Below are 57,671 nucleotides of genomic sequence, written 5' to 3'. Positions count from 1 at the left end.
CTTTCAGAATTTCATTCTGGCTTTGAGCGCCTTGTGGCCTACCCCGATTTGCAGACAGGCTGCAAAGCAAAGCTTCTGCGAAGCAGCAAATAACTGTTCGGCAAAACTCGGTGTCTTCGGTGACCGTCGGCGATAAAGTCTTTCCACCGAAATGCGCTGAAGTCACCGAGCATCGCCAGAAAAGCTTTGGCAGGATGATTCATCGGCAGAATTGTTTCCAATCGTTCTGCCAACAAATTATTCCGCCATAAACTTTCAGAATTCTATTCTAACTTTGAGCGCCTTACGGCCAAGCCGTTGCGGAACGATTTTGTCAGTGCCCGCTCGAAGATGTTCCACCCTCGGCTGGGCCAAGGTTGCCGGAACTGCGAGTATCGTGAACGCGCTGAGGTTTCTAATGCAACGGCCAAGCCGTTGCGAAACACTTCTGTTGGATGGCCGATGAGGTTCCACCCTCGGCTGGGCCAAGGTTGCCAGAACTGCGAGTATCGTGAACGCGCTGAGGTTTCTAATGCAACGGCCAAGCCGTTGCGGAACACTTCTGTTGGATGGCCGATGAGGTTCCACCCTCGGCTGGAACGAGGTTGCCGGAACTGCGAGTATCGTGAACGCGCTGAGGTTTCTAATGCAACGGCCAAGCCGTTGCGGAACACTTCTGTTGGATGGCCGATGAGGTTCCAACCTCGGCTGGGACGAGGTTACCGGAACTGCGAGTATCGTGAACGCGCTGAGGTTTCTAATGCAACGGTCAAGCCGTTGCGGAACACTACTGTTGGATGGCCGATGAGGTTCCAACCTCGGCTGGGACGAGGTTGCCAAATTTTCGGCTCCCGTGGAAACCCAGAAACCTTCGATGCAACGGCCAAGCCGTTGCGAAACACTTCTGCTCTCAGCGACTTACGGCGTGGGCGCGGCCATCATCTGCTGCAATAGCGCTTCCACTTCTTCATCGGAGAGCTTCTCGACCTCGGGCATCGCGGGACGTGCGATCGGTTGAATGCGCTCCGCCGGCGCGGCGGCCAAGCCATCGGCATGTTCGGCCAGATACGCCGCCAATCCGGCAATGGTCGCTTCTTCGAAAACGCGGCGCAGCGGCACCGGCACGCCGAAAACCTGCCTGAGCCGCGTGACGAGCTGGGTGGCCAGCAGCGAGTGGCCGCCGAGATGGAAGAAGTTGTCGAACACGCCGATGCGCTCATGCTGCAGCAATTCGCGCCAGATTGCAGCAATCTTTTCCTCGCGGGCATCGCGCGGGGCAACATATTCGGTTTCCCGCTCGCTTGCGGACAGCTCCGGCCGCGGCAGCGCGCGGCGATTCACTTTGCCGTTGGGGGTAAGCGGAAAACTTTCCAGGAAGACGAAGGCCGCCGGCAGCATGTAGTCCGGCAGGCTCTCCCGCAGCCACTGCCGCAATTCACTCGCACTGGGCGCCGCGGCCTTGTCCGGAACGAGATAAGCCACCAATCGCTTGTCGCCCGGCGTGTCCTCGCGCGCGATCACGGCCACCTGCTTGACCTGCGTATGCCGGGCGAGCACGGTTTCGATTTCACCCAGTTCGATGCGAAAGCCGCGAATCTTCACTTGCTGATCGATGCGGCCGATGAACTCGATCGCGCCGTCGGCGAGATAGCGCGCCAGATCACCGGTACGATACAGCCGCTCGCCGAGCTGCGCGGCCAGCGGGTGAGGAATGAATTTCTCCGCGGTCAAATCCGGCCGGTGCAAGTAGCCGCGCGCCAACCCCTCGCCGCCGAGGTACAATTCTCCCGGAATGCCGATGGGCGTGGGATTGAGCGCCGCGTCCAAAATGTAAACTTGCGTGTTGGCAAGCGGGCGGCCAATGGCAATGAAACCGCCGGCAGCCTGTTCGACTTTTTGCAGGGTCGACCAAATCGTGGTCTCAGTCGGTCCGTACAGATTCCACAGCTCGGCGCAGCGCGGCAGCAGCGCCTGCGCCAGCTCGCCCGGCATGGCCTCGCCGCCGCACAAGATTTTCAACGCAGGGCTCTTCTGCCAGCCTGCGGCCAGCAACAGCCGCCAGGTGGCCGGCGTCGCCTGCATGAGGGTGGCCTGTGATTCCTCGAGCAACTGCAGCAGGGCCGCCCCATCGCTGGCGGTCTCGCGGCTGGCAATGACGACGCGGCCGCCGACGATCAGCGGCAGGAACAACTCCAGGCCCGCAATGTCGAAGGAGAGCGTGGTGACGGCCAGCAGCACGTCATCGGCCTGCATGCCCGGCGCCTCCCGCATCGACTCCAGAAAATTCACCACTGCGCCTTGCAGCACTTGCACGCCTTTGGGTTTGCCGGTGGAGCCGGAGGTGTAAATCACATAGGCGAGATGCTGCGGCGTGGCCAGGCGCCCGGGATTGTCCTCGCGTTGGCCGGCAATCGCTTGCGCCTCTGCTTCCAGGCAGAGCACGGCCGCGCGGTGTTGCGGCAGCGCTGCGCGCAAGGATTGCTGCGTGAGCAGAACTGCCGCCTTCGAATCTTCCAGCATGTAAGCCAGCCGGTCCGGCGGAAAAGCAGGATCGAGCGGCACGTAGGCACCACCGGCTTTGTGCACCGCCAGCAGGGCAATCAACATCTCCAGCGAGCGTTCCAGGCACACGCCCACCAGGCTTTCAGGCCCGACGCCCCAAGCGCGCAGATGGTGGGCAAGCTGATTGGCGCGGCGATTCAATTCTGCGTAAGTGATGGTCTGCCCGTCATACTCCGCGGCAAGACGATCGGGCGCAGCCGCGGCCCGGGCTTCGAACAACTCATGCACGCAGCGGTCGCGGGCATAATCGCGGTGCGTGGCGTTCCAATCGACCAGCAGCTTGCGGCGCTCGGAAGCGGTAAGCAACGGCAGTTCGGAGAGACGTTGATCGGGATCCTCGGCAATGCTGCGCAACAGCGTGAGAAAGTGATGCAGCATGCGCTCGATGGTTTCCGCCTTGAAGAGATCGGAGTTGTACTCCAGGCTGCCGCGCAGCCGCTCCTGGCCGTCGAACAGGCTCAGGGTCAAATCGAATTTGGCGGTGCCGGCTTGAAAATCGATCTGGCTCACCTCCAGGCCGGGCAGCGAGGTGGTGGGCACCGGCGTATTCTGAAAAATGAACATCACCTGAAACAGCGGGGAGTGACTGAGATCGCGATCGGGCTGCAGCATTTCCACCAGCCGCTCGAACGGCACGTCTTGATGGGCATAGGCACCGAGCGCCACTTCCTTCACGCGCTGCACCAGCTCGCGAAACGTGGGATCGCCGGACAGATCGCCGCGATACACCAGCGTGTTCACGAAGAAGCCGATAAGCGGTTCAGTCTCGACGCGGCGGCGATTAGCGATGGGCGAACCCACGGCAAGATCGGTTTGACCGGTATAGCGGTAGAGCAGCGTTTCGAATGCCGCCAACAAGACCATGAACAGAGTCACGCCTTCTTCCAGGCACAACACCGACAAGCCTTCTTTCAGGCTGTGCGGCAAATCGAAGGGCCGGCGCCGGCCGTTGAAGGTTTGCACCGCCGGCCGGGGAAAATCGCCCGGCAATTCCAGCACCGGCACGCCGGAGAGTTGTTTGCGCCAAAATTGCGCTTGCGTTTCGAGCACCCCGCCTTGCAACCATTGCCGCTGCCACTGCGCATAATCCGCGTATTGCATGCCGAGTTCCGGCAGCGGCGAAGCCCGGCCGCCGGCATAGGCTTCATACAACGTCACCAGTTCGCGAAACAAAACGCCCAGGGACCAGGCATCAGAAATGATGTGATGCATGACCATGAGCAGGACGTGCGCGCGGCCGGACAGCCGCATCAGCGTCACGCGCAAGAGCGGGCCGGCGGAGAGCTTGAAAGGCCGGAGCGCCTCCGCCTCCGCGAGCGCGACGATTTGCTTTTCCTGCTCTGCCCGGCTCAACGCTTGCAGATCAATCTCCTCGAGGGGCAGCGGCGCGGGCGGCGCGATGATTTGCCGGGGCTGGCCGCTGACCTCGGCGAAGGCGGTGCGCAGGCCTTCGTGGCGGCGGAAAATTTCATTCAGGCTTCGTACCAGCGCGGTTTCATCGAGGCGGCCGGTCAGGCGCAGGGCGAGCGGAATGTTGTAGGCCGGACTTTCCGGGTCGAGTTGATCGAGCACCCACAAGCGCTGTTGCGCGAACGACAGCGGCAGGTCGCCCTCACGGGAAAGGCGTGCGAGCGGCGGCGGCTGGTCGGCGGGCCGGGGCGTGGCGGTTTCCTGCAGGAATGCCAAAATCTCCGCCTTGCGCCGGCTCAATTCCGCGCGCAATTCATCGGTCAAGGCGCCTTTGGGTGCGTTGAGGTGCAGCTTGTCGCCTTCCACGCCGAGGTGGATGTTGCGCGAACGAAGGTGGGAGAGAAATTCGATGGTTGACATGCGATTAATCTTGAGTTGCAAATAATGCCATGAAGATTTACTCTGGCAGTGTATTGATGCCAGCCGGACCGTTGCCCATCACAGTGCAACCGTGAACCGGCGAGAGGGTGGATTGGACAATGACACATGTCGCTTGACCAAGGAGGATAACCATATGACTCCTCTGCTTTCCCAAGCCTTCAGCAAAGCCGGGGTGCTGCCCGAGGCACTGCAGGAACAGCTCGCGCAACAACTGCTCGACGATATCGAAGCCGAGCTGAAATGGGATCGAACACTTGAAGCATCTCAAGAAGCACTCAGCAAACTGGCGAACAAAGTTGCCGCAGACCGCACGGCCGGCCGGATCAAGAAAATGGTGTTTGATGAGCCATGAAATCGATCCTGACCTTCGATTTCATCAAGTGCTTTCGCAAACTCCCACCCCGAATCCAACGACAGGCGCGAAAAAGCTACAGACTTTGAGCAGCAAGTCCGTCTCATCAAAGCCTCGCTTTCAAAAAGGTCCATCGCACGAAACCGAGCTAGCCGGTTATTATCGCGATCGGATGGCGAGCCCCGGGATTGCGACAGAGAAATACAATCACATGGTTTTGGATCGGTTCGCACGCGCACTATGAAGCAATCGTTTCCCGCCTTTGACCCGGTCAAATTTCGATCTCTTCCCGCTCCCCCAACAACTCCTCCTGAGATTCACTTTCACGCCGGCTCGCCCAGCGGATCGTCTCGATCCGATCGGCCAATTCTGCCACGGTTTTGGCCTCGAACAGCGTGCGCACGGGCAAATTGATCTGCATCGCATTCTGAATGCGCGAGACCACCTGCGTGGCGAGCAGCGAATGGCCGCCGAGTTCGAAGAAGCCGTCATGCACGCCGATTTGCTCCAGGCGCAGCACTTCCCGCCAAATCGCGGCGACTTGCGCTTCGACCTCGGTGCGCGGCGCCACGAACGCAGCCGCGGCTTCGCTGCGCCGCCTCTCCGGCTCCGGCAGCGCGCGCCGATCGACCTTGCCGTTGGGCGTCAGCGGAAAGCTCTCCAGCAACACGAAGGCCGAGGGAATCATGTATTCCGGCAGCCGCTCTTGCAGGAACGAACGCAGCTCGCTCACCGCCGGCGCGTCGCCCGCGGCGATCAAATATGCCACCAACCGGTTTTCCCCGGAAGCATCCGCGCGCGCCATGACCACCACTGCCTGCACCGCGGCATGCTGCGCCAGCGCGGTTTCAATATCACCCAACTCGATGCGAAAGCCGCGTACCTTCACCTGATGATCGAAACGGCCGAGGAATTCGATCACGCCGTCGGGACGAGAGCGGCACAAATCGCCGGTGCGGTAAACGCGCGCATCCTGCGCGGCGCTGAAGGGATGCGGAATGAACTTCTCCGCGGTCAGCTCCGGCCGCTTGAGATAGCCGCGCGAGAGTCCCGCGCCGCCGATCAACAACTCGCCGGGCACGCCGAGCGGCACGGGATTCAGATGCGCGTCGACGATATACATGTCAGTGTTTGCGATCGGCCGGCCAATCGGCACGATACCCTTTGCCGCTTCGACTGCGAGCAGCGAAGACCAAATCGTGGTCTCGGTCGGGCCGTACATGTTCCACAACGAGGCGCAGCGCGCCAGCAGGTCTTGGGCAAGCTCGGCCGGCAGCGCTTCCCCGCCGCAAAGAATCTTCAAATTCGGTGTCTCGTTCCAGCCGGCGGCAAGCAGCAGGCGCCAGGTTGCCGGCGTGGCCTGCATAACCGTTGCCTGCGATTCGTGCAGCAAGCGCAACAGTGCCGCGCCGTCCGCGGCGGTCTCCGCGTCGGCGAGCACGAGGCGGCCGCCCTGCACCAACGGCAGATACAGCTCGAGACCGGCGATGTCGAAGGACAGCGTGGTCACGGCCAGCAACACGTCGTCGCTGGTGAAGCCCGGTTCCTTCGCCATGCTGCTGAGGAAATTCACCACGCTGCGATGCTCGATCTGCACGCCTTTGGGTCGGCCGGTGGAGCCGGACGTGAACAGCACGTAGGCGAGATGAGGCGGGCCGACGTGCGACACGGGGTTGTCCGCTCTGGCCGCAGCACTGGCGCCGTTGTGCCGGCCGTTTTCTTTGAACAAGGATTCCAGGCACACGACCTGGGCCTGATGCGGCGGCAGAGTGGCGAGCAGCTTTTCCTGCGTGAGCAACACCGGCGCGGCCGAGTCTTCCAGCATCATCGCCAGGCGTTCGGTGGGAAAATTGGGATCGAGCGGCACATAGGCGCCGCCGGCCTTGAGAATCCCGAGCAGGCCGATCACCATCTCCAGTGAGCGTTCAACATAAATCCCGACCAGCACCTCCGGACCGACACCCAAGCTTTGCAGATGGTGTGCGACGCGGTTGGCGCGGCGATTCAACTCGGCATACGAAAGCGTCTGTGCACCGAAGGTCACGGCAGCGGCCTCGGGTGTTTTTTCCACCTGCGCTTCGAACCAGTGGTGGATGCAATGCTGGTGCGGAAAGGCGGCGGCGGTGTTGTTCCACTCGACCAGCATTCTGCGCCGCTCCTCCTCCGCGAGCAACGGTACTTCGCTGAGCCGCAGGCCGGGATTGCGCACCACGGCCTCGAGCACGTTGCGATAATGCGCCAGCAGGCGTGCGATGGTCGCGGCTTCGAACAAATCGGTGTTGAACTCCAAATCGCCGCTCAGGCCGTCGGCACGATCGAACAGCGAGAAGCGCAGATCGAACTTGGCGGTCGCGCTGTCGATATCCGCCGAGCTCACGCTCAGACCCGCCATTTCCGGCAGCTCGAGATCCAAGTTCTGCAGAACGAACATCACTTGAAAAAGCGGGCTGCGGCTGGGATCGCGTTCGACGTGCAGGGCCTCGACCAACTTCTCGAACGGCACATCCTGGTTGTTGTAAGCGTTCAGCGTGACTTCCCGCACCCGCTGCAGGACTTCGGCGAAGGTGGGATCGCCGTCGAGGTTGGTGCGCAGCACCAGCGTGTTCACGAAAAAGCCGATGATGTTCGCAATGCCGGGATGATTGCGGTTGGCGATGGGCGAGCCGACGATGATGTCCGGCGCGCCGCTGTAGCGCTGCAACAGCACTTTGAAAGCGGCGAGCAGAGTCATGAACGGCGTCACCTGATGCGTGCGGCTCAATTGGCGGGCTTGTTCCGCCAACTCGCGCGGCCAGGAGAAACACACGCGATCGCCATTCGGGGTCAGCACCGCAGGGCGCGGCCGGTCAGTGGGAAGCTGCAACGGCGCGGGGTTGTCGCCGAGCGCGCCGCGCCAATAGGCGATTTGCTGCGCCAGCGTTTCACCCTGCAGCCAGTTGCGCTGCCAAACGGCGTAGTCGACGTAATGCAGCTCCAACTCCGGCAACGGCGAGGGCCGGCCTTGCACGAAGGCGCTGTAGAGCGCGCCCAGTTCCCGCGTGATGATGCCGAGCGACCAGCCGTCGCTGATGATATGATGCATCGGCATGAGCAGCAGATGCTCATCCGGCCGCAGGCGGAAAAGCTCGCAGCGGATCAGCGGGCCGTGGACGAAGTCGAAGGGCGCGCGTACCCTCTCCCGGCCGAGGCGTTGGGCTTCGGCTTCGCGCTGCGCCTCTGGGAGCGCTTGTAAATCGGTGATCACCAGCGGAATCTGCCGGCTGGCTGCGATGTGCTGCACCGGCTCGCCGGCAACGGCGGTAAAGGTCGTGCGCAAGCTTTCATGACGGCGCACGATCTCCTGCAAGGCGCTTTCCAGCGCGTCCATCTGCAATGCACCGCGCAAGCGCAGGGTGAGCGGAATGTTGTACATCGGGTTGCCGGGTTCGAACTGTTCGAGAAACCACAGCCGTTGTTGCGCAAAGGAGAGCGGCATCGCCTCCGTGCGCGGCACCGGCTGCAGCGGCGGTTCCTCCGGAGGCGCCACCTCCGGCGCAGTTTCCACGGGGACGAAGTTTTCCGGCAACTCATACTGCAGTTCCTTCGCCACCCGGCGCGCAAAACTGCACAAGCGGCGCTCGAGCCGGACTTGACGCCAGGCCTCGCCCAGTTCCTTGTCGATTTTGCTGCGCTTGCTGAAATTGGGATCTCCGATCGCCAGCGCCTGGCCGCTCAAGCCGTCGGTCATGCGGTTGCCGGCGTAGGGATTGACCAACGCCGCGCTGTATTCCAACCCAAGAAATTCACAAATGCCGGCAGTGATGCGCTCCGGCTCCGCGACCATCTCTTCATAGCGCACGAACTGAAACCGCCCGGGGCCGGCCAGCTCACCGAGCTCGAGCGCATTGCTGTTGCCGTTTGCCCAGACCAGCTCGGCGTGCAACTGGCGGTCGCCGCCGAGTTCGATCGAGAGGTTGCCCATCTCGTTGCGCAGGTAGGACTCGATCACGGCATAGGGATGGCGATGGAGGAAAAGATAGCGCGGCTGCTCGAACATCTCTTCGGCGCGGCGCAGCGCTTCGAAGTCCGCCACATACGTCGGTGATTTATCCACCAGGATGCGCGGGTGGGCCAACTCCTGCAGCATGGCATACACCTGCTGCGTCGTCACGTTCTTTGCGACCAGCTCGGTAATCAGGGCTTTGGATTCCTCGGCGCTGATCTGTTGCAATTCCATGAAGGCGCGCTGCAATCCCTCTTCGAGCACGGTCAGCCGCAAGGCTGCGTGCCATTCGCCCATCGTGCCGAAGAGCAACAAGTGCAGCTCGGGCGGCGCAAACAGGCGCGGATGCCCGGCCAGCATGACACGAAACAAAGTCGACCCGGAGCGCGGACAGGAAAGCAGAAAAATCATGCTGGGATTGCGCTGCGTCACCGGCGGAAAGGAGATCGCGCGCTGCGGCCGCAGCAACCCGGCCAGGGAATGATCCGGCGGGTTGGTACTGCCAGATGACAGGCCCTCGCGCTGGTTGAGCGTGAGGGTGAGATAATCGATGATCGCGCCGATGGTCGGGCGGCGATGCACTTCGCGCACCGAAGGCTTGTAGCCGAAGTCGCGCTGCAGATAATTCGCCAATTCCATCGCCATCAGCGAATCGAGGCCAAGCTCGAAGATCGTACGCTCCGGTGTGATCTCCGCCGGTGCCATGCCCAGGATGCGGCCGATGGTGCTGCGCAGATAGTCGGCCATGAAGCCGGAACGTTGTTCCGGCGGCAGCGCCTTGAATTGCTCGATGGGTTTGCGTGGCACGCCCTCGCTGCTGGTTCCTGCCGGCGGGAGGGCGGCCAGCTCTGAAAGCAAAGGCGGCAGGCGATGCGCGAACTGCCGGCCGAGCTTTTGCCAGTCCATGCGTAATACCGCCACCTGCGCAGAGTTGGAATGGGAAAAAAGCCGTGCGAGCGCGTGCAGGCCTTGTTGCGGAGTCAGAGATTGCAAGCCGGCGGCGCTGCGCTGGCGCGCATGTTGGGTTCCAACTGCAGCCGCCATTCCGGCGGCACGCCACGGCCCCCAGTTGATCGACAATGCCGGCAAACCGCAGGCGCGGCGATAATGCGCGAGATGATCCATGAAAGCATTGGCAGCGGCGTAGTTCGCCTGCCCGGCAGCCGGCAGCAGCGCGGCCGCGGAGGAAAACAGCACAAAGAAATCGAGCGGCATGCCGGCGGTGAGCACGTGCAGATTCCACGCGCCCTTCACTTTGGGCGCCAGCACCTCACTGAAGCGCGACCAATCCTGCTGCAGGATCAGTCCGTCCGCCAGCACGCCGGCGGCATGCACGACGCCGCGCAGCGGCGGCAGCTCATGATCGATTTCATCGAACAACATGGCGAGCTGCACTTCGTCCGCCACGTCGCAGCGGGCAACCATAACCTTCACCCCGCGGCTTTCGAGCTGCTTGACGACCTCCTGCGCCTCGGTTGCAGGCGGCCGGCGGCTGACGAGCACGAGATTTTTCGCGCCGCGGCCGGCCAGCCATTGCGCCACCTGTAAGCCCAGGCTGCCGAGGCCGCCGGTGATCACGATCGTTCCCGGAGAAGCAGCTCCACCCTCCGCCCAGCCGCCGAGGGCCGCCCCGCCACCGCCGGATGCCGCCCCTTCTGTTTCAGACACGAGACGCGACACATAACGCACACCGTGACGAAAAGCCACTTCATCTTCGCCGTCTGCGTGAGTGATGGCAGCAAGCAAGGTGGCAGCGTCACGCTCGGAGGCGACGAAATCCAAATCGATCATGCCGCCCCACAGCTCGGGCAGCTCCGGCCGCAATGCTCTGGCCATGCCGAACAACGGCGCGGGCGAGAGACGCAGGGTTTGATCATTCAGCTCCACGGCTTGTGCGCCGCGGGTGACGAGCCAGAGTTTGGCCTGTTCGGCGCCGGCCCGGTCCGCGAGCTTTTGCGTAAGTGTCAGCACACTGCCCCAAGTCAGCGCATTGGTGTAGTCGAACGCCGCGGCACTGAACTCATCGGTGGGCGGGGCGTCGAGACTCCACAAATGCACAATCGCCAGCGTGCCCGTTGCTGGTGCCGGCCAGGCAGCCGGGAGTACGCGCTCGAAATCTTCGGCACGCCGCGGATTGATGATGAAATTGCGTTCATCGACGCGGCGAAAACCCGGGCCGTGTGCAACGAGTGTCCAGGGCTGGCCCTGCTCCTGCAGCCGCTTTGCCAGCGCGGCGCCCACGTGACTGCGATCGGCAAAAATGAGCCAGCCCGCAGGGCTGGGTGCGTTCCGGGTTGATTGCACGAACGGCTGGCTTTGCCACTCGATTTCATAGAACCAGTTCTCCGGCTGCTCACGCTTCACGGTGGGCCGGTCGATCCAATAGCGCTCGCGCTGAAACGCATAAGTCGGCAGAGTCACGCGGCGGCGGGCGGCGCGCTGGTCGAGGTTTTCCCAGGCAAGGCTCGCGCCGCTGACGTACAGCGTGGCCAGCGCGGTCAGCAAGTGGCGTTGCTCGCTCCGGCCTCTGCCGCATGAAGTCACCCAGCGAATGTCATTCTGTGGGAGAAGAGCGCGGCCGAGGCGGGTCAATATTGGTCGCGGCCCGAGTTCGAGAAAGTGCCGGCAGCCGAGTTCATGGGCGGAACGCAGCGAAGCGGCGAAACGAACAGCAGCACGCAGATGGCGGCACCAGTAGTCTGCATCGGGAGTTTCTGCGCCGTCAAATGGTTTGCCGGTGAGGGTGGAAATCCACGTCACTTCCGGCGCGTGATAGACGATCGCGCGCGCCGTGGCTTCGAATGAAGCCAGCAGCGGCTCCATTAGCGGTGAGTGCAGCGCTTGCCGCACGCGGCCGGCAGCCACTGCGAGCTGCAGACCATCTGCAAGACTGAACACTCCTGCGATGCAGGCAGCCACATACTCGCCCGTCTTATGACCAATCACCAGCGCCGGCGCGATGCCCCAGGAACGCCACAACTCGGCGAGCGCATACTCCAGCGCGAACAGCGCCGGCTGGGCGTAGGTGGCTTGATACAGCCAGTGATCAGTGGACACTGAGGACTGATCACTGTTCACGAATAACTGTTCATTGAACAAAATCGAAAGCAGCGGCTTGTCTAAATGCGGTCGCAGCAGGGTGTCGCATTTTTCCAGGGCGGCGCGAAACACCGGCTGGCTCTCATAGAGCTGCCGGCCAATGCCGATTGGCAACGCATGGTTACCGGAGAAAAGAAAGGCGAGCGACGGCGGGGTGGCACTTTTCGCCCGGCCTTGCACGAGACTGCCGGCCGGCTTGCCGGCAGCCAGGGCCGCGAGTTGCGCGGCGGCTGCAGAAGGCGAGTCCGCCACCACGGCCAGCCGATGTTCGAAATGCGCGCGGCCCACGTGGCTGGTGTGACAGAGATCCGCCAGTGCCTGTTCCGGTTGGTTGGCGCAATGCGCTGCGTAGCGATCCGCCAGCGCGAGCAGCGCCGCCTCGTTCTTGGCGGAGAGCGTCAACACGTGTAAGTCCGGCGGCGGCGGCGCTGCGGCCGGTTTATCCTGCGGCAGCGGTGCCTCTTCCAACACCACGTGCGCATTCGTGCCGCTGAAGCCAAAGGCATTGACGGTGGCCAGGCGCGGTTTTTCGGCTCTGGGCCAGGGCCGGCCCTGCGCGGCAATCACGATGGGCGCATCCGCCAGCGCGATGTGCGGATTCAGACTCTTGAAATGCAGATGCGGCGGAATCGCTTCATGCTGCAACGCGAGCACGGTTTTGATCAACGCCGCGATGCCGGCCGCCGGCTCCAAATGACCGAGATTGGTCTTGACTGAACCGACATAAAGCGGATGATCGAGACGGCGGCCGGGCACCATCACTTCCAAGATTGAACGCATCTCGATGGGATCCCCGAGCGCGGTGCCGGTGCCGTGCGCTTCGAGATAGTCGACTTGCGCGGGCGCAACACCTGCCAGCTCGAGCGCGCGCTGCATCACCGCCACTTGCGCGCGGCCGTTGGGCGCGGTCAAGCCGTTGCTGCGGCCGTCTTGATTCACCGCCGAGCTGCGAATGACCGCGAGAATGTTGTCGCCCTCCGCGACCGCATCGCGCAACCGCTTGAGTACGACCATGCCGCAGCCTTCGCCGCGCACGTAGCCGTCCGCGGCCGCGTCAAACGATTTGCAGCGTCCGTCAACCGCGAGCATGTGCGCCTTGCAGAGATTGATGGTGATCTCGGGTGCGAGAATCACGCTCACGCCGCCGGCCACCGCGAGGCGGCATTCACCATTGCGCAAGGCCTGGCAGGCGAGATGCACGGTCACCAGCGAAGAGGAGCACGCCGTGTCCACCGCGAGATTGGGGCCGTGCAGGCCGAAGAAATAGGACAGCCGGCCGGAGGCGATGCTCAAGGCATTGCCGGTGGCGGAGTGCGAATCGATCTCTTCGGGAGCGCCCGCCTTGGCGTGCATCTGGCCGTAGTCGTTGGTGCTGATGCCGACGAACACGCCGGTGGCGCTGCCGTTGAGTTTGTCGGGCGCGAGACCGGCATGCTCGAACGCCTCCCAGGTGGTTTCGAGCAGGAGGCGCTGTTGCGGATCGAGGCTCATGGCTTCGCGCGGGGAGATGCCGAAAAAGCGCGCGTCGAACTTATCGAGGTCGTCAAGAAACGAGCCGTGACGGCAGTACATCTTGCCGGGCGCTTCGGGATCGGGATCGTAGTACTCTTCGAGATCCCAGCGCTCGGGCGGCACCTCACGAATCGCGTCCACGCCATTCTGCAACAGCCGCCAAAACGATTCGGGATCATGGGCGCCGCCGGGAAAACGGCAGCCGATGCCGATGATCGCGATCGGTTCGGTGCGTTCGCGTTCCACGGCATCCAGCCGGCTGCGCAGCTCGCGAATGGCCAGCAACGCCCGCTGGGAGGGGGAGAGGTTGTCAAGCTCTTTCTCGGGCACAGCGACATCCTTTCGTGCAAAGTCCAAGACCCCAAAAGCCATGGTTCAGTCTAAGAATGAATTACATAGTGCAATTAAGGCCTGAGAACTCGGACCACATTCAAGTTCAATCCGGCCTCAATCATCTGAAGAAAGTTCAATGGTCCGAAACAGATCATCAAATGAATCTGGCTGCAACGCCCACCTGTACGCAGGGTGAATTTCCCACTTGTATCCAAAGTCAGCAAAACTGGTACTCAAATACCTGCTCTCTTCAAAATACTTTCGCTCAATAAGACCGTCGGGCAGTTCCTTCCTCGCCGTCAAGAAATTGATCTTGTACAAAAATTGTGCGAGTTCTTTACGGCCAGCCTCAACTCTGTTAGCAAACCTGAACTTTCCGGACTGCTGAATATTGTCAATCTTCTTCAATAGTTCGTCGGTGCTGAAACAATAGCTGCTCCTTGCAATTCGCTCTTTTTTGTTTGGCTTCATTCCCATAACTAGTCTAGCAATATCGGGCAGTTCTGATTTGTACTCATTAATGGCGTCTTGGATTCTACCCTGCGAATACTCCTGAAAAACATCTTCCAAATCAGTGGTTTTGATTATCGAGTGCCTTTTCGAATGAGCTACTCGAGCTGCTGCGGTGCACAACTTCACCAGATCTCGAGGTCTCTTGCGTATGAGGGACATCAGTACTCTGTGCATAGGCGCATTAGCCCAATGGCCACGTCCAGTAAACCGGGGTTCAAAAACGGACTTTAGATAGCCTGCGATGAATGGTTGCTTTTTGACTAGCAACTCTGTTTCGTCTACTCTACGTCCAAAGAATGTCTCGATGCGCTTAATTAGAAGGATGAGAATCTCGTGATTAGTCCAACTGTACCAAATCACTGAACTTTCAATTTTGTCTGTTGACTCATCTGAAGTGCGCACAAGAAAGTAAACGTCTGAACGCAGCGCAATTCGGAATTGTAACCCAGGGTTGTCACTGCTTAGGTCGCGAACTGCATTGAGCAATGCGGAAATCCGCTTGATGTCAAGTTGTTTACTCTCCCAGCCTCGGTCGAGGTCATCCAAAAAGACGGTGATTCGTCTCCTCTTCAGAAACAAATCTATGAGTCGTTCCTTTGCCGGACTCAAATCCAACTCGCTTCTCACCTTTCGAAGCGTGTCGGCAATAAAGTTTACAGTTTTCCCGACGGCAGACTGCAGACTCTCAGTCGATTGCGCATGTTGAACTCCGAAATTTTCCAGGCATTTTCTACCTACAAGATCCACCAACCCAACCTTCCAATCTCGTATCAACTCCAGCATAGATTTGTCAGTCGAAGCGAGACCTAGAATGTCATCTGGTTTGATAAGAATTGGCAGAAGGCCATTCTCCTCGTCTTCGTGTATGGCAAACTTAAGAAGGGCGGATTTTCCAATACCTTTGTGCCCCACTAGAATTCTTAGCGGGATATCGCACACAACCTGATTGTACACATTGTTCTTTATGTAGTACTCACGGAGTCTCGCTAACGGCTCATTCTCAGCAGCTTCATTGCCAAACAATCTAAGAATGTTCTCTTCACTAAACTCAAATTCTACATTCATACTTAACCTCTCACGAATTCATGGGGTTAATCAAGATTATTTCAACAGTCCTTCCAACTCACGCAATTCCGCCGCGAGCGCATCATCCACTTCCTGCTGCGACAGGTTTTGAATCTCCTGCAGCACAGCCGGCCGGGGTTGTTCCGCCGCCACGCCATTGCCGGAACTCACAGCCGGGGCCAGCACTTGGTTGGTGAGAAACTCAGCGAGGCTGGCAATCGTGGGATACTCGAACAGCAGAGTTGCGGGCAAGACCTGGCCGAGCGCCGCCGCCAGGGCGTTGCGCAGCTCGACCGCCATCAACGAATCCAACCCCAATTCTTGCAGCGGCTGGTGTGGGTCGGGGGCCTCCGCCGGGTCAATTCCCAAAACTCTACATGCTTCCGCCAGAACATGCGCAAACACCACCTGGCTGCGGTTCTTCGCCGCGGTTTTGGCAAGTTTCTCCAACAATTCCGATCGCGGCTGCGCCGCGGCAGTGAGCGGCCGGCCGCGCATTTCTTGCAGCAGCGGCGCCAGCAAGGGCGGCTCGCTGCCAGCGGGAAGACTGGTCAGCAAGGTTTGCCACTGCAGCGGCAACACGGCAATCTGCGGCCGAGTTTCCGCCCGCAAGCGCCCGAACAGGCGCAGCCCTTCCACCAGTGGAATCGGACTGATGCCCAGGCTGGCAAACCGGTTTTGGTGGGCTTCGCCGAGTGCGGCCGCCATGCCCGCTTCTGCCCACGGACCCCAGTTGATGCTCAATGCCGGCCGGCCCAAGCCGCGACGATGGTGCGCCAGACTGTCCATGAAGGCATTGGCGGCGGCGTAATTGCTCTGCCCAGGCGAACCCAACAGTGCAGCCGCGGAAGAGAACATCACGAAAAACTCCAGCGGCAGTTCCTGGGTGAGCACGTGCAAATTCCACGCGCCGGAGATTTTGGGCGCCATGACTTTGGCGAAGCTCGGCCAATCCTGCTTGAGCAGCGGCCGGTCGTCGAGCACGCCGGCGGCGTGAATCACGCCGCGCAAGGGCGGCAGCTTCTGCTGAATTTCCGCCAACACTTCGGCAAGTTGATCGGCGTTGGCGACGTCCGCCTGTTTCACCAGCACCGTCGCGCCTTTTTGTTGGAGTTCGGCAATGGCTTGCGCGGCCGGCTCGGCAGGTGGTCTGCGACTCACGAGAACGAGCTGCCGGTTGCCTTGTGCGACCAGCCACTGAGCTAGCTGCAAACCCAGACCGGCCGTGCCGCCGGTGATCAGAATCGCGCCGGGTGGTGAAGCGAGCGCGGGGCTGGCCGCACGCTCCGCCGCGGCTGCCGGCCATTCCACGCGCGCCAGCCGCGCGACGTAGCGCTGCCCCGCGCGCAACGCGACTTGATCGTCGCGATCGGCGTTACGGAGTTCTTCAGAAAGCGATTGTGCGGCGCCGGCGGTGTCAGCATCCGGATCCAAATCGACGCGCAGGCAACGCAGTTCGGGATGCTCCAGCGCCAGCGCGCGGCCCAATCCCCACAGCGCAGCGGGCGTGAGCGCCAGCGGGCCGCGCGCGGCCGGCACGGCCATGGCGCCGCGCGTGATCAGGCACAGACGCGGCGGCGCCGTCATTTTCGCCAGGCTTTGCGCGAGAAACAGCGCGCTGCCGCACACCCGCTGCTGGCCGGCCTCGAGTTGCACCGAGAAATTTTCAATCAGCCGTTCATCATCCAGGCTCCACAGATGAATCACGGCACGCAACGGCGCGGCTGCCGCTGCGGAGGCTTCCTGCAGAAGTCGCTGGTATTGGCCGGCATCCTGCAGCGCCAGCCGAAACACGCCGGCGGCGCTGCGCTCATATTTTTCGCCCGGCAAAACCACCAGGCATGATTCGCCGGCCTGCTCCAATGCAGCTTTCAAGGCGAAGCCCAGCCCGCCCTGATCCGCAAAAATGAGCCACACGCCGGGTTGAGCCGGCGGCGCCTGCGGCGCAAGCGGTTGCGGCTGCCAGGCAAGCTCGAAGAGCCAGTCGTCACTCTGCGGCCGCGCCTCGCTCGCGGCAATCGCCACGGTTTTGGCAGGCGTGCTCGGCGGCGCCAGCCAAAAGCGTTCGTGTTGAAAGGGATAGGTGGGCAGCACGACGCGGCGGCGTGGCGCCTCGCGATGGAAATCCTCCCAGTCAATTTCGACGCCATTGACGAACAGCAGGCCGAGACTCTTGAGCATTTGCTGCGTGTCGTCGTGGCCTCGGCGCAAAGAGGGAATCCAGACCGCGGCCTCGGTCGGCAGGCATTGGCTGGCCATGCCGAGCAAGGTCGGATGCGGCCCGATTTCAAGGAAGAGGCGGCAGCCCATTTCGTGCAGAGTCCGCAGTGAATCCGCGAAGCGCACGGCCTCGCGCACATGCCGGCGCCAATAGCGGCGTGGAGTGTGGCCGGCATCGAATTGCAGCGGTTTCGCGGTCAGATTCGAAATCAGTGGTATCTTGGCCGGCTGAAACTCCAGGCCGCCGGCGACCATCTCGAACTCATCGAGCATCGGCGCCATCAGCGGCGAATGAAAGGCATGCGAAACCACCAGCCTTTTCCACTTCACGCCTTCGCCATCGAAGCGCGCCAACACCGCGTGGACCGCCTCGGCCTCTCCTGAGATGACCACGTTGGCCGGGCCGTTGATCGCTGCGAGGCTCACGCGCTCGCGAAAATCCGCCAGGGCAGCGGCGACGCGTTCTTCCTCCGCAAAGATCGCTGCCATTTCGCCGTTCTGCGGCAGGACTTGCATCAAACGGCCGCGGCTGGCAATCAGCTTCAAGCCGTCCTCCAGACTCAGCATGCCCGCAATGCAGGCAGCCACGTACTCACCGACGCTGTGTCCCATCACCGCCGCGGGCTTCACGCCCCACGCGCGCCACAACTCGGCGAGCGCGTATTCAATTGCGAACAACGCCGGCTGGGTGTAGGCGGTTTGATGAAGCCAGTGATCAGTGATCAGTGATCGGTTATCAGTAGGCAGTGATGACTGATCACTGATCACTGATGACTGATTACTGAACAGAACCGCGAGCAGCGGCTTGTCCAAATGCGGCCGCAGCAGCGCGTCACATTTTTCCAAAGCCTCACGGAAAACCGCCTGAGTTTCGTAGAGCCGGCGCCCCATGTCGAGATATTGCGCGCCCTGGCCGGTGAAAAGAAAGGCGACTTTGGGCCGGCTGTTCTCCTTCGCCTGGCCGGTGACCATCTCATGCACGGATTGCTTTTCGGCAAAGGCGGCGAGCTTTTCGCGCAACGCCGGCAGGGTCACGGCCACCACACCCAGACGGTGCACAAAAGCGGAGCGGGTGGTATTGGCGGAATAACACACTTCCGCCAGCGCCGGCGCTGCAGGCTGGTGGAGAAATTCCGCATAGCGCCGGGCGAGATCACGCAACGCTTTCTCCGTTTTGGCGGAGAGCGTCAGCAACTGCATTCCGTCCGCCGCTGGCGCAGCGGCCGGCACTGCGCTGGCCGCCGGCGCTTCCTGCAGGATGATGTGCGCATTCGTGCCGCTGAAACCGAACGAGCTGACGCCCGCGAGGCGGGGACGCGCACGGCGAGGCCAGGCTTTGCCTTCCTTCAGAATCTCCAGCGGCGCGCCGCCGATCGCGACGTGAGGGTTGAGCTGCTGAAAATGCAAATGCGGCGGCAGATATTCATGATGCAGCGCCAGCGCGACTTTGATCAGCCCGGCTATGCCGGCTGCCGCTTCGAGATGGCCGATGTTGGTTTTGGCCGAGCCGACGAGCAGCGGCTGCTCGGGCGGGCGCTCACGGCACATGGTGTTGGCGAGCGCGTGCAATTCAATGGGATCGCCGAGTGCGGTGCCGGTGCCGTGCGCTTCGACGTAATCCACCTCCTGCGGCGTCACTCCGGCCTGGCTGAGCGCGGCGCGCAGCACCGCCTCTTGCGCCGGGCCGCTGGGCGCGGTCAGGCCGTTGCTGCGGCCGTCCTGGTTGATCGCCGAGCCGCGAATCAGGGCGAAGATATTGTCGCCGTCGGCCAGCGCATCGCTCAGCCGCTTGAGCACGACCATGCCGCAGCCTTCGCCACGCACGTAGCCGTCAGCGGCGGCATCGAAAGTCTTGCAGCGGCCGTCGGGCGCCAGCATGCGCGCGCGGCAGAAGTTGATGGTGGTGTCCGGCGAAAGAATCGCGTTGACGCCGCCGGCCAGCGCCAGACGGCATTCACCCAGCCGCAGACTTTGGCAGGCGAGATGAATCGTGACCAGCGAAGAGGAGCAGGCCGTGTCCACTGCCAGGTTGGGACCCTGCAGCCCGAGCACGTATGAAAGCCGGCCCGCGGCCACGCTGAAGGCATTGCCGGTCCCGCCATAGGCTTCCATTTGAGTGAGATCGGCATGGCGCATCTGCAAATGCGCATAGTCGCTGGTGCTGATGCCGACGAACACGCCGGCGTTGGTGCCGAACAGCCGCTCCGGCACGAGGCCGGCATGTTCGAGCGCTTCCCAGGTCACTTCGAGCAGCAGGCGCTGTTGCGGATCCATGCTGAGCGCTTCGCGCGGGGCAATGCCGAAAAAGCGCGGGTCGAATTGCTCGATGCCCTCGATGAATCCGCTGCGGCGCGTGTACATTTTGCCGGGCGCCTCAGGATTGGGATCGTAGTATTCTTCGATGCTCCAGCGCTCGGGCGGCACTTCGCTGATGCCGTCGCGGCCGGCGGCAAGCAACTGCCAAAAGGCCTCGGCGCTGTTGGTTTGCCCGGGAAAGCGGCAGGCCATGCCCACGATCGCGATCGACTCGCTGCGGCTGCGCTCGAGCGCATCGAATTTCGTGCGCAATTCTTTCAGCGCCAGCAGTGCACGCTGCAGGGGAGTGAGTTGTTCGAGTCCTTCTTGCGACACGGCGATTCCTTCGGTATGAAAGTCCAGCTCACTTCAGGAGATTTTCCAATTCCGCGATTTCGGCGTCGATCGAGGCCGCCAGCTCATCTTCGGAGAGCTGCTTGATCTGCTCGACCACGGCAGCGGGTTGACCGCCGGCAGCAGGTTGCTTGCCGTCCGGCGGTTTGAACTCGAGCGCCAGCACTTCGCGGCCGAGGTAATTCGTCAACGCCGCGAGATTGGGGTGATCATACAGCAACGTCGCGGGCAGCGTGCGGCCCACCAGCGCGCTCAAGGCATTGCGCAACTCGACGGCCATCAACGAATCCATGCCCAGTTCGTTGAGTGATTGCCGGCCGTTGAGTGTCTCGGCGGGATTGAGGCCGAGCACGCGAATGATCTGCTCGTGAATGTGCGCAGCGAGCAGTTCTTCTCTCTCTTCCGCCGCACTCTCGGCGAGGCGGCGCAACAGCTCCGGCTCGCTTGCTGCCGAAGTGCTGCCAGTTTTCTGGGCAATCAGCGTCAGCAACGGCGGAACCTGGCCGCCGGAAATCTTTTGCAGAAAGAGCCGCCAATCCATCGCCAGCACGAGGCGCTGACTGCTACGGCTGAACAGCATGTTCTCCAGAATCTGCAGGCCCTGCGCCGGCGCAATCAAGTTGAGGCCTTGCGCTGCCATGCGCTCCTGTTCGGCGTTGCTCAAATTCGCGGCCATGCCGATCTCCGCCCACGGCCCCCAGTTGAGGCTCACCGCAGGCAGACCCAGGTTGCGGCGATGATGCGCGAGTCCATCGAGAAAAGCATTGGCAGCGGCGTAGTTGCTTTGACCCGGTGAACCGAGCACCGCGGCAGTCGAAGAGAAGAGCACGAAGAAATCCAACTGAAGATGGGCGGTGCCGCGATGCAGATTCCACGCGCCTGCCACTTTCGGCATCATGACTTTCTCGAAGCGCGGCCAACTCTGCTGCGATATCACGGCATCGTCCAGCACACCGGCGGCGTGAATGAGGCCGCGCAACGGCGGCAAACCGGCCTGCGCCATTTCCGCGAGCAGGCGTTGCACTTCTCCCGGCAACGCCACGTCGCCGACGAGGGGCAACACGCGCGCGCCGCTCTCTTCCAGCCTTTTGATGACCGCGGCTGCTTCGGCAGTGGGACTGCGCCGCCCAACCAACACGAGATGGCGGGCGCCTTTTTCCACCAGCCATTCCGCGACTCTCAAACCCAATGCCCCCATTCCGCCGGTGACTAGATAACTCGCCTTCCCCTCAATTGCCTCTTGCCTCTTGCCCTTTGCTTCTTGCCCCTTGCCTTTTGCCCCTTGCTCCACCACCACTTTGCCGATGTGTTTCGCCTGCGCCATGTAGCGAAAGGCGGCCACCGCTTCGTCGGGCGCAAAGGTTTTCACCGGCAGCGGTTTGAGCGAACCGTCTCGAAAACCGGCGAGCAGCTCGCGATACATGGCCTGAATCAAAGCCGGCTGCGTGAGCATCACTTCGCCGAGATCATAGGCCCAGTAGGAAACATCCGGCCGGGCTTGCGCGGCTTGTTCCGGGCTCCAGATGCCGCGTTTGCCAATCTCCAAAAACCGGCCATTGGCGGCCAGCACCGCGAAACTCCTGGGAATGAAATCATCAGCCAGCGAATTCAAAACAATGTCAACGCCTCGCCCGGCAGTGGCGGCCTGCACTTGCTCGGCGAATTCGAGCGTGCGCGAATTCATCACCTGCGCCACGCCGAGCGACTTGAGAAAATCCCACTTGCCGGTGCTGGCCGTGCCGAAGACTTGCGCGCCCGCGCGCAACGCGAGCTGCACCGCGGCCACGCCCACGCCACCGGCAGCGGAATGAATCAGCACGCGTTCGCCCGCTTTGATTTTGGCGAGATGATGCAGGCCGTAATAGGCCGTCAAAAACACCAGCGGAATAGTGGCGGCCTCGACAAAACCCAAGCCCGTGGGTTTGGCTGCCACCCACACCGCGCGCGTCGTGGTGAACGTGCCGAAACAGCCGGAACTGAGCGCGATCACTTCATCACCGGGTTTGAATTCATTCACGCCCTCGCCCACCGCGGTAATGACGCCGGCGCATTCAAAGCCGATGGGCGCCGAGGCGCCGGGATACATGCCCAGCACGATCAGCACGTCACGGAAATTCAACCCGGTGGCATGAATGCGAATCTCGACTTCGCCGGGCTGCGGCGGCCGGCGCAGCACCGGCTGATAGCGCAGGCCATCGAGAATGCCGGGCATGGTGACTTGGAGCTGTTCCGCGGTTTCGGCCGCCGGCAGAGAAGCGCCGGGGCTGGCGGCAACAGGCTGTTCCGTACGCTCTTCACTCTGTGCCAACCGCGCCACATAGCGCTCGCCGTTGCGATAAGCGACTTGGTCTTCCCCGCTATTGGCGGCCAACTCGCGGCTGAGCGCATACATGACGGACGCAGCGCTCTCCGCGCCGGCCGAGGGTTGCGTCTGCTCAGCAGGAATCGGATCAAGATCAACACAGACATTGCGCAACTCCGGATGCTCCGCTGCCAGCGCGCGCCGGAATCCCCACAGCGCGGACGCGGTGCAGTCGAGCGATTCATTATCGCGTACCGGTTGCGCGCCGAAGGTCACAAACCACAAGCGCGTGCGGCCGGCCTCGTTGTGTTTGAGCACGGCCTGCGTGAGATGCAACGCGCTGCCGCACAGCACGCGTTGTGCCGCCATCACCTGTGCGGGCGTTGCTGCGGGGGCAAGCCCGGCCTCACGGCTCCAGAGATGCACGATGCCGTCGCACTGCTTGCCGAGCAGCAGGCGCTCGAACTCCTCAACGCGCGAGGGATCGAGATGCCACTGGCCGTTGCGTGCCACCGCGAGACCAGCGTCGAGAAAAGCGAGTTCGCAATTCGCGCCCTGCGCCTGAAGCTGGGCAGCGAGCGCCGCACCGGCGCCGTGGCGATCAGCGAGAATCAACCATTGCGTTCCGGCAATCTGGCCGGGTGCGTCGCCGGACAGCGGCTGCGGCTGCCAGCGCAATTCATAAAGTCGAGGCGCAGTGTGCTGGGGCTGCAGCCGCGCGAGCGCCGCACGTTTGACGCGCTTGAGCTCGAGGGCGCCGAGCGCAGCGATCACCTCACCGCTGGCATCGAGCCATTGCACTTCACCCTGCAGACTGTCGTTGCCGGCCGCCGGCGGTGTTTGAATCCTGGCGTGCGTCCATTGCGGCACAGCACCCGGCCGAAACACACGGTACTGGCCCAGGGTCACCGGCAGAAAACTCTCGCCCTCGCTGGTTTGCGCTTGCTCCGCCAGGGCCGCGCCCAACAACTGCAGACCGCCGTCCAACAGCGCGGGATGCAAATGATATTCGCCCTCCAACTTCTCCGGCAAGGCGAGGCGGCCCAGCGCTTCATTTTCGCCGCGCAGAATTTGCTCCAGGCAGAGAAAGCTTCTGCCGTATTGCATGCCGTTGTGCTGCAACTGGCGGTAGAATTCTGGCGCCGCCAGCGGCGTCGTGCAAGCCGCCTGCACTTCCGGCAGCGCGCGTCGCGGTGCGGCCGTGTCCGGCAGCGCGCGTCTGATTGAACCGGAGGCGTGCAGCCGCCAGGTCTCTGCCGTATTTTGCTGCGCCACCGGCAAACTGAAAACCTGGAAGGTGAAACCGCCGGCTTCCCCTGCTTGCAGCGCCACCTGCAACGCGGTTTCTTCGTTCTCGGACAGAATCAACGGCGCATGAATCGTCAGGTGCTCGAGCAGCGGCGGATCGAGCTGCGCCTGCCGGGCGGCAGCGATGATCATTTCCAGATAAGCCGTTGCGGGAAACACCACCGCGCCATAAACGCGATGCCCATCCAGAAAAGGTATGTGCGCCAGGCTCACGACCGACTCGAAGACAGGGTCTTTGAGCAGCGGCGAACGCAGGCGCTGGCCGAGCAGAGGATGCCCTCCGGCGGCAGGCAAAGGCCGTGCGGTGACCGCCGGCGTTTTGCGCTCGTCACACCAATAGCGTTCACGTTGAAAGGGATAGGTCGGCAACGCCAGCCGAGGCCGCGGCCGATCGCCAAACAGACCCTGCCAATTCACATTGCAGCCGATCACAAAAAGCTGGCCGAGACTCTTGAGCATCTGCGCCTTCTCAGGCTGGCCTTTGCGCAGGGAAGGAATCCAGGTGGCGGCAGCAGCCTGAGCCTCGGACAGGCATTTCGCGGCCATGCCCAGCAGCACGGGCGCGGGCCCGATTTCCACAAAGTGCTTGATGCCAAGGTCGTGCAGCGTTTGCATGGAAGGGAGGAAGCGCACCACCTCGCGCAGGTGGCGGCGCCAATAGACGCCCGGAGGCAGGCCGGCGCCGGGGTGCCCGTCTTCGCCGGGGGCCGGTTGCTCGGGGCGCAAATCAAGCTGCAGCGGTTGCGCCGTGAGGTTGGAGATCACCGGAATCTGCGCCTCGTGAAACTCGATCTCCGCAACCACTTGCGCAAAGGCCTCGAGCATCGGCTCCATCAGCGGCGAATGAAAGGCATGCGAAACCGTCAAAGCCTTGCTCTTGATGCCTGACGCTTCGAAAGAGGAGACGAGGGCAGCCACAGCTTCCTGCTCACCGGAGATCACGATGTTCTGCGGCCCGTTGATCGCGGCGATGGCGACTTGGCCGGCGGCGGATGCCACCGCCTCTGCCACGCGCGCTTCCTCCGCGAAGACCGCGACCATGGCGCCGTTGTGCGGCAGGGCCTGCATCAAACGGCCGCGCGCCGCAATCAACTTCAAGCCATCAGCGAGACTGAGCATGCCGGCCACGCAAGCGGCGACGTATTCGCCCACGCTGTGGCCCATCACCACCGCCGGGGTGATGCCCCAGGATTTCCACAACTCGGCCAGCGCATACTCCAGCGCAAACAGTGCCGGCTGGGTGTAGGCGGTTTGATGAAGCCAGTGGTCAGTGGCCACTGATGACTGATCACTGCTCACTGATGACTGCTCACTGACAACTGGTGATTGTTGCTCGAACAGCACGGACAGCAAGGATTTTTCCAAATGCGGCCGCAACAGCTCGTCACATTTCTCCAGCGCCGCGCGAAACACCGGCTGCGTTTCGTAAAGCTCACGCCCCATGCCGGGGTATTGTGAACCCTGGCCGGTAAACAAGAAGGCAAGCCTGGGTGCCTCCTGGGCGCGGCCGGTGATCACGTGCGGTGCGGACTTGCCGTCCGCCAGGATCGCCAACTGCGGTTGCATTTGTTCGTGGTTGCCGGCGACCATGGCGGCACGATACTCGAATTGCGTGCGGGTCCTGGCCGCCGCCTGACACAGGTCCGGCAGGCTCAGCTCGCGGTGCCGCTCCAGAAAGATTCCATACCGCTGTGCCAATTGCCGCAGCGCGCTTTCGCTCTTTGCCGAAATGGTCAACAGGTGCGAATCATTCGCCGCCGCAGAAGTTTCCGGAGACGCAACGATCACTCCCCCAGCCTCTCCCTCTCCCGGCCTCACCGCCGCCCACTCCTGCAAGATCACGTGCGCATTGGTGCCGCTGAAGCCAAACGAGCTGACGCCCGCCAAGCGCACACCGCCGTTGCGTGACCACGATTGCGACGTCACCGGGATCACCGCGGGAATCTCCTGCAGCGAGATGAGAGGATTCAATTTGGTAAAATGCAGGTGTGCCGGAATCTCGCCGTGCTGCAAGGCCAGCACGACCTTGATTAATCCGGCAATGCCGGCCGCGGCCTCGAGATGGCCGAAATTGGTTTTGACCGAGCCGAGCACGAGGGGATGATCGGCGTCCCGGCCCTCGCGCAACACATTGCCGAGCGCGCGCACTTCGATGGGATCGCCCAGCGAGGTGCCGGTGCCGTGCGCTTCGAGATACTGCACTTCGTGCGGAGCCACGCCCGCGTTGGCGAGCGCCGCGCGCATCACCGCTTCCTGCGCCGGGCCGTTGGGCGCGGTCAAACCGTTGCTGCGGCCGTCTTGATTGACCGCCGAGCCGCGAATGATCGCGAGAATGTTGTCGCCGTCGGCCTGCGCCTGTGACAAGCGCTTGAGCACGATCATGCCGCAGCCTTCGCCGCGCACGTAACCATCCGCGGCCGCGTCGAAAGTCTTGCAACGGCCATCAGCCGCCAGCATGCGTGCGCGCGAAAAATTGATGGTGGCCTCGGGCGTGAGGATGAGATTCACGCCGCCCGCCAACGCGAGATCACATTCACCGCGGCGCAGACTGTTGCAGGCAAGGTGCACGGATACCAGCGAGGAAGAACAAGCGGTGTCCACCGCCAGGCTGGGCCCCTGCAGACCGAAGGTGTACGACAGCCGTCCCGAGGCCACGCTGAAGGCATTGCCGGTGCCGGCATAGGCGTCGATGCTGGCGGCATCGAGGCGCTTGAGCAGAAGCTGGGAATAGTCCGTGCCGCTGATGCCGACGAACACACCGGTCTGACTGCCCATTATGGTTTCCGGCACCAGGCCCGCGTGTTCGAGCGCCTCCCACGTCACTTCGAGCAGCAGGCGCTGCTGCGGATCCATGCTGACGGCTTCGCGCGGCGTGATGCTGAAGAAGCGCGCATCGAACTTGTCCACCTCGCGCAGGAAGCCGCCTTTGCGCACGTACATTTTGCCGGGCGCATCGGGATTGGGATCGTAGTATGCGTCGATGTTCCAGCGTTCGGCCGGCACTTCGCTCACACCTTCGCGGGCCTCGTGCAGCAATTGCCAAAACGAGGCCGCACCGTCCGCGCCGCCGGGAAAGCGGCAACCCAAGCCGATGATCGCAATCGCTTCGTCGGCGGCCACGGCTTTCCTTTCCGCTTTGGCCGGTGCCGGCGCCGCACTGAACACGAAGACTTTCTCCAGCAGATAATCCGCCAGCGCTTTGACGGTGGGATAATCATAGAGCAGAGTCGCGGGCAGCTCGCGGCCCACGGAATTGCCAATGGCATTGCGCAGCTCGACCGCCATGAGGGAATCCATGCCCAGTTCCTGCAGTGGCTGCTGCAAACCGATGGCCTCAAGAGAATGCAAACCGAGCACGCGGGCAACCAGCGCGCGCACGTGTGTCACCATGAGACCCGGCCGTTCTGCGGGCTGGGCCGCTTCCAAGCGCTGTTGGAATTCATTGGTGGAAACCGGCGCGGCCGCCTTTTCCGCCGGCCGGCTTGACATTTCGCCGGCGATCGCACGCAACACGGGCGGAACTTTGCCGGCAGCAAACTGCAAGAGAAATTTGCGCCAGTGCACCGGCAGAACGCCGATCTGGGCCTCGTCGCGGCCGAGCAACTCTGCGAGAATCCGCAAGCCCTGGCTGGGCGCGATCGTGCCCATGCCCTGACTCGCGAGACGTTGCTGCTCTTTGCTGCCGAGATTGGCAGCCATTCCCACTTCCGCCCAGGGTCCCCAATCAACACTCAAGGCCGGCAGGCCGAGAGCACGGCGATAGTGCGCCAAGCCGTCGAGAAAGGCGTTGGCGGCAGCGTAGTTGCCCTGACCAGCCGCGCCGAGCAGCGCCGAAGTGGAGGAGAACAGCACGAAGAAATCAAGCGCCATTCCGAGCGTGGCCGTGTGCAGATTCCACGCGCCGGAGACTTTGGGCGCGAACACTTTCGCAAAGCGCGGCCAGTTCTGCTGCAACAACACGCCGTCTTCCAGCACACCGGCGGCATGAAAGATTCCGCGCAGCGGCGGCAGGCCGGCTTGCACCATTTTCTGAAGAATGCGCTGCACTTCCTCCGCCGACGCAACATCAGCGGCAACGGTCATGATGCGGGCGCCGTCTGCTTCCAGTTTTTGAATCACAGCCGCGGCCGCAGCGCTGGGCGCACGCCGGCCCACCAGCACGAGATGGCGGGCGCCCTTCTCCACCAACCATTCGGCAACTTTCAGACCCAACGCGCCCATCCCGCCGGTGATGAGATAACTAGCCTCCGCATCAATTGCCCCTTGCCCCCTGCCCCTTGCCTCTTGCTCCTTGCCCTTTGCCCCTTGCTCCACCACCACCTTGCCCACGTGCTTCGCCTGCGCCATGTAGCGAAACGCGTCCAGCGTTTGTTCGCGGGAAAAAACTTTCACGGGCGGCGGTTTGAGCGTGCCCGCTTCGAATCCGGCGAGCAGCTCGCGATACATTTTCTGCAGCAGTGCCGGGTCTTCCAGCATCACCACGCCGAGATCATAGACCCAGTAGGAAACATCACGGCGCAGCGCCGCCACCTGCTCGTTGCTCCACACCCCGCGCTTGCCGATCTCCAGAAACCGGCCGTGCGGCGCGAGAATCGCCAGACTTTTGGGAATGAACTCGTGCGCCAGCGAATTGAGAACGATATCAACGCCCGCGCCCTGAGTGGCCTGCAACACTTGCTCGGCAAACGCCAGGGTGCGAGAATTCATGATGTGCGTCACGCCCTGCGCTTTGAGAAAATCCCATTTGCCCGGACTGGCGGTGCCGAACACTTCAGCGCCGGCACGCTGGGCCAACTGCAGCGCGGCCTGACCGACGCCGCCGGCCGCGGCATGAATCAAGACGCGCTCGCCGGCCTTGATTCCCGCAAGTTGATGCAAGCCGTAGTACGCGGTAAGAAAAGTGATGGGAATGGCAGCGGCTTCGGCGAAACTCAAAGCGGCGGGCTTGGGCGCAATCCAATCCGCGCGCGTGGTGAGATGCGTGGTGAAGCAACCGGCGCCCAGCGCGATGACGGCCTCGCCGATCGCGTAATTCGTCACGCCCTCTCCCACGGCCACGATGAGGCCGGCGCATTCGCCGCCCACCGGCCCGGGATCACCGGGATACATGCCGAGCGCGTTGAGCACGTCGCGAAAATTCAAACCCGTGGCCTGCACCTCGATCTCGACTTCGCCGGGACCGGGCTGGCGCCGCGCCACCGGTTGATAACTGAGATGGTCGAGCACGCCCCGCTTGCTGATCAACAACTGCAGGGCTTGCTCCGGCGCAATTGCCGGCCGTGTTTGCGCCGCCGGCTGCTCGCGCTTGGCCCGGCGCGCATCGATCTTCACCAGGCGGCCGAGGTGGCGCACGTTGCCGCGATAAGCAATCTGATCCTCGTCGTCGTCGCGCAGAAGCTCCTGCACCAACAACGGCACATTCTCTTCATTGGGAAATCCTTCGACCGGCGCATCGCCGCTGGCGGCAGCGAGATTGCCTGCCATGCCGGGATCGAGATCCACGCGTTTGCAGCGCAGCTCCGGATGCTCGGCAGCAATCGTGCGGCCGAGTCCCCACAACGCTGAGGGTACCACGGCCACGGCTGCGTTGTTTGCGCCCACCGGCTGGCTGCCGCCGGTCACCAACCACAATTGCGGCAGCGGCGCAGCGGTGAGGCGAGCCAGCGCCTGCACCAAAAACAAGGCGCCGCCGCAAACGTGCGCGCTCTGCGCCTCCAGTTCCGCAACCGGCAGCTCAGGCCGCACCACGTTCTCCAAACCCCAAAGATAGATCACGCCACGCCACGGCCGGCCGGCAGATTCCTGCAGGACGCGGAGAAAATCCTCGGGCCGGGCAGGATCGATTTCGAAATGTCCATCGTCGCGGCGGCGGTAGCACGCGCCGGCAAAAACCAGCGTGCCGTGTTCGCCGCGACTTTGCAGTTGGTCCAAAAGTTTGGCGCCAAAGCCGTGCCGATCGGCAAAGAGCAGCCAGGCCTCGCCACGGCCGGCCGCGGGCGCGGTGCTGAGCGGCTGCGGCTGCCAGTGCAAACGATGGAGCCAATCCGGCAGCTTGTCGGTCAGCGCACGCTGCAGCGCGGCGGCCGCGGTGCGCTTGAGATGCAAGCCGAGAATCTCGGCGGCGAGGCGGCCGGCTTCATCATAAACGAAAAGATCGCCGGTGAGAGTTTCGGGCGAGTCATTCTCCTGCCGGTGCAGACGGGCGTGACTCCACACCCGGCCGTGGCCCTTGCCATGCAGCCGAAACCGCTCGACGCGAATCGGCAGATAGGTTTCGCCGGTCGCAGTCGCGCCTTGATTCAGGCAGGCGCCGAGCACTTGCAAACAGGCATCGAGCAAGGCGGGATGAAGATGATGCGTCTCCGCCTCGGCGGCGAGCGCGGTCGGCAGATGCACCGCGGCTATCGCTTCCTGCTCGCCGCGCCAAAGCTGGGTGATGCCGCGAAATTGCGGTCCGTATTCCACGCCGCTGTGCTGCATGTTGTCGTAGAAGTCTGCCGCCGGCAACTCCGTGCGGCAGCGGCCGCGAATCGCCGCCAGCGTGTCGGCCGCGGCGTCCGCCGTTTCAGACGAAATCGGCACGAGCCGGCCTTGGGCATGCAGACTCCAGGCGTTGTCTTCACTGCTGAAGCTGTAGATTTGAAAGGGAGTCTCCGCTTGCTCGCCGCGCAGCAGAACGGTCTGCACGCGGCGGCTGCCCTCTTCCTCGAGCAACAGCGGCGCTTGAATCAACAATTCCGCAACTTCGCAAGCCTGGCCGCCCAGGGCTTCTGCTGCAGCGGCTTGCGCCAATTCCAAATAGGCAGTGGCGGGAAACACCGCCACGCCGTGCACACGATGATCGTCGAGATAGCTTTGGCGCCGTGTGCCGATCTCCGCCGCGAAAATCACGTTGTCGGCCAGAGCTACCGGCAGCCGAGCGCCGAGCAGGGGATGGGAGGCGGCAATATCGGACGCCGCAAGGGCAGCGGGACCCTCGGCTTTTGCCCGGCGCTCGTCGATCCAGTACCGCTCGCGTTGAAACGGATAAGTGGGCAGCGGCACTCGCCGGCCACCGCGTTCGCGATGCAAGGCGGACCAGTTTACCTCGACGCCGTTCACGTAGAGCGTGGCCAGGTTCTTGAGAATCTCCGGCCAGTCTTCCTGGCCTTTGCGCAGGGACGGCACCCATGTTCCGTAATTCGCCGGCACGCAGGCCTTGGCCATGCCCAACAACGTCGGGTTCGGCCCGAGCTCGAGAAAAACCTGGCAGCCCATTTCCTGGAGCGTGTGCAGCGAAGCGGCAAAGCGCACGGCCTCGCGCACGTGACGGCGCCAGTAGATCTGCGGATTGGGAAAAGCGCCGGATTGATGCGCGACCGGCGCCGAACCCGCCTGCCACGATTCGATTTCGAGACGCCGTCCGGTGACATTGGAAATCAGCGGCACGCGCGGCGGCTGGAAAGCAATCTCAGCGGCGATCCGCTCGAAGGCATCGAGCATCGGCTCCATCAACGGCGAATGAAAGGCGTGCGAAACCGTCAAAGCCTTGCTTTTGATCCCTTCGGCCTCGAGCGCTTTGACGATCGCGGCCACCGCCTCCTGCTCGCCGGAGATCACCACGTTCTGCGGCCCGTTGATCGCGGCGATATCGACCTGCTCTTGAAAGGGAATGAGGGCCTGCGCGACTTTGAATTCGTTGGTGAACACCGCCACCATTGCGCCCGCCGGCGGCAACGCCTGCATCAAACGGCCGCGCGCCGCAATCAATTTCAACGCGTCTTCGAGGCTGAGCATGCCCGCCACACAAGCGGCAACGTATTCGCCCACGCTGTGCCCCATCACCACGCTGGGCTTGATGCCCCAGGCTTTCCACATCTCCGCCAGCGCATACTCCAGCGCAAACAGCGCCGGCTGGGTGTAAGCGGTTTGATGAAGCCAGTGATCAGTGAGCAGTGAGCGGTGGTCAGCAGGCAGTGAGGACTGATCACTGACAACTGATGACTGATTACTGAACAGAACCGAGAGCAGCGGCTTTTCCAAATGCGGCCGCAGCAGTTCGTCACATTTCTCCAAAGTGGCGCGAAACACGGGCTGCGTTTCATAAAGCTGACGGCCCATGCCGGGATATTGCGCGCCCTGACCGGTGAAGAGAAACGCGAGCTTCGGTCCGCCGGTGGCTGCTTCCGCGCTCACCCCGGTGATGACATTCGGCGCGGGCTGGCCCGCCGCAAAGGCCGCGAGTTTTTCCCGCAGTTGCTCCGCTGATTCCGCAGTAACCGCCAGGCGATGTGCCCAATGTGCGCGGCCGGTGTTGGCGGTGAAAGTAACATCTGCCAACGACGGCGCCTCGGGCGCGGCCAAATGACGCTCGTAGCGCTGCGCCAGCTCACGCAACGCGGTGTCGTTCTTGGCAGAAAGGGTCAAAATCTGCAGTCCATTCCGGGCCGCATCCTCCAACGAAACCCTCACAGGTTCCCCCTCCCCCTCTCCCGATCTCACCGCCTCCCACTCCTGCAGCACGACATGCGCATTCGTGCCGCTGAATCCAAACGAGCTGACGCCGGCAATGCGCTCGCCCGGTTGCGCCTGCCATGGCTGCAGTTTGGTAGGAATGGTCACTGGGATTTCGTCCCAGGGAATGTGCGGGCTGGGGTTCTTGAAATGCAGATGCGGCGGAATCTGGCGGTGTTGCAGCGCCAGCACGACTTTCAGCAGTCCGGCAATGCCGGCCGCGGCTTCGAGATGTCCGAAGTTGGTTTTGGCGGAGCCGACGAGCAGCGGTTGCGCGCTGGAACGGCTGCGACACAGCGCCGCAGCCAGCGCCCGCATTTCGATGGGATCACCCAGCGGCGTGCCGGTGCCGTGCGCGTCAACATACCCCACCTGCAGCGGATCGAGGCCGGCGTCGGCGAGCGCGGCGCGGATGACCGCCTGCTGCGCCTGGCCGTTGGGCACGGTGAGGCCGCTGCTGCGGCCGTCATGATTGATTGCCGTGCCGCGAATGACGGCATGAATGTGATCGCCGTCCGCCACAGCCTGCGCCAGCCGCTTGAGCACGATCACGCCGCAGCCTTCGCCGCGGCCGTAGCCGTCGGCGGCGGCGTCGAAGGTTTTGCAGCGGCCGTCCGGCGAAATCGCGCGCATGCGGGTGAAATAGACGTTCGGCTCGGGAATCAAAATCAAGTTCACGCCGGCGGCAATCGCCATCGGTGACTTGCCGCTGCGCAAACTCTCGCAGGCGAGATGCACGGCCACCAGCGACGAGGAGCAGGCAGTATCCACCGCGAAGTTGGGACCGTGCAGGCCGAGCAAATAAGACAACCGGCCGGCAGCCACGCAAAACGCGCCGCCGGTGCCGGTGTAGGGATCGATGTAGCTCGGATCGTTGTCGCGCTTGAGGTAATGCGCAAAATCATTGGTGCTGATGCCGACAAACACGCCGGCCGCACTGCCCGCCAGCTTGTCCGGAGCATAACCGGCATTCTCCAAAGCCTCCCAGGTCACCTCCAGCAGCATGCGCTGCTGCGGATCCATACTCGCCGCCTCGCGCGGCGCGATGCCGAAGAATTGCGGATCGAACTTGTCGATGTCGCTGACGAACGAACCGTGGCGCGTGTACATCTTGCCGGGCGCCTCGGGATCGGGATCATAGTAAGCCTCGACGTCCCAGCGGTCTGCCGGGATTTCGCTGACCGCATCGATGCCGTTTGCGAGCAGATGCCAATAACTTCGGCGGTCGCGCACGCCGCCGGGCAGCCGGCAGGCCAGACCGACGATCGCAATCGGTTCTTTCTTCGCCTGCTCCAGGGCTTCGAGCTTGGCCCGCATGTCCTTCACGGCGAACAATGCGCGCCGCAGAGCGTCTTGATCGGGAGAATGCTTGGGAGGGTTGCTCATGCTTGATGTCGTTGCAAAGATGCTGTGCTTCCGCCATTACCCTGCGATTTCAATCGTAGGCGTTTTTGACTTTCTGATTCTTGGGTTTGTACTATTTGAATGAATCGAATCTCGCCACCGCGCAATGCCATTGCGCCTTGGCCGCCCTGGTCACTTCCACCAAGAAACTGCGACTTGAATCGCAGCAGACTCACAACCGAAAAACAACCACCTCCTCCCCTCCAGCCGGCTGGCATCACAGGCCGCAGGCTAATACCCCGCCCCCTCCAATTCCTGCAACAGCGACTCTTCCAATTCCTCCCCCGAAAGATGCTCGAGCGTCTCTGCACCCGTCGCAGCGCTGCCATTTCCGTTTGCGGACTCTGCCGCCTCCGCCGTCGCCACCGCCAGCACTTCAGTGGCGAGAAATTTCGTCAGCGCCGCGATGGTCGGATACTCGAATGCCAAAGTCGAGGGCAGGGTTTTCCCCAAGCTGGCGCGCAAGCGATTGCTCAGTTCCACCGCCATCAGCGAATCCATGCCGAGCTCCGTCAATCCTTGCTGCAGCTCCGGCGCTGGCGCGCCTTCGAGTCCCAACACTTTGACCACCTGCTCGCGCACGTGAGCGGTCAGCAGCTCGAGGCGCTCCGCGGGTGTGGCTTTGTCCAACTCCTGCAGGATCGTGGCTGCTTGCTCCGGCGCTTTGAAATGCTTGGGATCAATGCGGGTCTGCTTGGCAATTTCGGCATAGAGCGGCGGCTCCTGGCCCGGCACAAAGCGCTGCAGGAACTGCTGCCAGGCCATCGGCATCACCGCCACTTGCGTGCGGCCGCTCGCGAGCAACTGCGCCAGCACGTGCACCCCTTGCTCGGGCGCGATCAAACTCAAACCCGTGCCGCTCATCTTCTGTTCGCCGCGCTTGCCCAAGCCGGTGACCATGCCGCCCTCTGCCCACGCGCCCCAGTTGATGCTCAGAGCCGGCAGCCCCTGCCAGCGGCGATAATGCGCCAGACCATCCAGAAAGGCGTTGGCGGCGGCATAGTTGCTCTGGCCGGTTGCGCCGAACACAGCGGCGATCGAGGAGAACATCACGAAGAAGTCCAGCGGCAAGTGGCGGGTGGCGCGATGCAGATGCCAGGCGCCGTTCATCTTGGGCGCCAGCACGTTCGCAAAGCGCGGCCAATCCTGCTGCAGCAGAATGCCGTCAGCCAGCACGCCGGCGGAATGCACGATGCCGCGCAACGGTGGCGCACTCGTGGCGAGGATTCGTTTAACTTCGTCTTCCCGGCTGATGTCGGCCTGCGCGATCGTGATCTTTGCTCCCGCCTGCTCCATCTCCGCAATCGCGCGGCTCGCTTCCGATGAGGGAGCCGAGCGCCCCACCAGCACCAAATGCCGTGCGCCTTGTTCCACCATCCACCTGGCTACCTGCAAACCCAACGCGCCCATGCCGCCGGTAATGAGATAACTGGCGTGCGCCCTAATTGCCCCTTGCCCCTCGCCCCTTGCCTCTTGCCCCTCGTCCCTCGCCTGCTCCGTCTGGGTCAAAACGACTTTGCCGATGTGCCGGGCCTGCGCCATGTAGCGATATGCGCTCACTGCCTCGGCCAGCGGAAAGGAAGTCGCGGGCAGGGGATGAAGCTCGCCGCGGCCGAAGGCCTCGCACAATTCCAGAAACTGCTGCCGAATCAGCGCGGGTTGCGCGTGCACGGTTTCGCCGAGATAGATGATGTGGTAGGACACTTCCGGATACTGCGCCTTGACGCTGTCGGCGTTCCACACGTCAGTCTTGCCGATCTCCAAAAAGCGGCCACCCCGCCGCAGCAGCGATAGGCTGTGGGGAATGAATTCTCCCGCCAGCGAATTCAACACCAGATCGACGCCTTCGCCGTTGGTGCGCTGCCGGATCTGCTCGGCGAAATCGAGCGTGCGTGAGCTGAAAATGTGCTGCACGCCCAGCGCCCGCAAATAGGCATGCTTCTCCGGACTGCCTGCCGTCGCAAAAATCTCTGCACCGGCGCGCTGCGCGAGCTGTACCGCGGCCAGCCCCACGCCGCCGGCTGCCGCATGAATCAACACCCGCTCGCCGGCCTGCATTTTCCCGAGATGATGCAGAGCATGATAGGCCGTGAGAAAAGTGATCGGCAGCGTGGCCGCCTCTGCGAGACTGAGCCGCGCCGGCTTGGGCACCACGAAAGCCGCCTCGGTGGTGACGTGAGTCGCAAAGGTGTCCGCGGCCAACGCCATCACTTCCTCACCGACTGCCAGGCCGGTCACGCCTTCGCCCAACGCCACGATCCGGCCGACGCATTCGTTGCCGAGCGGGCCGGGATCGCCGGGATACATGCCGAGCGCGTTGAGCACGTCGCGGAAATTCAAACCCGTGGCGAGCACGCGGATTTCCACTTCGCCGCGTTGCAGCGGCCGCCGCGTCAACGGTACAAGTTGGAGATTTTCCAAAATACCGCGCTTGGTAATCTCCAACTTGACCGGACGCTCCTCTAATACCGAATCCCGAAGCGAGCGGGATTCGTGACTTTCAAGCTGAGCGCGCCGCAGCCGCGCGACGTAGCGCCGGCCGCTGCGCCAGGCAATTTGATTTTCAGCACTCGCCGCCAAACACTCGTCCGCAAGCTGCTGCAGCGCAGGCGCAGTTGCTGTTTGTCCGGCACCAGGATCGAGATCGATCCGGCTGCAACGCAACGCCGGATGTTCGAGATCGATCACGTTGCCGAGTCCCCACAACGGCATTTGCACAGCCGCCGGCGGTTCGGCTTCCTCGCTGACACGGTGGGCACCAGCCGTAACCAGCCACAGGCGCGGCGCAGCCGCGAGCTTTGCGCCCGCGATGGCCTGCACCAACGACATCACGCTGCCGCAGAGAAGTTGCTCGGCCGCCTGCAGCGCGATCGCTTCCGTGTTTTCATCAATGCCGGACGGCAGACTCCACAGATGCACCACCCCGCGCCAGTTGGGCTCGCTCGCCAGTCCGCTTTCCTGCAGCAAGCGTTCGAAATCAGCCCGCTGCGCCGGATTGACGCACCAGTGCGCCGGCTGCCGTCGTTCGAATTCTTCCCCGGCGGAAACGAGAATGCAGGTTTGCTGTTGGCGTTCCAGACATTCCACCAGAGCCTTGCCGGCGCCATTGGCCTCGGTCAAAATCAGCCAAACGCCCGGCGGTGCCGGCGCAGCCGCCGGCGCTTCTGCCAATGTCTGCGGCTGCCAGTGGATTTCGTACAGCCAGTTGTCGAGCTTCTGCGGCGCGCGCTGCATCGCCGCCGGGGTCACGCGTTTGCAGCGCAAGCCCTCGAGGCTCGCGACCAGGGCACCGGCCTCGTCGAACAGGTGCAGATCGCAAACCAGCGCTTGCTCGCTCCGGCCCGGCCGCAATCGCGCATGACACCACGCTTCCTGCCATTGCGTGCGATAAAGCCGCAGCCGCTCGCAACCCGCCGGCATGTAGATTCTCTGCTCATCCTTGTGACTGTCATCGAATGCCGCGGCACCCAGCAATTGCAGGCAGCCATCGAGCAGCGCCGGATGCAGGTGAAAATTGTTCGTGGCGGTTCCGGCCGGCAGTTGCACGTGTCCCAGGGCTTCGCCTGCGCCGCGTTGGATCGCAGTCAACCCGCGGAAGCTCGGACCGTAATCGACTCCCAATTCGCTAAAGCGTCGATAGTATTCCTCCACATCCAACTGATGCGGGCAGCGCGCGAGAATTTGCTCGCGTGCGATGCTTTCAGCAGGAGGGTTCACCCCGCTCGACAGAATCGTGCCCTCGGCGTGCAGCTTCCACTTGCCGGCGCCGCCGCTTTCGCTCAGGCTGCAAATTTGAAAAGTAAACTTGCCTTCCGCCGGCGGCGAGAGAATCAATTGCACGATTGCGGATTTGTCTTCCGCCACCAGCAAAGCTTCATGAATACTCATCTGCTCCAGCACAGGAGGCACCTCGCCCAGCGCTTCGGCAGCCGCGGCCAGCGCCATTTCAACATAAGCCGCCGCGGGAAAAACTGCGGTCCCATAAAATTGATGGTCGCGCAAGAACTCGTGCGTTTGCAGACTGATCTCGGTCTCGAATTGCATCTCTTTCACAGCGGACCGCAAACGCTCGCCCAGCAGCGGATGCCCTGCCCCTTGTGCCTTGCCTCTTGCCCCTCGCGCCTTGCCCCGCTCTGCGGCCTTGGCCCAATAGCGGCTGCGTTGAAACGGATAAGTCGGCAGGATGACGCGGCGGCGAGCATAATCGCGGTCGCAGCGCGCCCAATCTACATTCACGCCGTGAACATACAGGCCGGCGAGCGAATCCAGCATGGTTTGCCAATCGGCACGGCCCTGGCGCAGCGAGGGCAGCCACAAGCCTGAGCCTTCGGGCAGGCAGCGCTGCCCCATGCTCAGCAAAGTCGGGCTGGGGCCAATTTCGAGAAAGATTCGGCAGCCCTGCTGCTGCAGCGCCGCCATGGCCTCGGCAAAGCGCACCGCGCCGCGCACGTGGCGGCGCCAGTACTGCGCGTTGGTGACTTCATCTTCGGCCACGAGCTTGCCGGTGAGATTGGAAATCAAACCGATGCGCGGCGCAGCATACTCGATTTCCGCCGCGATCCGTTCGAACTCCTCCAGCATCGGGTCCATCAAAGGCGAATGAAAGGCATGTGAGACGGTCAGTTGTTTGCTCTTGACGCCCGCGCTGTCGAATTGCGCGACCAGTTCCGCCACTGCCGCAGCTTCGCCTGAGATGACGATGTTGGTGGGACCATTGATCGCGCCAATGTCAACACGGTCCACAAACGGCGCCAGCGCTGCGCGCACGGCCGCTTCTTCGGCAAACACCGCCACCATCGCGCCGTTGCGCGGCAGCGCCTGCATCAGCCGGCCACGGGCCGCGATCAATTTCAAACCGTCTTCCAAACTGAACACGCCCGCGACGCACGCCGCCACGTATTCGCCCACGCTGTGGCCCATCACCAGCGCTGGTGTCACGCCCCAGGCGCGCCACAACTCCGCGAGCGCATATTCCAGCGCAAACAACGCGGGCTGCGTATAGGCGGTTTGATGCAGCCAGTGAGCAGTGATCGGTGATCGGTGATCAGCCGGCCGGCGTGACTGATCACCGGCCACTGTTGACTGATCACTGGTCACTGTTGACTGATCATTGGCCACTGCTGACTGATCACTGAACAACACAGAGAGCAGCGGCTGTTCAAGATGCGCCCGCAAAATTTCATCGCAGCGGTCGAGCGTCCGGCGGAAACTCGGCTGGGTCTCGTAGAGCTGACGGCCCATGTTGAGATATTGCGCGCCCTGTCCGGTGAACAGAAGCGCGATTTCCGGCCGCTGGCTCTCATCGACTTTGCCCAAATGTAAACCGGCGGGCATTTGTCCGGCGGAGAAAGCCGCCAGTTTCTCCCGCGCCGTCGTGAGCGCCTCCGCCGTCACGGCCAACCGGTGAGTGAAATGGCCGCGCCCCGCATTTGCCGTGAAACATAGGTCGCCGAGCGCCGCCGCGTCATTCTCCGCAAAATGGCGCGCATAGCGGCCCGCCAACGCCTTGAGCGCCGCTTCGCTCTTTGCCGAAAGGGTGAGCAGATGCAGCGGCCGATCGACCTGGCTCGTCTCCTCGGCCGGTGGGCGCGCCGGGGCTTCCTCCAGAATGACGTGCACGTTGGTGCCGCTGAAACCGAACGAGCTTACGCCCGCCAGGCGGCGCTGGTTGGGCGGCAGGGGCCAGGGCATGGCCTCGGTCACGACTTTGATCGGCAGCTTGTCCCACGCGATGTAGGGATTCAGTTTGCGCACATGCAGGCTCGGCGGCAGTTCACGCTGCTGCAGCGCCAGCACGGTTTTGATGAAACCCGCAATGCCGGCGGCAGCTTCGAGGTGGCCGATGTTGGATTTCACCGCGCCGATCAACAGAGGATGCTCGGGCGAACGGTCCGCGCCGAACACCGCGCCCAGCGACTGCACTTCGATGGGATCACCCAGCGAGGTGCCGGTGCCGTGCGTTTCGAGATAGGAAATGTCACCGGGTTGCAGGCCGGACTTCGCCAGCGCTTCGCGAATCACGGCTTGCTGCGCCGCGGTGTTGGGGGCGGTCAGGCCGCTGCTGCGGCCATCCTGGTTGGCGGCGGTGCCGCGAATGAGGGCGAGGATGTCGTCGTGGTTGGCGAGGGCATCGGACAGGCGTTTGAGCACGACCATGCCGCAGCCTTCCGCGCGCACGTAACCATCGGCGGAGGCGTCGAAGGTTTTGCAGCGGCCGTCGGGCGAGAGCATGCGCGCCTGCGAAGCGGTGATGATGCCGTCCGGCGAGAGAATCACATTCACGCCGCCGGCCAGCGCCATATCACTTTCGCCCAGACGCAGGCTTTGGCAGGCAAGATGCAAAGCGGTAAGCGAGGCCGAGCAGGCGGTGTCAACGGAAACGCTCGGGCCTTGCAGGCCGAGCAAATAGGAAATCCGGCCGGAGGCAATGCTGTGCGCCACACCCGCGCCGAAGTAGGTGTCGATGTAATCCCGCTCGCCGGAGGAGGATTGCAGATGCGAGTAATCGTTGCCGCTGATGCCGAGGTAAACGCCGGTGCGTGAGCCGGCGAGTTTTGCCGGCGCCTGGCCGGCGTGCTCCAACGCCTCCCAGGTCACCTCCAACAGCAAGCGCTGCTGCGGGTCCATGCTCACCGCTTCGCGCGGCGCAATGCCGAAGAATTGCGGATCGAAACGATCGACGCCATCGACGAAGCCGGCGCGGCGCGTGTACATCTTGCCGGGAACACTGGGATCGGGATCGTAATGCTCGTCCACGTTCCAGCGCTCCGGCGGAATTTCAGTGATGCCATCGACACCCGCGCGCAGCAAGCGCCAGAAGCTTTCCGGATCATTGGCGCCGTTGGGAAAGCGGCAGCTCATGCCGATCACGGCGATCGGCTCATGGAGCCGGTCGAGCCGGGCTTGCAGGTCGTCGATTTTCAACAACGCGCGTTTGAGCAGCTCGCGCTGGTCTTTGGGTTGAGCGGGAATACTCATTCAGGTTCCTCAATCAACGCCGGGCGAAACAGGCTGGAATCTCCAGCGGACGTATCGACCCGGCGGTGAATCCGACCAAGTCGGTTCAATATTCAATCAACAACCGGACAGGAATTCAAGGGCGGCCGGTGAAAACAAAGAATTGCAACAAATTCTCGCTTGGCATATATTGAAACTGGTCACGCCATATTTGCGGCCCGAGCGGCTGGCCGATAGAACAACCGTGCAGAAGGGAATCGTCGTGAATGCCAAAACCGAACATGCGTTGCTCGATCTCTCCCGCGACGACATCGTCCCATATTTCATGTGGGACTATCGCTACACGGTCGGCCAGATCAAGGAGATGCTCGCGACCGGCGAGGAGTCCAAGAAGATTTGGCTGATGGCCAAAATTCTGCGCGACGCGCGCTATGCCGATGTTTGGAAATTCATCACTCTCGAGAATTTTCTCGCCTACCGCGAACGCCTGCTGCCGCGCCTGGGCCGCGAGCGAAAGTTTTGGGAGTTCATGTACACGCAATGGCTGGCACATGGCATCGTCAAACCGGATGAACATTCTGAGCCCACTGCAAAGTAGCTTCCTGGAAGCCTTCTTTCAGATGACTGATGCTTACTATCTGACGGGCGGCACAGCGTTGAGTGCATACTATTTGTATCACCGCTACTCCGAAGATCTTGATCTCTTCACTCAAGACGATGACGCTTTTCAAGCTGCTGATGCCATAACCAGCAGAGCGTGCCGGGAACTCAAGATTGCTTTCACGCCGGTGCGTGTCACATCCTACTTCAAACATTTTCGCGTTGGCACCCCCGAAGACCCGTTGACATTACATTTCTCGCGGGACTATGCCGCATCAATCAAGCCGCCTACTCGATTCGGAAACGTGCTGGTCGATTCCATAGAGGACATCACCGCCAACAAGATCTGCGCAGCGTTGGGGCGAACCGAAATCAAAGACTTGCTCGATCTCTATTTTCTCGATCTGGCTGGCTGCACGGTGCCGAAGTACTTTGAACTCGCACAGCAAAAAGACGCCGGCCTCTCATTGGAAGTGCTCGCCTATACGTTGAGCCAATTTGAGCTTCACGAAATCCCAGCCTTCATGCTCAAGCCGGTCACCATCGAGGCATTGCAGTCATTCCAAAAAAACACGATTACATGGCTGATCGAGAGATCCGCGCCCACATTGTAGTCACGGAGAAGGGCGAGTTTGCGCATGACTGCCGATCAGGCCAGCATATCTCAAGTCAGGATTCGATATCTGCGATTACCGTTCCACTCGATCTCACCAGTCTTCCTCCTAATATTGCAGTACATTTCGCACATTGCGCTGCCACTTGGGTATTGATGAAGCTGGAGCTTGAGGCTCATAGTCTTCCTCATCGAGATCAAGATTGTGCTCAATCAGCCGATAAATGCCCCGTATGTCCTGCCACTGCCCTCTGGGCATATGGCGTTCAATGCATTCCCATATTTGTGGTAGATGAATCATAGGGCATGATCGCAAGGTGTTTCTGTTTTACGTCTTGACAACGACGTAGCACTCAAATGCATTCCTTATGCAAAACCAACGTGATCTGACATAAACGATCTCAACATCCGCCTAGAATCCCCTCAATTTCTCCTCGAGCAACGCCGCCATTTCCTCATCGGACAGCGCATCCAACTCCGCTTCCTTCGCGGCCGGCGCGGGCTTGCCGTTGGCCTTGGGCGATTCTTCCTCGCCGGTAGCGGAAATCTCCAACCCCAGCACATTTTTGCCGAGATGATCGACCAGGTTCTCGATCGCCGGATGATCGAACAGCAAGGTCGCGGGCAGAGTTTGTTCCACCGCCTTGCCGAGCGCATTGCGCAGTTCCACCGCCATCAGCGAATCGAGGCCCAGCTCGGTCAACGGCTGGTGCAACGGCACGGGCCGGGAGGGACCCAATCCCAACACTCTCACCGCCTGCTCCTGCACGAACTGCTGCAGCATTTGCCGGCGCTTGCTCACCGGCGCGGCTTTGAGGCGGGCCAGCAGGGTTGCCGGTGGCGCCTCCTCGTCGCCGGGTTGCTGCCCGCTCGCAACAGCCGGCCGGCTGCTCACGCCCCGCCGGATTTCCGCGAAGAAGGGCGCATGCAGGCGTTCGCCCATGCCGGCAAACGCTTCGGCCCAGTCCACCGGCAGCACGCCGATTTGTGGCGGTGCGCCCTGCAGCAAACGTTCGAGAATGAGCAAACCCTGCAGCGGCGCAATCGCGCTTCTGCCGTGCAGCGTAATGCGGTCACCTTGGCGGTGGCGGGTCACCGTGCCGATCTCCGACCATGCGCCCCAGTTGATGCTCAACGCCGGCAGGCCTAGAGCGGTACGCTGATGCGCCAGCACATCCATGAACGTGTTGGCCGCCGCGTGATTGCCCTGGCCCGCGGAACCGACCAGCGAGGCGCCGGTCGAATACAGCACGAAAAAGTCGAGCGGTTGGTCTTGCGTCAACGCATGCAGATTCCACGCGCCGAGCACTTTGGCACGCAGCACTTTCTCGAAGCGCGGCCAATTCTGCTGCAGCAACACGCCGTCATCGATGGCGCCGGCGGAATGAATGATGCCGCGTAACGGCGGCAGGCTGGAGTGGATGTCCGCGATGACCTGCGCCATGCGATCGTAATCCGCCACGTCAGCGCGCGCGACGGCGATTTGCGCGCCGGCGGCTTCCATCTCGCGAATCGTTGCCTGCGCCGCTTCCGAAGGCGCGCTGCGGCCCAGCAGCACGAGATGGCGGCCGCCCTGCTCGACCAGCCAGTGCGCGGTCAGCAAGCCGAGGCCCGCCAAGCCGCCGGTGACGAGGTAAGTCCCCTCGCCGGTAATCGGCAGACGGCTGCCGGCCGGCGGGTCGAGGCGCATTGCGCTGGCAACCAGCCGCGGCACATAGCGCACGCCGCGGCGCAAAGCAATTTGATCTTCGCTGTCCTGTGTCATTATCTCGCGCTGCAGTTCGGGCGCGCCGTCGCCAGCATCGAGATCGACCAGCGTGCAGCGCAATTCCGGATGCTCCATCGCGATGACTTTGCCCAATCCCCACAATGGCGCTTGCGGCGCTGCCAGTTCTCCGGGATCCGGCTCAACCGGCTGCGCCCGGCGCGTCACCAGCCACAGGCCTGCGGACTTTGCCGCGGCGACTGCTGCCAGCGCTTGCACGATATGCAGCGCACCAGAAATTGTATTGAATTGAGCTGCAGCCAGATTCGCCGGTGTGATGGTGGCGAATGGCGGCGCATCGAGCGCCCACAAATGCACAATGCCGCGACAGGGCGGCAGATCCGGCGTCAGCGTTTCCCGCAACAAGCGTTTGAAATCCTCCGGCTCGCCGGGATTGAGGCTGAACTGCTGCGCGGAGTGCGCGGCAAAGCTGTCACCGGCATGCACCAAAATCGGTGTTTGTTCCTCGCCACGCAATCTCTGCGCGAGCTGTTCTGCCACGCCGGATTCATCCGCCAGGATGATCCAGCTCCCCTTTTCCCTTTTTGCTCTCCCTGCGCTGCCGTTCTTGCCGGACACTGCCAGCGGGCCGCGTGCCAAAATCACCGCCTGAGTGCGCAGCACACCGACACGATCAGCGCCAGCGGGAATGGCGACCGCCTCCGTGAAGCTCATGGCTTTGAGCAGCGCCAACCACTTCTCCTCGGAAAGTAAAGCATAGTCGGGGCGCAGGTCCTTGTCGGAATAACTCCACCAGCCTTCGGTCAGGCCCACGGTCAAATCACCGAAACGTTGTGGCACCGAGCCTTCGAGCAAGACCAGCAGGCCACCGGGCGCCAGCAGTTTCTGCACGTTGGCCAGCGTCATCCGCAAATCACTGGTGGCATGCAGCACATTCGCCGCGACAATCAAATCGAAATGATGGCCGGGAAGGTTCTGCGCCAGCGGATCCGCGCCGATATCCAACACCTGATAGCGCACGAAAGAATGGTCTCTAAACTTCTGCGCGGCTCTGGCCGTGAAGAGTTGCCCAATGTCCGTGAAAACATATTCCGTGCGCTCGGCGGGCAGAATCGGCAACAAGCGGCTGGTGGTGCCGCCGGTGCCGCCTCCGATTTCGAGCACGGCCAGCCGGCGGTTTTGCGGCAGCTTCTGCACGGCGGTGGCCACGGCCTCGCGCAACAGCAGATTGAAGGCCTTGGAGTTCGGCGCTTCTTGATAGAGCTTCTCGGTGTCTTCCAGCGAGCCGCCGGGGAAAAGCAACTGCAGCGGATCGACCTCGCCGCGCAGCGCCGCCGCCAGTCCCTCACCACAGCGCCGCGTGATCGCCAATTCCGTGGCACAAGCCGGAAAGGCCGCCTGCAAGGCGTTCATCTCGGCGCCGGGATCGCGTGGCGCCGGCGCGGTGCGGACTTCCCAAGTGCTGCCGTCCGCCATCAACAAGCCATCTTCCTGCAGCATGAGCAGCATGCGCTCGAACAAACGGCGATGCCGGGCTTGCACCCGCAGATGCGCCATCAACTCGTCGGGCTGGAACCGGTTGCCCGGCGTGAATTCGAAACCAAGTTGCTGCAGCGCCGTGCTGACATAGGCACCGCACACTGCATCCAGCCGGGGCAGCAGCTCATCATAGACGGCAAGCTCGTTCTCGCGATAGATCCGGCCGAGGTGCGGCTGCACGGCGCGGGCGATTTCCGCGAGGCCGGGGATGAAATCCGCGGGCTGCGGCTGCTCTACGCCGGTGGCCGGCTGGGGTTGCCACTGCACTTCGTAAAGCCAGTCGTTCAGGTGCCGGAGCTGCGAGCGCAGCATGTTCTCCGGCCGGGCGCGCTTGAACTGCAAGCCGGAGAGACGGCCGAAGATGCCGCCCTCCTCGTCACACAAAGTCAAGTCCGCCGTCAATGTCTCGCGCCTGGCTTCACGACTCTCCTGCAGCCGGGCGTGCGCCCACACCTGCGCGCTTGGCCGGCGCCGCAATTCAAAACGCGCCAGACCCATCAGCATGTAGGTGCCTTCGGCCGCATGGTCCACAGCCGGCAACGCTGCTTCGAGCGTATGCAAACAGGCATCGAGCAGGGCCGGGTGAATTTGAAAGGCCTCAGAATCGCCGCGCACGGCAGCATTCATCTGCAGCAGGCCGAGCGCTTCGCCCTCACCGTGCCAGAAGCGGGCGAGCGTTTGCGATTGCGGCGTGACATGAATGCCGCGCCGGCGCACGCGTTCGATCAGCCCCGCCACTTCGCCTTCACTCCCGCGAGCGCGCAGTTCAGCAAGGTTGAATTTCTCCGCCGCGTCGGCAGCGGGTTGATTCAAAATGATTCTGCCGGAAGCATGCCGCCGCCATATTGCACGCTGATCAGCACCGGCCGCGTCGTTGCTGAAGAGCTGAAACGTGGCACGCTCCGCGTTTTCCGGTGTCAGAATCACCTGCACGGTGCGGCTGCCGTGCTCCGGCAAGACCAGGGCCTCGTGCATCACGACATCTTCCAATGTCACCGTTGCCGCCCCCAACGCCTCGGCCGCCGCCCCCAAAGCCATTACCAACACAATCACGCCCGGCACCACGGCGACGCCATAGGCGCGATGCTCATCCACCATCTTCAGCGCGGCCAGGCTGAGTTGCATCTCGAAGACGGGCAGCGGACCGGCCAGCTTGTGGCCCAGCAGCGGGTGGCGAGCAGGTTGTTCATCACGGGCGCGCCGTTGCTGGACGGCGGCCGGCTGGGATTTGCGCGCCACGGTTTGATCGAGCCAGTAGCGCTCACGCTGAAACGGATAGGCCGGCAACGCCAGCCGGCGGCGCGGATAAGCACGATCGAAGCCGTTCCAATCGAGGTTCACATTCTGCAGATAAAGCGCCGCCAAACTCTGCAGCATCTGCTGCCAGTCATCGCGGCCCTGGCGCAAGGAAGGCAGCCAAAGCGGCGCCGGCCGTTGCGGGGTTTGTCCCTCCAGGCATTTGCCGGCCATGCCGAGCAAAACCGGATGCGGGCCGATCTCGAGGAAGATACGGTAGCCCTCCTGCTGCAAACGAATGATCGAATCCGAGAAGCGCACCGCCTGGCGCACGTGCCGGCGCCAATAGGCTGCCATCGCTTTGCTCAGTGCTGCCGGTTGCGAAGAAGCGCCGCTGAGCTTGCCTATCTCGCTCTCGAAATCGAGCGGCGCGGCAGTGAGATTGGAAAGCACAGGAATGCGCGGCGCTGCGTAGTTGACCTCGGCCGCGATCTTCTCGAAAGCGTCGAGCATCGGTTCCATCAACGGCGAATGGAACGCGTGCGAGACATTCAGCGACTTGCTTTTGATGCCCTCGCTGGCCAAGCGCTCGACGATTTCAGCCACGGCACCGGCCTCGCCTGAAATGACGAGGTTTTCGGGCCCGTTGATCGCCGCGAGATCGACACTGTCGCGATAGGCGGCAATCGCCGGGCGCACCCGCGCTTCGCCGGCGAACACAGCAGACATCGCACCGTTGGCAGGCAGCGCCTGCATCAGCCGGCCGCGGTTGGCGATGAGTTTCAAACCATCTTCCAAGCTGAACATGCCGGCAACGCAGGCCGCAACATATTCGCCCACGCTGTGGCCCAGCACGGCGGCCGGCTCGACGCCCCACGAACGCCACAATTCCGCCAGGGCATATTCAACCGCAAACAAAGCAGGCTGGGTATAAGCAGTTTGATGAAGCCAGTGAGCAGTGAGCAGTGAACGGTGGTCAGTAGGCAGTGATGACTGATCACTGACAACTGATGACTGATTACTGAACAGAACCGAAAGTAGTGGCCTTTCCAAATAGGGCCGCAACAGCGCATCACATTTTTCCAAAGCAGCGCGAAACACCGGTTGGGTTTCATAAAGCCGGCGCGCCATGCCAGGGTATTGCGCGCCCTGGCCGGTGAAGAGAAAAACCACTTCGGGACGTTTGGTACCGGCCAGCTCGCCGAGCATCATGCCCTCTGTCGAATGCCCCGCTGCCAGGGCGGCCAATTTCTCCTGCATGGCGGCTGTGGTGTCTGCCAGAAGAACGGCGCGCCGGGTGAAATGCGACCGCCCGGTATTCGCGGTGAAGCACATATCCGCGAGGCCGGCTGCGGGATGAGCAGCCAGATGGTTGGAATAGCGCTGCGCCAACTCTTGCAGCGCCGGCTTGCTTTTCGCGGAAAGCGCGAACAAATGCAGAGGCCGTTCGTACGGGATCGAAGCGCCGGCCGTCAGGCCCGCGGCAGCATCCGCTTCGCCTCCATGCAACCACTCGCGCGCGCCTGCGCTGTCCCATTCCGCCAACACCAAATGCGCGTTGGTGCCGCTGAAGCCAAACGAACTGGTGGCACCGATGCGTTTGCCGTCGATCGCCGGCCAGGGCGTCATCGCCGCCGGTATGTCGAGCGGATAATCTTCCCACGGAATGTAGGGATTGCGTTTCTGCAAATGCAGATGCGGCGGGATTTGTTTATGCTGCAGGGCCAGCACGAGTTTGAGCAAACCCGCGATGCCGGCCGCACCTTCGAGGTGGCCGAAGTTGGTTTTGACCGAACCGAGCAGCAAGCGATTGCCCGGCTCGCGGCCCTGGCCCAGCGCCGCGGCAAGCGCGTTGACTTCGATCGGATCGCCCAGCGCAGTACCGGTGCCGTGGGTTTCGACGTAGCCGATTTGGCGCGGCGCCAGGCGCGCCAGGCGCAGGGCTTCGCGCATGACGGCTTCCTGCGCCGGACCGTTGGGCGCGGTAATGCCGCTGCTGCGACCGTCCTGATTGCACGCCGAGGCCAGAATCAGCGCGAGAATGTTATCGCCGTCAGCGAGCGCATCGCGCAGACGTTTGAGCACGATTATGCCGCAGCCTTCGCCGCGCACGAAACCGTTGGCGGAGGCATCGAAAGTCTTGCAGCGGCCCTCGGGCGACATCATGCGCGCTTTCGAGAGCGTGATGGTGGTATCGGGCGTGAGCATCACGTTTACGCCACCGGCCAGCGCCAGGCGGCAACTGCGGCTGCGGAGATGCAGACAGGCGAGATGCACCGCCACCAGCGAGGAGGAGCACGCGGTGTCGATCGAAACGCTCGGACCATGCACGCCGAGCACATAAGACAGACGGCCGGAGGCAATGGCATGTGAGGCGCCGGTGGCGAGGTAGGCATCGAAAGTCTCCGGCCCCTGGCCGAGCAAGAGCTGCGGATAATCCGAGCTGCAGATGCCGAGGAATACGCCGGTGGCGCTGCCTTCCAGACGTTCAGCGGCCAGGCCGGCATGTTCGAGCGCTTCCCAGGTCACTTCCAGGAGCAGCCGCTGCTGCGGGTCCATGCTCGCGGCCTCGCGCGGTGAAATGCCGAAGAAATGCGGATCGAAATGATCGACCTGGTCGAGAAAGCCGCCGAAGCGCGTGCTCATTTTGCCGGGCGCGTCGGGATCGGGATCATAATAGGCGTTGATGTCCCAGCGATCGGCCGGCACCTCGCGAATGGCATCCACGCCGTCGCGCAGCAAGCGCCAGTAAGATTCAGGATCATGCGCGCCGCCGGGAAAACGGCAGCCCATGCCAATGACCGCGATCGGCTCCTGCTGTTCCTGCTCGACGCGTTCGAGCTTGGCTTGCAGCTCCATCGCCAGCAGTGCAAGCCGCTTGGGGGAGAGCTGGGAAATGCGTTGCAAAAAGTCCGGCATCGTCTTCCTTCAGGAATCAATTTGACGGGTGATACTCCGCCTGGCATTCCGCAGGAAATTTGCGCTGATTTGAGTTCGGTGCAGGCCTCATCGCAAGGTTCCTGCGGAATGACAGGGTGGTGGCAGCGGAGTCAAAAATCCTCAGCCACCACCGGCCATCTTCTCCGCAAACAACCGGTCGATCTCCTCATCCGAAAGCTGCTCGAGGTTCTCCAGGGTGGCGGCAGGCGCGGGTTCTGCCGCGGCCGCTGGCGTTTCCTCCTCGAACAGCGTGCGCATGAAATAATTCGCCACCGCGGCGGTGGTGGGATAATCAAACACCAGCGTTGCGGGCAGCGCGCGCTGCAGTCCCAAACCCGCGCCCAGCAAGTTGCGCAGCTCCACCGCCATCAACGAATCCAATCCGAGATCGGTGAGCGGCTGCTTCTCATGGATGGTTTGCGTGGCCTCCATGCTCAGCACCTTCAGCGCTTGCGCTTCAACGAAAGCCAGCAGCATTTGCCGGCGCTTGCCGGACGGGGCCTGCTGCAATTCCTGCATCAAATTGCGCTGCGCCGGCGGCGAGCTTGGCTGCGCGAGCGTGCGCGTTTGCGCCTCGGCCACGAGTTCTGAGAAATAAGCGGGCAGCCGGCGGCCGGTGAATTGTCCGGCAAACGTGGCCCAATTCACCGGCATCACCCCCACCTGGGTAACGGGCCGCTCGAACAGCATTCCCAAAACTTGCAGCCCCTGCTGCGGAGTAAAGGAGTTGATACCGCGCGTGACAATGCGGTCGCCGACATTGTGCCGCGCTGCTGCGCCGATCTGAGACCACGCGCCCCAGTTGATGCTCATCGCGGGCAGGCCGAGCGCCGTGCGCTGATGCGCCAGCGCATCGAGAAACGCGTTGGCCGAGGCGTGATTGGCCTGCGCCAGCGTGCCGAGCAGCGCCGAAACCGAAGAGTAGATCACAAAAAAGTCGAGCGGCAGCTCGCGCGTCTGCACATGCAAGTTCCACGCACCAAAAACTTTCGGCGCCATGACGTTGAGAAACCGTTCCCATGATTGCTGCAGCAACACGCCGTCAGCGAGCACACCGGCGGAGTGAATGAGGCCGCGCAAGGGCGGCAGCGTTTGGCGAATCTGTTCAAGGCAGCGCGCGACGTCCGCGGGATTCGCCACGTCACCCTGCAGCAGCAACACCCGGCTGCCGGATTGCTCCAGCTTGCGAGCCACTGCCAGCGTGGCCTCGGTGGGCGCACTGCGACCCAGCAAAGCAAGATGGCGACAGCCACGCTCGACCAGCCACTCCGCGGTAAGCAATCCCAAGCCGCGCAAACCGCCGGTGATGAGATACGTGGCATCGGCCTGCAACTGAATACTTGCCCCTTGCCTCTTGCCCGTTGACTCTTGCCCCCTGCCCCCTGCCCCTTGCTCCTTGCCCCTTACCGCTTGCTGGGTGACGACGACTTTGCCAATGTGTTTCGCCTGCGCCATGTAGCGAAACGCGGACGCAGCTTGCTCGAGAGCAAAGTCCGTGTGCGGCAACGGCTGCAACTCGCCGGCCGCGAGGGCTTGCATGATATCCAGAAACCGCGGCCGCACCGCGGCGGGATCGCTCTTGATCCTCTCGGCTAAATCCACCGCCAGATACACGGCGTGGGGATTCACCGCCGCGGCCTGCGCGGTTGTCCAAATCTCTTTCTTGCCGATTTCCAGAAAGCGCCCGTTGGCACGCAACAACTGCAAGCTTTGGGGAATGAACTCGCCGGTGAGAGAATTCAAAACAAGGTCGAGGCCTGCGCCGGCGGTGCGCTGCCGGATTTCTTCGGCGAAATCCAGCGTGCGCGAATTGAACACATGCGCAATGCCGAGCGCTTGCAGATATTCGCGCTTCTCCGCGCTGCCGGCAGTGGCGAAAATCTCTGCACCGGCGCGCAGTGCGAGCTGCACCGCGGCCATGCCCACGCCGCCGGCAGCCGCGTGGATGAGCACGCGCTCGCCTCGCTGCAATTTGCCGAGGCCGTGCAGCGCATACGCTGCGGTCAAATAAGCCAGCGGAATCGTAGCCGCGGCGGCAAAATCGAGATGGGCGGGCTTTTTCACCGTGAGCTCGGTGAAGGTCGTGAGATACGTGCTGAATCCGCCGACCGTGACGGATATGACTTCATCGCCGACTTTGAAATCCGTCACTGCCTCGCCGACACGCACCACCGTGCCCGCGACTTCGCCGCCGAGCGGATCATCGTCGCTGCGCATGCCGAGCGCGTTCAACACATCGCGAAAGTTCAAACCGGTAGCGGCCACGCGCAGCTCGATCTCATGCGGTCCCGGCGGCCGGCGCATGACCGGCCTGAGCGCCAGACCTTCCAGCACTCCCGGTTGCACGATTTCCAACTGCACCGGCGCAGCCTCATCGGCGAGCGGCGCCGTGGAAGTTTTTGAAGCAGCCTCACCTTCAGCCGGCGCCCGCCGTGCCAGCCGCGCGACATAACGCTGCCCGTTGCGATATGCCACTTGATCTTCGCCATCCGGCGTGAGCAGCTCAGCCAGAAGCAGTTGCGCCTCCGGCATTTTCTGTGTCTCTGCCGCAATTTGCGCCGGTGAGTCGAGATCGATGCGCACACATTGCAGCTCAGGATGCTCCAGAGCCAGGGCGCGCCCAAAGCCCCAAATCGGCGATTGCGTGAGGGCCAATTGCGGCGCAGGCTCCGCCACCGGCTGCGCGGCGCGCGTCACCACCCACACGCCCGGCGAATCGAATCCCGGGGTCGCCAGCAGTGCCTGCGTGAGCGCGAGCAGACTGCGGCTGCCGCGATCCTGCGTTTCGATCAGCGCCTTCAAATCGACCCGGTCGCCGGCAATGTCATCTGCGGGCCAGAGATGCACGACGCCGCGACAGGAGATGCGCGGCGCAACGAAAGCCTCCTGCAGCAAGCGTTGATAGTCCTCGCGGCTGCCGGGCGACACGCTAAAGTGCCCGTTCGGCAGTGCGGCGAAAGACTCGCCCGGGCTGACGAGAACACAACGCTCGCCCTGCGCCTGCAAATGCTGCGCAAGGCTGTGCGCCAAGCCGTTTTGATCCGCCAGCAGCAACCAGGCTTGCGGCTGGCCGGAGATTCGAATTCCGCTTTGCTCAAGCTGATCCGCTTGTGGCGCGCGCGCCAGGATCAAGGCGTTTTGCGACCAGGCACGGCTGCTCTGTTCCGCGGGCACGGCCTCGATTTGCCCAAAGCCCAACTCGGCGAGCAAGCTGAACCACGCGGCGGGCGGAAGCAACGGATAGGTTGGCCGCAGCTCGAGGTCGGTGAAACGCCACCAGCCCTCGGTCATGCCGAAGGTCAAATCGATCCAGCGCTGCGGCTGCATGCCTTCCAGCAGCAACAGCATCCCCTCGGGCGCGAGCAACCGTTGCGCGTGCCGCAGCGTTTGCCGCAGATCGCGCGTGGCATGCACGACGTTGGCGGCGATGATGAGATCATACTCACGCGGCCGGAAGCCTTGCTTCTCGGGATCCTGTTCGATATCGAGAATCTCATAGCGCAGGAACGGATAGGCGGCGAAGTCTTCTTTCGCGCGCGCCATGAACAGCGGCGAAAGATCGGTGAAAGTGTACGCCGTCCGCTCCGGCGGAAACTCCGGCAAAATGAACGACGTGGTGCCGCCGGTGCCGGCGCCGACTTCCAGCACGCGCAGCGTGCGATCGACCGGCAAGCCGGTCGTGATTTGCGCAATCGTCCGGCGCGCCAAGCCGTTGTAAACCTTCGCGGCCGCCGATTCACGATAAAGTTTCTCCGCGATGTCGAACGATCCGCCCGGAAACAAAACCTGCAGCGGATCGAACCGGCCGCGCAAAACCTCGGCGAGATTCTCGCCGCCGCGCCGCAGCAACGTCAGCTCGGCGTGCTCGGTGGTGAAGGTTGCGGCCAGCGCTGCCGGATCAACCGGCACGGGCTTGCGGCGCACTTCCCAAACCGAATCGCTGCGGCTGAGAATGCCGTCTTCCGCCAGAATTTCGAGCAGGCGGTGAAACAAACGGTGATGCTGTTGCACCACGCCCAACTGTGCGGCGAGCGCGGCGGTCGCAAAACGCTGGCCGGCAGAAAATTCCCAGCCCAGTTCGCGCAGCGCTTTCGCAATGTAGGCAGTGCTCAGCCCGTCCAGCCGGGGCAGCAATTCATCATACAACGCGAAATTGTGGGCCGCGCTCAACTGCGGCAGCGCGGGTTGCAATTGCGCCGCGAGTTGCGCGGTGGCAGGGAGATAATCGGGCGGCGCCGTCGCGGCAGCTTTGCGCGTGAGCGGCTGGGGCTGCCACTTCACGGCATACAACCAGTCTCTCAACTCGGCAGTGGCGGCGCGTTGCAGCAGCGCGGGATCGACGCGCTTCACTTGCAAGCCCAGCAGCTCGGCTACGAGATGGCCCGCAGCAGCATAGATGTGAAAATCGATGACATGCGTTTGCCGGCCGGCAGGCGTTGGCGCTGTGTGCGGCCGCAGCACGGCATGCGAGAAAAGCTGCGCCGGCGGAGCAGCAAACAGTCGAAAAGCCTCGAGGCCGATGGGCATGAAAATTTCCTCTGCCGCCAGCCCGCTTTGATCACCGGCAAGCAACGCGCCCGAGATTTGCAGGCAGGCGTCCAGCAAAGCGGGATGAATGCGAAAACGTTTGGCCTCCCCGGCCAGCGCCTCGTTCAGGCGGATTTGTCCCAGCACTTCGCCGTCCTGGCGCCAGAGCTGCTCGATCCCAAAGAAGCTCGGCCCGAATTGCAGTCCGGTGGCGCGCAGATGCTCGTAGTACTCCGGCACCGGCACCGCCGCACGCAACCGCAGCCGCAACTCATCTAGATTGGCGGCCGCGGGCAGATGACCGTTCGATTTGGCGGGTTGAATTTTGCCGGCCGCATGAACTTTGTAGGAATCCGCGCCGTTCGCGCTGACCGCGGGAAAGCTGATGACTTGGAACTCCAGGGCGCCGTCAGCGGCGGGCGACAGCAACAATTGCACGGTGCGGGTCTCGCCGGACTCAAACGTCATGGCCTCGCGAATGTCCATGTCCTGCAGGCTGTGCGCACCTTCTCCCCAGATGGCCGCAGCCGCTGCCAAAATCATCTCGAGATAACCGGTGGTCGGCATCACCACCAGGCCATGCACGACGTGATCGCCGAGAAATGGCACGGCGTCAACGCTCATTTGTGCTTCGAACAGAACTTCCTTCAGCAGCGGAGATTGCACCCGCTGGCCGAGCAAAGGATGCCGGCTGCTGTCCGCTGGCGCCGTTTGCGGGCTGCCGTGGCGCTGTTCGAACCAGAAGCGCCGGCGCTGAAAGGGATAAGTCGGCAGCGTCACTTTGCCTCGCGGCGCGTCCTGTTCGAAGCCGGCCCAGTCAACGGCAACACCATTGACGTAAAGTGCCGCCAGGCTGTCGAGCATTTGCTGCCAGTCATCGCGGCCCTGGCGCAGGGACGGCAGCCAGAGATCCGGCTCGGCGGCATTGGCATCGGTCGCGAAGCACTTTGCGCCCATGCCGAGCAGCGTCGGATGCGGGCCCACTTCCAGAAAAATGCGATAGCCCTTCTCATGCAAAGCCTGCATGGATTGCGCAAACCGCACGGCGCTGCGCACGTGGCGGCGCCAGTAGCCGGCGTTGCCGAAAAAGGCGCCGGATTCAAAACTCCCGGTCACGTTGGAGACCAAGCCCAGACGCGGCGTTGCATATTTGACTGTCGCGGCAATGGCTTCGAACTCATCCAGCATCGGTTCCATCAACGGCGAATGAAAGGCGTGCGAAACCGTCAGGCGCTTGGTCTTGCGGCCTTCGGCTTCGAACTTCCGGCACAGTTCATCGACTGCTTCGGCTGGGCCGGAGATCACCGTGTTTTGCGGGCCGTTGAGCGCGGCAATCGCGACCGCACCGCCGGCGGAGGCCAGGACTTGTTCCACTTCTGCCCCGGTCGCGGCAACCGCTGCCATTGCGCCCGGTTCGCATCTTTCCTGCATCAAGCGGCCGCGCGCAGCGATCAACTTGAGAGCATCGGCCAAATCGAAAACACCCGCGAGGCAAGCTGCGGCATATTCGCCCACGCTGTGGCCGAGCACGGCCGAGGGCCGCACGCCCCACGCGCGCCACACCTGCGCCAGGGCATACTCGAGGGCAAACAGCGCCGGTTGCGTATAGGCGGTTTGGTGAAGCCAGTGATCGGTGTTCAGTGAGCGGTGATCAGCGGCCACAGATGGCTGATCACTGAACAAAACCGAGAGCAGCGGCTTTTCCAAATGCGGCCGCAGCAGTTCTTCGCATTGCTCGAGCGCCTGGCGAAAGACCGGCTGGGTCGCATGGAGGCGGCGGCCCATGTCGAGGTACTGCGCCCCCTGACCGGTGAAGAGAAAGGCGATCTTCGGCTGCTCATCCACCACCACCTGGCCGCGCTGGCCGCCGGCAGGCAGATGGCCATCGGCAAATTCCGCGAGCTTGGCGCGCAGTTCTGCGCTGCTCGCGGCGGTGAGCGCCAGGCGGTGCGAGAGATGAGCCCGGCCGGTGTTGGCACTGCGGCACACTGCGGCCACTTCCAGATCGGGATGGGCGGCGAGATGAGTGGCATAGCGCCGTGTCAATTCCTGCAATGCTTGCTCGCTTTTGGCGGAAAGCGCCAGCACGTGGCGCGGCCGCGAGCACGCGGCAGAAACCACGTGCTCGGATTGGCCGGAGCCGGCTTGCCAAACCTCGCTGAACTCTTCCAGCACAATGTGGGCATTGGTGCCGCTGAAGCCAAACGCGCTCACGCCCGCCACCCGCCTGCCGTTGACAGCCGGGAAAGGCGTCGGTGCAGTCACGACTTTGACCGGCAGGTTGTCCCAGGCAATCAAAGGATTCGGCGTTTTGAAATGCAGCGTCGGCGGAATCAGCCGGCGCTGCAGGGCGAGCGCAGCCTTGACCAGGCCGGTCACACCCGCCGCGCCTTCGAGATGGCCGAGATTGGTTTTCACCGCGCCGAGCAAAATGGGATTCTCTTGCGAGTGGCCGGCCGCCAGCGCCGCACCGATGGCCTGTACTTCGATGGGATCGCCCAGCGCGGTGCCGGTGCCATGCGTTTCGAGATATCCGACCTCGCCGGGCTGCAAGCCGGCATTCTGCAGCGCGTCACGAATCACCGCCTCCTGCGCCGGTCCATTGGGCGCCGTCAGGCCGCTGCTGGCGCCGTCCTGGTTGAGCGCGCTGCCGCGAATCAAGGCATAGATGCGGTCGCCCTCAGCGAGGGCATCGGAAAGACGCTTGAGCACGATCATCACGCAGCCTTCACCCTGCACGAAACCATCGGCGGAGGCGTCGAAAGTTTTGCAGCGGCCGTCCGCTGCCAGCATGTTCGAGCGCGAGAAGCTGATGGTGTTGTCCAGCGACAGGACAAGATTCACGCCGCCGGCGATTGCCATCCGGCTTTCGCCCGCGCGCAGGCTCTGGCAGGCGAGATGGACGGCCACGAGCGAGGAAGAACAGGCGGTGTCCACCGTCAAACAAGGTCCCTGCAAACCGAGCAGATAAGCGATGCGACCGGCGGCCGTGCTGTAAGCGTTGCCGGAGGCGTAATAGGTGTCGAGTTGGCTGGGATCGTTCTGCCGCAGCAGCATCTGCGCATAGTCGACTTTGCACATGGCGAGGAATACGCCGGTGCGGCTGGCCATGAGCTGGTCCGGCGCCTGGCCCGCATTTTCCAAGGCTTCCCAAACCACTTCGAGCAGCAGGCGCTGCTGGGGATCCATGCTCATGGCTTCGCGCGGCGAGATGCCGAAGAACGCGGGATCGAACTTGTCCACTTCCGGCAAAAACGCACCCCACTTGCAAATGGTTTTGCCGGGCGTGTCCGGATTGGGATCATAGTAGGCCTCGACGTCCCAGCGCTCGCGGGGCATTTCCTGTATGGCATCGACGCCATTGGTCAGAAGTTGCCAGAAGGCTTCGGGATCATGCGCGCCGCCCGGCAGCCGGCAGCCGATGCCGACAATGGCAATCGGTTCGCGCCTGGCAGCCTCGACGGCAGCCAGCCGGGCTTGCATTTCTTCGATTTTGAGAAAGGCGCGTTTGAGCGGGGAGAGTTCTTTGGAATCCTTGGGAGTGCTGCTCATCAGATTACCTTCGCAGGGAAGAATGCCCATGAATGTTGCCAGGCGCGCCAAACAGTTTTTCCGGATTTTGGCCGTGGCCGGCGGTTCGTTGGAGTGCCGGGATCGTGAAGTGATTTGCGAGGCGCACACCAATCTACAGCCAAGTAAGTATCAACAAAGCAGTGATCCAGCGGAGTTGGGCGCGGAGATTCTTGATACGAACAAGACAATTGTGTGTGGTCGTTTGCAGTGACCGCTTGTAGTAACGTCTTCAGGCGTACGCTTGTAGTTACGCCTTCAGGCGTCGAGCCTTCAGCATGGGATTGCACCAGGAACAAGCATCGCTTTCCCACCCAACGCTCGATGCCTGAAGGCATC

12 protein-coding genes are annotated in these 57,671 nt (G+C 62.6%); 4 read left to right on the top strand and 8 right to left on the bottom strand.

Going from position 1 to position 57,671, the window contains the following annotated elements:
• Positions 1 to 897: 897 nt before the first annotated feature.
• Complete coding sequence (locus L6R21_24950) at positions 898 to 4,371, bottom strand: amino acid adenylation domain-containing protein (protein ID MCK6562461.1); 3,474 nt, start codon at positions 4,369 to 4,371, stop codon at positions 898 to 900.
• Between the two features lie 133 nt (positions 4,372 to 4,504).
• On the opposite strand from L6R21_24950, the gene L6R21_24945 reads away from it, so the two are divergent.
• Positions 4,505 to 4,744, top strand: a complete 240-nt coding sequence (locus tag L6R21_24945; protein ID MCK6562460.1) for a hypothetical protein — start codon at positions 4,505 to 4,507, stop codon at positions 4,742 to 4,744.
• Between the two features lie 271 nt (positions 4,745 to 5,015).
• Here the strand turns inward: L6R21_24945 and L6R21_24940 are convergent, their stop codons facing one another.
• The 5 genes from L6R21_24940 to L6R21_24920 all read right to left on the bottom strand — a co-directional run bounded on the left by L6R21_24940 (position 5,016) and on the right by L6R21_24920 (position 40,602).
• Positions 5,016 to 13,667 carry an amino acid adenylation domain-containing protein gene (locus L6R21_24940; protein MCK6562459.1) on the bottom strand — a complete coding sequence of 2,884 codons (8,652 nt, stop codon included), beginning with the start codon at positions 13,665 to 13,667 and terminating at the stop codon, positions 5,016 to 5,018.
• A gap of 117 nt (positions 13,668 to 13,784) precedes the next feature.
• Positions 13,785 to 15,248, bottom strand: a complete 1,464-nt coding sequence (locus L6R21_24935) for an ATP-binding protein (protein MCK6562458.1) — start codon at positions 15,246 to 15,248, stop codon at positions 13,785 to 13,787.
• Positions 15,249 to 15,284: 36 nt separating this feature from the next.
• A complete protein-coding gene (locus L6R21_24930; protein MCK6562457.1) occupies positions 15,285 to 20,099 on the bottom strand; it encodes a type I polyketide synthase in 4,815 nt (1,604 codons plus the stop codon).
• A gap of 28 nt (positions 20,100 to 20,127) precedes the next feature.
• On the bottom strand, positions 20,128 to 33,606 hold the full coding sequence (locus tag L6R21_24925) for an SDR family NAD(P)-dependent oxidoreductase (protein ID MCK6562456.1): 13,479 nt from the start codon (positions 33,604 to 33,606) through the stop codon (positions 20,128 to 20,130).
• A 249-nt stretch (positions 33,607 to 33,855) separates the two neighbouring features.
• Positions 33,856 to 40,602: a type I polyketide synthase gene (locus L6R21_24920; protein ID MCK6562455.1), complete on the bottom strand. Its 6,747-nt coding sequence runs from the start codon at positions 40,600 to 40,602 to the stop codon at positions 33,856 to 33,858.
• A gap of 142 nt (positions 40,603 to 40,744) precedes the next feature.
• Here L6R21_24920 and L6R21_24915 point away from each other — a divergent pair, with 142 nt between their 5' ends.
• Together L6R21_24915 and L6R21_24910 are read left to right on the top strand one after the other, a co-directional pair.
• Complete coding sequence (locus L6R21_24915) at positions 40,745 to 41,179, top strand: hypothetical protein (protein ID MCK6562454.1); 435 nt, start codon at positions 40,745 to 40,747, stop codon at positions 41,177 to 41,179.
• Complete coding sequence (locus L6R21_24910) at positions 41,151 to 41,795, top strand: nucleotidyl transferase AbiEii/AbiGii toxin family protein (GenBank protein ID MCK6562453.1); 645 nt, start codon at positions 41,151 to 41,153, stop codon at positions 41,793 to 41,795. Before L6R21_24915 ends, L6R21_24910 begins: the two co-directional genes overlap by 29 nt.
• Before the next feature lie 411 nt (positions 41,796 to 42,206).
• Here L6R21_24910 and L6R21_24905 read toward each other — a convergent pair whose 3' ends face one another.
• Positions 42,207 to 49,214 carry an SDR family NAD(P)-dependent oxidoreductase gene (locus L6R21_24905; GenBank protein ID MCK6562452.1) on the bottom strand — a complete coding sequence of 2,336 codons (7,008 nt, stop codon included), beginning with the start codon at positions 49,212 to 49,214 and terminating at the stop codon, positions 42,207 to 42,209.
• A gap of 141 nt (positions 49,215 to 49,355) precedes the next feature.
• A complete protein-coding gene (locus tag L6R21_24900; GenBank protein ID MCK6562451.1) occupies positions 49,356 to 57,314 on the bottom strand; it encodes an SDR family NAD(P)-dependent oxidoreductase in 7,959 nt (2,652 codons plus the stop codon).
• Between L6R21_24900 and L6R21_24895 the strand changes: the two genes are divergently transcribed.
• A complete protein-coding gene (locus L6R21_24895; GenBank protein MCK6562450.1) occupies positions 57,289 to 57,546 on the top strand; it encodes a hypothetical protein in 258 nt (85 codons plus the stop codon). The genes L6R21_24900 and L6R21_24895 overlap by 26 nt on opposite strands.
• The last annotated feature ends 125 nt before the right edge of the window (positions 57,547 to 57,671 follow it).

This window comes from bacterium (assembly GCA_023150945.1).
Classification (GTDB): domain Bacteria; phylum Zhuqueibacterota; class Zhuqueibacteria; order Zhuqueibacterales; family Zhuqueibacteraceae; genus Coneutiohabitans.
The sequence above is the reverse complement of the archived record's forward strand: the minus strand, read 5'-3'. Positions and strand labels throughout refer to the sequence as shown.

Coding starts and splice junctions, on each gene's coding strand:
- L6R21_24950 (MCK6562461.1), bottom strand. CDS start 4,371: ATGTCAACCATCGAATTTCTCTCCCACCTTCGTTCGCGCAACATCCAC.
- L6R21_24935 (MCK6562458.1), bottom strand. CDS start 15,248: ATGAATGTAGAATTTGAGTTTAGTGAAGAGAACATTCTTAGATTGTTT.
- L6R21_24925 (MCK6562456.1), bottom strand. CDS start 33,606: ATGAGCAACCCTCCCAAGCATTCTCCCGATCAAGACGCTCTGCGGCGC.
- L6R21_24920 (MCK6562455.1), bottom strand. CDS start 40,602: ATGAGTATTCCCGCTCAACCCAAAGACCAGCGCGAGCTGCTCAAACGC.
- L6R21_24910 (MCK6562453.1), top strand. CDS start 41,151: ATGAACATTCTGAGCCCACTGCAAAGTAGCTTCCTGGAAGCCTTCTTT.
- L6R21_24905 (MCK6562452.1), bottom strand. CDS start 49,214: ATGCCGGACTTTTTGCAACGCATTTCCCAGCTCTCCCCCAAGCGGCTT.
- L6R21_24900 (MCK6562451.1), bottom strand. CDS start 57,314: ATGAGCAGCACTCCCAAGGATTCCAAAGAACTCTCCCCGCTCAAACGC.